Raw genomic sequence first — 57,671 nt, 5'->3', positions numbered from 1 at the left:
CAGTTTTTAATCGGTTTGGAAGGATAGCTTCAAGGCTAGCCAATGGTCTCTGGCATATAAGGGGGTTAGTTTTTGTACAGTGTAGTGGGTGTCCGTTTTAAAAAGGCGGGCAAAATTTATTACTTCGATCCGCTCGATTTCCCGATTGAGAAGGATAACAGCGTTATCGTCGAAACGGCGCGCGGTATCGAATACGGCAAGGTTGTCGTTGGAAAAAAAGAGGTGCAGGAATCCGATGTGGTCCTCCCGCTGAAGAAGGTCATCCGGATCGCCGGTGATTCTGACGCACGGGTTGTGGAAGAGAACAAGCAGGCCGCCAAGGATGCTTTTGCCACCTGTTTAAATAAAATCCGCGATCACGGCCTCAAGATGAAGCTGGTGGATGTGGAATTTACGTTTGACCGAAATAAAATTATATTTTATTTTACGGCTGAGGGAAGAGTGGATTTTCGCGAGCTCGTCAAGGATCTGGCCGGTATTTTCCGGACTCGGATCGAGCTTAGACAAATTGGTGTACGTGACGAAGCCAAGATGCTGGGCGGTATCGGCCCATGCGGTCGCATCCTTTGCTGTTCGTCCTGGCTCGGCGATTTCGAGCCTGTATCCATCAAGATGGCTAAAGACCAGAGCTTGTCGCTGAATCCGACCAAAATCTCCGGCTTGTGCGGAAGACTCATGTGCTGTCTGAAATATGAGCATGATAATTATGAAAGTGTGAAGGAAGAGCTGCCATCAGTAGGCAAAATCGTCATCACATCGTTGGGAGAAGGCAAAGTGGTCGGTATCAATGCCGGCAGCCGAAGCGTCCATGTCCAGCTGTTTGAAATCAGCAAGGTCAAGGAACTGCCATTGGATGATGTTGTCATCAAGTAAACCGTAGAGGTTACTTTCGGGGTGGAAACTTGGAAAAGAAAAATATTTTTGCACACATTCAAGAGATGGAAACACAAATGGAGCAGGTTCACAGTGATCTGGGTGAAATGAAGCTTCTCATCAAAGAGCTGCTGGAGGAAAACAACCGCCTGAGCCTGGAGAATGAGCAGCTGCGCAAAATATTAAAAGGAGCCATACCGGAGGAAGGATCCCCGCTGCCACAACCGGCCCATGCCACAGCAGAGCAGGAGCATGAGATCGAGGACGTGGTGGGGGAAGGATACGACAACCTCGCGAGGCTGTATCACGAAGGTTTCCATATATGCAACGTCTATTATGGACATTTGCGCACAGAAGGCGATTGCCTTTTCTGCCTGTCTTTTCTGAATAAATGAAGCCGTAGGATAACTCCCTACGGTTTTTTTTCAATGTTTTTATGGTTTACAATGGTTTTATGTAAAGTACCAAGGAAGGTTACCCTATGCTGCAGAGAAGGAAAATGAAGAATGAAAATCGATAAATCACAGGTAAGTCTGCGGCCGACGGAACGTCTCGACGATCTGCTGACGCACGACTTGCATATTATCCAAAGCGACGAAGTGTTCAGCTTTTCCATGGATGCGGTGCTTCTGGCACGCTTCGCGGGAATTCCGGCCAAGGGGAGAGTGCTCGACCTGTGTACGGGGAACGGCGTCATTCCGATGCTGCTCACCACCCGTACCGCGGCGGCCATCGAAGGTATTGAAATTCAGCCCCGTCTGGCGGACATGGCCCGGCGGAGCGTGGAGCTGAACGGCTTGAATGACCGGGTTCTCATCCGTGAAGGCGATTTGCGGGAGCTACACAAGGAGACCGGGCACGGCGTATATGACGCTATTACGGTCAATCCGCCCTATATGCCGCTGAACGGCAGCGATATCAAGCTGAATCCTCACCAGGCGATCGCCCGCCATGAAATCAGCTGCACCCTGGAAGAGGTTATTCAGACCTGCTTCAGATTGGTCAAGCCCGGCGGGAAAGTCAGCATGGTTCATAAGCCGCAGCGGCTTGCAGACATTATATCGCTGATGCGGCAGCATCGGCTGGAGCCGAAACGGATTCGCTTCGTTCATCCGAGGGCCCATTTGGAGGCGAATATGGTGCTGGTCGAGGCGATGAGGGAGGGCAAGCCGGAGGTACGGTTGCTGCCACCGCTCATTGTATATAATGAGAATAACAGCTACTGTCCGGAAATTCTGGATATTTATTATGGAGCTAAAGAGGGAAAAGAATGAGTCTGAGCATACAAAGCAGTTTTCAGGAAAAAGAAGAGGGCGCGCCGGGTTCGTTATACCTGGTGGCCACACCCATCGGCAATTTGGAGGACATGACGTTTCGGGCGGTAAACACGCTAAAGGCCTGTGACATCATCGCCGCAGAGGATACAAGGCAGACGCGAAAGCTGCTCACCCATTTCGACATTTCCCCGTCTATGTTGTTCAGTTATCATGAGCATAATAAGGCGGCAAGCGGACCCGAATTAATACGCTATATAATAGAAGGAAAAAATTTGGCTCTCGTCAGCGATGCCGGTCTGCCGGCGATTTCCGACCCCGGGGCCGACCTCGTCCAGCTGGCGTTGGAACAAGGAATTTCCGTTATCCCGGTCCCGGGTGCCAATGCTGCGTTATCCTCCCTGATCGTGTCGGGGCTTCCGACCGAGCGATTTACGTTTATCGGTTTTCTTCCCAGGGAACGCAAAGAGATTCAAGCGGTGCTGGAGCCGCTGCAGGCGGCATCCGGAACGCTGCTGTTTTACGAATCGCCTCATCGGGTAATGAAGACACTCAAGGCCATCCTTGAAATTCTCGGCAATCGGAGAATTGTGCTCGCCCGTGAGCTGACCAAGCGATATGAGGAGTTTGTCAGGGGAACCATTGAAGAGTGCCTCGAGTATCTGGAGGAGCATGCCCCGATTGGCGAATACTGCCTCGTTCTGGAAGGCGCGGATCCGAAGGAGGAGCAGAAGCAGCGGGATGCCTGGTGGCAGGAGTTGACCGTGGAACAGCATGTGCAGCATTACGAAGGGGAAGGATTGCCAAGGAAAGATGCCATGAAGAAGGCGGCCGCCGACCGCGGCGTTTCCAAAAGAGATGTATATAACGCGCTATTGTAACGAATGCAGTGGTGAGGGAGCAGTAGGTAGAAGAGGGAGAATTGGTGGGTAAACCACATTTTTGAAAAGACAGTCGCCTTTTATAGGGATGAAAGTTTTTCCGAAGATAGGGAATTTGTGGCAAAATGGAAGCAGCCGGGGTGGGACGTCGTTCGGCTGCTCCTCTTCTCCTTGGAGCGGTCATATCGTCTTCAATCAAAAAAAATGCCTCCCACGGCCGGGTTCTAAGCCGAGGAGACACCAAGGAGATATGAAAAAGGTTAGAATTAACAATTTGAATTACTCTTATTATATACTAAAAATCTTAATTTGTCACAGGTGTTGGGATTTCTGAGATGCAATCGTGACAAACAATTTTTCCTTTGAAGTAAGTAACATTCTCGGCATTGCCGCAGAAGATGCAGGCCGGTTCGTATTTCTTGAGCATAATACGTTCTCCGTCCACGTAAATCTCAAGTGCGTCTTTCTCTCCAATGCCCAAGGTACGGCGCAGTTCAATGGGGATAACTACCCGACCCAGTTCGTCTACCTTTCTTACAATACCAGTTGATTTCATCATAACTGATCATTGCTCCTCTCGCCATAGTTTTAAAATGTCATAATTCGACAACGTTCTCTCTTTAATGATATCAATAATACCAACGATTCCCAAAACAGTCAACCAGTAAATTTGGTTCAATAACCTTACAAATAGCATAACAGCTAGGAAATCACTCATATCAGGATTCTTTTCCAATTATATCGCCTTGGTAGTATAATGTCGATTTGGAAAACCTTAATTCTGCTTATTTCGACATGTATCGACATCAATTGTCAAAAATATTTCAAAATTAAAACACTTAACAACCCGAATTTCACAAAATGAATGGAGTTGACCTGAACATGAACCCACTAAGTGAGGAAAAGGTTTTTAAAGATCCGGTTCACAATTATATTCACGTCCAGGACTCCACGATTTGGAGGCTCATTAATACAACCGAATTTCAGCGCTTGCGGCGGATCCGGCAGCTTGGAACCTCGTACTTGACGTTTCATGGAGCGGAGCACAGCCGTTTCTCCCATTCTTTAGGGGTATATGAGATTACACGGCGGATTATTTCGCAATTTGAGCGCAGCGGGTATCCGGATTGGCCGAAAGAAGAGAGGCTGCTGACGTTGTGTGCGGCGCTGCTGCACGACCTCGGACACGGCCCCTTTTCCCATTCGATTGAAGAGGCCTTTCATATGAATCATGAAGACTGGACGCGCCGGATTGTCACCGGAGATACGGAAGTGAATGATATTCTGAGCGAGATTGCTCCGGACTTCCCGGACAAGGTATCCGCCGTTATCGCGAAGACCTATGATAAACCGATTGTGGTGAACCTCGTTTCGAGCCCCTTGGATGCCGACCGGATGGATTACCTGCTTCGGGATGCCTATTACACCGGGGTGAACTACGGCACGATTGATATTGACCGTATTTTACGGATGCTCCGTCCTTACCAGGGGAGAGTGGTGGTCAAGGAGTCCGGGATGCATGCCGTGGAGGATTATTTGATGTCGAGGTACCAGATGTACTGGCAGGTCTACTTCCATCCGGTAACCCGCAGTTCAGAAATTATTTTGCGCCAAATTTTCCGGCGGGCCAAGGAGCTGTACCAGGATGGTTATCCATTTGGCTTTATGGTCGAGCCGCTGCCGCAGCTCTTTGAAGACAAACTGGACGTGCAAGCTTATCTGAAGCTGGACGAGGCGCTGATTCAAACGGCCTTCCTCCAGTGGTCCTATGAGGACGACCGCATACTCAGCGAGCTGTGCACCCGATTTATGCACCGCAAACTGTATAAATATGTAGAAATGGACTCCGTCGATTTGGAAATGATCGATGAAATCCGCCGGGAGTTTGGACAAGCCGGAATGAACCCGGAATATGATCTGGAGATTGATTTTCCGACCGATCTTCCTTACGATGTATTTCGTCCGGGTGACGAGTCGAGCCAGAAACAGATCCTGCTGCTCGACCGCCAGGAGCAGCTGCGGGAAATATCCGAGGTGTCGGATATTGTCCGCTCCATCAGCGGCATTCACCGCGGGAAATATCACTTGTATTATCCGGAAGATAAACTGGAAAAGGCGATAACCGATCTTTCTCCTTCGATTTCCCGCATTTTCAAGCTTTAATGACAAAATACCGTACGAAAAGGAATAAGGGTTACCGACAAGAAAGGAGTTCAAATTCATGGAACTGTTCGACACGCACACCCATCTGGATGCGCAACAATTCGACGAGGACCGGGAGCGGGTCATTGACAATGCCGTACAAGCCGGTGTAACCCGGATGATCAACGTTGGTTTTAACCGGGAGACGATTCCATCGACGATGAAGCTGGTGGAAACGTATGATTTTATATATGCGGCCATAGGCTGGCATCCGCAGGACGCCGTTTTTATGCAGGAAGGCGATCTGGAGTGGATTGCATCCTTATGCAGTCATCCCAAGGTGGTGGCCATCGGTGAAATTGGACTGGATTACTACTGGGACACCTCGCCGAAGGACGTGCAGCACCGGGTCCTCCGCCAGCAAATTGGACTGGCCCGAGAGCTTAACATGCCAATTGTTATACATAACCGGGACGCCCATGAGGATATTGTGAAAATATTACGGGAAGAGAAGGCCGGCGAGGTCGGCGGCGTCATGCATTCGTTCTCGGGGAGCTGGGAAACGGCGAAGCTGTGCCTGAATATGGGCTTCCATCTTTCGTTTGGCGGACCTATTACGTTCAAGAATGCCAGAGTCCCCAAAGAGGTCCTGGCTCAGGTTCCGATGGACAGGCTGCTCATCGAAACCGACTCTCCTTATCTCACGCCGCACCCCTTCCGAGGGAAGAGAAACGAGTCGGCAAACGTCCGTCTGGTCGCTGAAGCTGCAGCCCAGATTAAGGGGGTTGACCTGGAGGAAATTGCCCAGATTACCACCCAAAATGGGCTGGAACGATTTGGAATTGTGTGAAATCGGGAGAAAAACAGCCGAAAAAATGAGCATGAGCGAATGATTAAAGAATTTTAACAAACAAAACGCCGAATATTACATTTTTTTAACCACTTTTTCAAATAAACGTGGTTGATTACCGCTTTACAACATGCATCAAAACAGGATATCATCTTTTCAGTGAATCATTGAGCTGTCGTTAAGGTCTTACCTTCGCAGCTTTCATGAACCAGTCTCGCTGAGTCTCCCGCATGGGAGAACGGGGGAACCAATACTGGAGCGGGTCATGACAGACCGGAAGCGGTCCCATGCTCGCAAACGTATTTGATTTCTTTCTTGGGTCTCTGGGGTGAATTGAACGGCTTTACGCCATGAGCGTAAGGACGCGAATAGGGCGGCTCTCTTTCGCCCGAACCCGACAGCTAACCCCGTAAGCGGATAAAGAGAGGTACCCTCGTGCATGACAATTCCGATATTCAGACATCCGGAAGCCACGAAAGAGTCCTCGTAAGCTCTTTTCTATCGGCTTCTTTTGTTTTGAATAAAGGAGAGGCAGTCATCATACTGTTGTATAACAGGAGGTGACAAATCATGATGGAGAGATTGGTTCATGGTGCAAGAACGCATGCTTTCTGTGGGTTCTTGTAAAAAATTGAGTATAGTCGCGTCAAATACAATCATGCATAACTCTAGACGGCGAGGCTATGAAGGAGGATCGAGAAAGTGGGCGTTTTCCAACCAGAGAAGACCCATGATTCAAAAATCTCCAGCATGTCTTACGCATTGCGATGGAAGCATGAGAATTTGCGCCAGATCTCCACTGCAGCTATCGTTTCAATCGCGGTTACCCTGATGATCTTGCTACTCGTGTACAGTCAATCGCGAAAACAAGTTTATTTGGTAGTAGACGGTCAAATGAAATCTGTACAGACCAATACATCTTTACTTCAAGAAATGCTGGATGAGCAGGAAATCAGTCTGAAACCCGAGGACCAAATATCGATGCCGCTGAGCGGGGCTATATCCGACGGCGACAAGGTCGTGATCGACCGCGCGAGTCCTGTGAAGGTGACGGCTGATGGTGCAACGAAGCATTTGTATACAACGGCCAAAACGGTCGGCGACGTGCTGAAAGAAACCGGCGTCAAAGTCAAGGAAACGGACATTGTCACGCCGGCTGTCGAAACGGCGGTCTCCACCAACACGGACATCCGGATCGTCCGGATGAACAAACAGGTGGTACAGCGTCATGAATCCCTCCCCTTCCGGGTGGTAAAAACCTCCGACCCCAGCATTTACAAAGGCGAGTCGCGGGTGATTCAGCAGGGATCTCCTGGCGTCATGGTGCAGTACATTGAGAAGAAGTACAAAGACGGCAAGCTGGTGTCCATGAAGATGGTGGGCAAAAAAGTGCAGACGGTGACCAAGGATAAGGTCATTGCCGTCGGCACGAAGAAAAAGCCTGTTCCCGTAGTGACCGAAGTCAAAACAGCCGTTGCCAAAGCTTCTTCTACCCCTGCCAAGGTGAAGAAGGTCAGCAGCAGCAGTAACAACCGGGTCAGCAAGGCCGGCGTTGACTTTTCCTACAAGAAGCTGATCAAAGTATCCATGACCGCTTATTCGTCTGGCGAGTCCGGAGTCGGCACACGCACCGCCACAGGAACACGCGTCGCGGAAGGCCGCACGATTGCGGTTGATCCAAGCGTCATTCCTTTGGGATGGTGGGTTTACATTGAAGGCATTGGCTTCCGTCGTGCGGAAGACACGGGCGGAGCCATTAAGGGAAATAAAATCGATATATACTACGATTCCGTCCAGCAAGCACGCAACTTTGGCCGTAAATCCGGCCTTAAGGTGTACGTGATTGGTCCGGTCAAACCGGAGCTGAACTAATTTCGTTTTACTTTGCCATTCTAATGTTATAGTATTATGATCATGAAAATGTCATGCTAAAGAAGAGGAGCATTCCTCTTCTTTTTGTTGTTAATTTACAGCAGTTTGTCTATACCGGGACCCCGCAAAGTACCTGAACAGGCATCATGGTTTATGCCCACTTGCAGGGACTTGGCTGTCCGGCGGCATTGACGGGTATAATGTACTCGAAAGGAAGACATGAATCATGATTAAAGAAGTCATTGTGGTGGAAGGCCGGGATGATACCGTGGCCGTGAAGCGGGCGGTGGATGCCGATACGATCGAGACGGGCGGCTCCGCCATCAATGCGCGTATACTCCAGCGGATCGCGCTGGCTCAGGAACGGCGGGGGGTCATTGTGCTGACGGACCCGGACCACGCCGGCGAAAGAATCCGCAAAATCATTACGGCCAAGGTGCCCGGCTGCAAGCATGCGTTTATCCCGGAGGCCGATGCTACCCGCAAGGGGGATATCGGTGTGGAGAACGCCTCGCCTGCGGCGATCCGCAGAGCTTTGGAGCGGGTTCACACCTCTTATGAGGGGGCGGAAAGCCAGATCGACATGGAGGACCTGATGGAGGCGGGGTTGATGGTGCACCCGGATGCCGCCGCCCGGCGGATGGCGATGGGCAACCTCCTCGGTATCGGCTACTGCAACGGCAAGCAATTTTATAAGCGACTCGCCATATTTCAAATATCTCGCGAAGAATTCGCGGATGCGCTTGCCCGTATTGAAGATGAAGGAGGCCGGACAACGTGAACGGCATGGACGACATCGCCACACCTAGGCGAACCAAAGAAATCATCCAGCGCCACGGCTTTTCATTCAAGAAGAGCTTGGGGCAAAATTTTTTGATCGACCAAAATATTTTAAATAAAATCGTGGATGCGGCCGGACTTGATTCCACCAAGGGTGCCCTGGAGATCGGTCCCGGCATCGGCGCCCTGACCGAAAAGCTGGCCCAGCAGGCAGGGGCCGTCACGGCGGTTGAGATCGACCAGAGGCTGATTCCGATCCTCGAGGAGGTTCTCGCCCCATACCCTGGCGTAAAAGTACATCATGGGGATGTACTGAAGACGGACCTCGCTGCGCTGTTTAAGAGCAATTTTGCCGATGTATCCAAAGTTAGCGTCGTGGCCAACCTTCCGTACTATGTGACGACGCCGATCTTGATGAAGCTGCTGGAGGAGCGGCTCCCGCTGGAGAACATCGTCGTGATGATCCAGAAGGAGGTGGCGGACCGGATGGCCGCCCGGCCGGGCACGAAGGATTACGGCAGCCTGAGCATTGCCGTGCAGTATTACAGCGTGCCGGAGCTGGTGTGTATCGTGCCGAAAACGGTATTCATTCCGCAGCCGAACGTTGAATCGGCAGTGATCCGTCTGGCCGTGCGGGAACAGCCGCCGGTTGCGGTGGACGATGAGCGGCATTTCTTCGAGGTGGTACAAGCATCGTTCGCTCAGCGGCGGAAGACGATATCGAACAATCTGAAGAGCCGCTTCTTCCCCACAGAGGGACGGGAGCGCCTGGATCAGCTGCTGCAGGCAGCGGGAATCGACCCGTCCCGCCGCGGCGAGACGCTCAGCATTGAGGAATATGCCGTGCTTAGCAACCTGCTGCGGAAGGAAGGCATCGGCTTAAATTAAACAAAAGATGAACCAATAGGGGGATTCGCCCATACCATGGGGTAGGGGTGATGTTCATGAATATTGGAGACCTGGTCGTGCGCAGATCCTACGGCGGCGATATCGCGTTCCGCGTCGAGGATTTGCGCAGGGACGAAGCGGTGATTAAGGGAACGGAGTTCAGACTTCTGGCGGATTCGCCGCTCGATGATCTGGTAAGGGTCCCTTATGCGCCGGTAAGCGAAAAAACCGAGAAAGCAAATATTAGAGCAAACGAGTCGCTCAGTTTACTGAAACGTCACCGTCAGGAGCAGACCCAGCGGAATCAGGCCACCTTGAGCGGAAGCGGGGAATGGGGAACAGCTGAGCCGGCTTATTTCGAAGTCCCCGGGAAGGTGCTTCATCTGGATGGAGATCCGAATTATTTGAAAAAGAGCCTGAGTCTGTATGAGCAGCTTCGGGTTCCGGCCGAGGGCCATTATGTGAATGAGGCGGGGATGGCGGACGCCCTGTACCGGCTGCTGCCTCGGGTCCGGCCGGATATTGTGGTGATCACGGGCCATGACGGCGTACTGAAGCATCGCCAAAATCATGATTTGTACAGCTTGAACAGCTATAAAAACTCGCAAAACTTCGTCAGGGCGATTCAGGTGGCGCGCCAGTTTGAGCGCCATTACGATCAGATGACGATTATCGCCGGCGCATGCCAGTCGCACTTTGAGGCGCTGCTGCAGGCCGGAGCCAACTTTGCCAGCTCCCCGGGGCGCATCTTGATTCATGCCCTGGATCCGGTATATGTTGCCGCCAAGGCGTCGTTTACATCGGTTAGAGATACGATCAATATGACGGATGTGCTTCACAATACGATCAGCGGCACGCAGGGCGTCGGGGGCATTGAAACCCGCGGGAGCTACCGCATCGGCCTGCCCCGGCTTAACGACTTAACCAAGCTTAAGGTGACGCCGTCGGCCATTTAACATGTCCGGAAATGCCATGAAAAGCACTTGACCTGACAGCATAACGAAATGCAGGAACCGTAATCTGCCGGCGGATTGCGGTTTTTTGTTGTTATCCGGGTGTAAGCAGAAATGAGCTGGGTTTCCGCAAAAAAATTCGTTGACAACTTAAAATTGATGCTGATATAATTATTGTTTTGATTTGACAAAACCATCTTTTCGAGTTATAATGGACAAGGAAAGAGGTGGTCGTCGACAATGGCTAAAAATACGCTGTTGGAAATCAAACGCAATCTCGAAGCTCACGTGGGTCAGAAGATTTCGCTTCGGGCTAACGGTGGTCGTCGCAAGACCGTCGAGCGTACTGGTGTTTTGGAAGAAACGTACCCATCTGTTTTTATTGTGAAATTGGATCAAGAGCATCAAACCTTTAAACGTGTTTCATACAGCTATGCCGATATTCTTACGGAATCCGTGGAGGTTATTATTTGCGATGATAATACCGGCACCCGGATCGAGTTGGAGAAAGCGTAACTTTAATGACAAAACAGCCTTCCTGATGGAGGGCTGTTTTTAGTTGGCAGGGGGATATGGAATGAGGAGCGGCCGGGAGCGGGATAATACTTATGGCAGCAGCCTAATTCCGATGGAACCAAAGGAGGATGTTCATGAGCCGCAGACGCCGCAGTGTCATGTCGGATGAGCTGAAGAATGAGTTGGCTAAGGATTTGGGATTTTACGAAACTGTCCAGCAGGAAGGCTGGGGAGGTATTAAGGCCAAGGATGCGGGCAACATGGTAAAAAGAGCGATCCAGCTTGCCGAACAGGCCGCCGCACGTAAATCCTGATTCACACCAGCAATGCCGGCGGAGGCCTCCCAAGCGGGAGGTTCTCCGTTTTTGAATTCAAGGCTGTGTCCGCTCCCGCCCTTTGTCTGTAAACGGAAAATGACTTGACTGGTTCAGTTTGATATAATGATCTGAAGTTGCAGATTTCTGGATTGAACTCAAGAGAAAAATGTTTGAGGTTCATTCCAGATCTCTGGATTGAACTCAAGAGAAAAAAAGCTTGAGGTTCATTCCAGATCTCTGGATTGAGCCCAAGAGAAAAATGCTTGAGGTTCATTCCAGATTTCGGATTGATCCCAAGGATTCGAAGCGGCTTGTGTCAATCCAGATAGAGGGAATCTTGAGGGTGGGTGAACGCCTTGAAAATTTACGAAAAAGCACCGGCCAAAATCAATTTGATGCTGGATGTATTACATAAACGGCCAGACGGGTACCATGAGGTCGAAATGGTTATGACGATGGTCGACCTGGCGGACCGGCTGGAGATGTCGGCTTTGCCCCGGGATACGATTATTATTTCAAGCCAGGCGGGATACATACCGCTGGATGAGAAGAACTTGGCGTTTCAGGCCGCAAGGCTGATTAAGGACCGGTATGACGTCAAGAGCGGGGTGCATATCCATCTGGATAAGAAGATCCCCGTGGCAGCAGGTCTGGCGGGAGGAAGCAGTGACGCCGCCGCCACCCTGCGTGGTCTGAACCGGCTGTGGAATCTGAACATTCCGGTAGAGGAGCTGCAGAAGCTGGGTGCGGAGCTCGGATCGGATGTTCCGTTCTGCGTGACTGGAGGTACCGCACTGGCGACCGGGCGGGGTGAAAGGCTGACGCCTGTGGCGAATCCGCTGCAGTGCTGGGTGATTTTGGCCAAACCGCCGATTAATGTGTCGACCGCGGAGGTCTACGGCAAGTTCAGAGCGGCGCAGGTCAAGGAGCATCCGTCGGCTCAAGGCATGATCGGCGCGATCGAAGCGGGAGACTTTCATGGCGTATGCAGCCGCCTGGGGAACGTGCTGGAGGATGTGACGCTGAGGCTGTATCCCGAAGTGCAGCAGCTGAAGGAAGGGATGCTGCGTCTCGGCGCGGACGGGGCTTTGATGTCAGGCAGCGGGCCGACCGTATTCGGCCTGGTGTACAAGGAATCGAAGGTGGCACGGATCTATAACGGGCTGCGTGGCTTTTGCAAAGAAGTGTATGCGGTGCGCCTATTGACCTAACTTCGCCAACCATGTTGTACAAATCCGTACAAAAATGATATATTCTTACTATAATATTCGGATTTTCTGGGTGATTTTGCTTTAGATTCCGATGAATACAGCGATAGCGAGGAGTATTTCGTGAAAAAATTAAAGCGAAGCGCGCGTTTGGTGGAGATGACGCAGTATCTTTTGTCCAGACCGCATACATTGATCCCGCTCACCACATTTGCCGATAGATACGGAGCCGCCAAGTCTTCGATCAGCGAAGATTTGGTTATTATCAAGGAAGTGTTTGAGGAGGAAGGCATCGGGGACCTGCTGACGCTGGCCGGGGCCGCCGGAGGCGTGAAATATATTCCGAAAATGCCGAAGGAGCAGGCGCTGGTGTTTGCGAACGATCTTTGTTCCCAGCTTCAGCAGAAGGACCGGATTCTGCCCGGCGGGTATTTGTACATGTCCGATTTGCTGGGACAGCCTTCTCTTATGAACGAGGCGGGAAAGATTTTTGCCACTGCATTCTCCGGCAAGGACATCGACGTGGTCATGACCGTGGAGACCAAAGGGATTCCGCTGGCTTACGCCACCGGGGCCCAGTTGAACCTGCCGGTTGTTCTCGTGCGCCGGGACCATCAGGTGACGGAAGGATCTGCCGTGAGCATCAATTACGTGTCGGGATCACATAAGAGCATCCACACGATGTCCCTTTCGCGGCGGGCGCTGAAGGAAAAGTCGCGCGTCCTGATCGTGGACGATTTTATGAAGGCGGGCGGCACCATTCAGGGCATGGTAGATCTGCTGGCGGAATTTGATGCTGAAGTCGCAGGCGTAGGCGTATTGGTCGAGTCGGGAGCGGTGGAATCAGAGGAGCGACTCCTGCACGATTATGTGTCCCTGGCGACACTGACGGCGGTCGATCCAAAGACGAAAGAAATATTTGTGAGCCCGGGGAATTATTTTGACCCGTCTTAACGTCAAAGAGTCCTGCGGATTTTGTCGATAAAAATATTTTATCGGCGAATAGTTCCGAAGTCTGTCGACACTCACATTCTTATAAAAAAATTCCTGATTTTAGGACATTTTGTTAACTTAAAAAAGAGGATTTCGCGCATGCTGTGTGGAATTATACACCAAGTCTCTGATGGAAAAAGGTGGTGAACACACACATGCAAATTACGGATGTCAGACTCCGCCGCGTTAACTCCGAGGGGAGAATGAAAGCAATCGCATCCATTACCATTGATAACGAATTTGTTGTTCATGACATTCGGGTCATCGATGGAAACAATGGAATGTTCGTTGCTATGCCGAGCAAACGCACTCCGGATGGAGAATTCCGCGACATTGCCCACCCAATCTCTTCCGGCACCCGGGAGAAGATTCAAACGGCCGTCCTGGCGGAATATGAACGCGCTGCCAGTGAAGAAGAAGTGATCGAGGAAGGCGCTTAAGTTTACAATTGGGGTTCAAGGAAAGGAGGGCCAGGACCATGGCTCTCTTTTCTTTTTGCTTATAATACGATATATTCAGTATTGAGCGAGTTCTAGAGTAGGAGGTCAAGATCCTTGAAAAGAATGGCGATTGTTCTTGCCGCAGGGCAGGGAAAACGAATGAAATCCAAACTATACAAAGTGCTTCATCCCGTCTGTGGCAAACCGATGGTTGGGCACGTGGTGGATACCGTCAAACAGGTGAACTGCGAACGGAGCATTGTCATCGTTGGCCACGGGGCAGAGGCTGTCCAATCTTATCTGGGTGAGGCCGCTGAATATGTGCTGCAGGAGCAGCAGCTTGGTACAGGCCATGCAGTAAAGCAGGCCAAAGCTTTACTGGGCTCGGAAGAAGGCTCGACCATTGTCATCTGCGGCGATACTCCGCTGGTCACAGCCGAGACACTGCAGGGACTGACGCAGCTGCATGAAAGCAACAACGCTGCCGCCACCGTACTGGTCGCCTATACAGACCAGCCGCAGGGTTACGGGCGCGTGATCCGCAGCGAGGACGGAAGCGTACTACGTATCGTTGAACAGAAGGACTGCACGCCGGAAGAGGATGCGGTTCGTGAAATCAATACAGGCACTTATGTTTTTGATAATGCGAAATTGTTTGCCGCTTTGGAGAAGGTAACGAACAACAACGTCCAGCAGGAATATTATTTAACGGACGTGATCGGGATTCTTGTAGGCGAGGGAGAAACCGTTCTCGGCTATGTGACCGACGACTACGCTGAGTCGATCGGCGTTAATGACCGCCGTGCACTTTCAGAGGCTGAAGGATTAATGCGGGAACGCATTAATATCCGTCATATGCTGAACGGCGTCACGATCATTGATCCCGCTTCAACGTATATCGGTGCCGACGTGACCATTGGAGCCGACTCCGTGATCTATCCCGGCACGGTACTGAAGGGAAAAACGGTTATCGGTGAGGATTGCGTGATCGGTCCGCAGAGCGATATCAGCGATTCCGTCATCGGCGACGGCGTGACGATCAAGCATTCGGTGCTGGATCAGGCAGAAGTGGGTTCTAGAACATCGGTAGGCCCATATGCATATTTGCGTCCGAAATCCAAGCTTGGGGAAGACGTGAAGATCGGCGATTTTGTGGAAGTGAAAAATGCAACGATCGATAACGGCTCCAAGGTATCGCATTTAAGCTATGTCGGCGACGCGACGGTAGGCAAGAACGTCAATGTCGGCTGCGGTGCGATAACGGTCAACTACGATGGGTATAATAAGTTTATGACTGAAATTGAAGATGATGCTTTTATCGGCAGCAATGTGAATCTGGTCGCTCCGGTGAAAGTGGGCAAAGGAGCCTACGTGGTCGCGGGCTCGACGATTACACAATCGGTTCCTGAAAATGACCTGGCCATCGCCAGAAAACGCCAGGAGAATAAACCGGGGTATGCCGAGAAAATTCGCTCCAAGGCCAAAGCCAAGAAGGAAAGCAAGCAGCAGGTTTAAACGTAAAGCGTCCCCGTCTTATCGGGAAGTGTGAGATACATGGTTTCAAGCGGCATGGAGGCAGGCCAGAATTTCAATGAACCAGCACGGAGGGTTTTAATTCTATGACTTATTGTGATTCGAAGTTAAAAATATTTACATGCAATTCCAATCCGAAGCTCGCACAGCAAATTGCGGATTATATCGGCATCCCCATGGGGGATTCCCATACGACCAGCTTCAGTGATGGTGAGATTCAGGTAAAATTATCGGAGAGCGTTCGCGGCTGCCACGTTTATGTCGTGCAGTCGACATGCGGTCCGGTAAATGACAATCTCATGGAACTGCTGATCATGGTCGATGCGCTGAAGCGTGCTTCTGCGAAGAGCATTAACGTCGTAATCCCTTATTATGGGTATGCGCGTCAAGACCGTAAGGCCCGTTCCCGTGACCCGATTACCGCTAAGCTGGTTGCGAATCTGATTGAGAAGGCGGGTGCCCACCGTGTCATCACGATGGACCTGCATGCCATGCAGATTCAAGGCTTCTTCGACATTCCGGTTGATCATCTGCTTGGGGTGCCGATTCTGGCCCAGTATTTCCGTTCCAAGCAAATCGAGAATCCGGTTGTTGTGTCTCCAGACCACGGTGGTGTGGTTCGTGCCAGAAAACTGGCTGATTTCCTGAATGCCCCGCTGGCCATCATTGATAAACGCCGTCCGGAACCGAACGTAAGTGAAGTTATGAACATCATCGGTCATATCGAAGGCAAAACGGCCATTTTGATCGATGACATTATCGACACGGCCGGCACGATCGTGCTTGGGGCCAATGCCCTGATGGAAGGCGGCGTCAAGGAAGTGTATGCTTGCTGTACGCATCCCGTCTTCTCCGGCCCGGCGATGGAACGCCTGGAGAATTCTCCACTCAGCGAAGTCATCGTGACGGATACGATTCCGATTACGCATCCGGAGCCGAGCAAGAAGATCAAAGTTCTGTCGGTAGCTCCGTTGATGGGTGAAGCCATCATCCGTGTGCATGAGGAATTGTCCATAAGCAAACTGTTCGAAATCGAATAAGGCAAGGGAAGGTATATGCAAAGAGAGGGTTATGTTTCCTGGCTCCAGGAAATATAACCCTTCTCGCGCATGCTCTTTTAATATCCGGGAGTCGACACAAACGTATACAAATTCCGGTTGTAGAGCGTACCTTGAATTTCAACGAAGTGCTTGGTGAATGAGGTAATCGTTCCAATGTCCACGTGTACGCCCTGCCGGAGAACCTGAACGGGAATGCCGTGGATCTGGTGCTGCTGAAAGTGCCGGTGCAGCGTAAGCAATTGGCCGAATTCAGTCATGAACCGTACCACCTTCTTATGGTGATCATGGATGCCATGGCAAGAAGCGATGCAGCATCCTATACTCTATTGTAACAAAATTTGGTGCTAATGCTAACTTGCACAGCAGGCGTAGCGGCAGCAGCCGGTTTGGAGGATCGAATAACGCAATGAAATGGATTGTAGGACTCGGGAATCCGGGATCCAATTATGAAAAAACGCGCCACAACGTCGGTTTTATGATGCTGGATGCGCTGGCGGAGCGGCATGGTATTAAGTTTGGGCCAAGCAAATGCAAGGCGCTGATCGGCGAGGGCTTTATCGGAACCGACAAGGTCGTTCTTATCAAGCCCATGACCTACATGAACTTGTCCGGAGAAGCGGTGCGGGCCTATATGGATTATTACAAGGCTAAGCTCGAGGATATGATTGTCGTTTATGACGACATGGATACGGCAACCGGCAAAATCCGCCTGCGGTATCAGGGCAGCGCCGGAGGCCACAACGGCATCAAATCGATCATTCAGCATACGGGAACGCAGGTGTTCGACCGGATCCGGATGGGGATATCCCGGCCTGAGCCGGGATATGCGATCGTCGACTATGTGCTCTCGAATTTTCCGAAAAAGGAGAACGAGCTGCTGAAGACGATGATTGAGCAAGCCTGCGACGCCGCGGAGTTCAGTCTGAACCATACCTTTGAACAAACGATGGCCAAGTTTAACGGTTGATCTCGAGGGCAGGAATCGGGGGCTAAACGAACGTTTTTTCGGGCATACTGAAGTATAAACGACTTTCAGGAGGCATATAGATGGCAATAAATTATATTTGCCGGCACTGCCGCACGCCGCTCGGAAAAATAGATTCGTCCCTGGTTACCGACGCCCAGCTGGGGTTCCATTCCTTGACCCCGGCAGAACGTAGAGATATAATAGCGTATGATTTAAGCGGCGACGTAACGGTCAAAGTGATCTGCGATTACTGCAGAGAAGCGCTGGAGAACAATCCGGAGCTGAGCCTGTTGGCAAACCCACTTCAATAATGCTGTGCGCGAAACCGCGACTAATGCGGACAGATACCGTGAATGGAAGGGCCTTGGCAGTGCTGCTGAGGCTTCTTTTGGGTATTCCTTTTGTCCGGTCTTCTAAGACCAGGGGATGTCCGCTGCCGGTAGATATATTTTAATGAAGCACAGCGAAAAATCACCGCAGTCAGGTATTTTATGGTAAAATTCAATCTACCATCCAAAAGATAACAAGTAAGCATAAGAGAGGTGCCCCCTTTGTTACATGCACTTATAGAAGCTTTCTCTAAAGATCCGGATTTGAAGTCGATTACCGCCGGGTTATCGGCCGGTATGAAGGAACAGCTCGTTTCTGGGTTATCGGGGTCCGCGCGTCAGGTTATGCTGTCGGCACTGTTTGAAGAAATCAAACGCCCGATGCTCGTCGTCACTCACAACATGTTTTCCGCCCAGAAAATCGCGGAGGATTTACAGGAAGCGCTTTCACCGGACCGTGTGCTGCTGTATCCAGCCAATGAGCTGGTGGCAGCCGAATCCGCGGTATCCAGTCCAGAGACCCTTGCGCAGCGTATTGATGTGCTGATGAAGTGCGCGCAGGGGTTTTCGGGCATTGTGGTGGCACCGTTTTCGGGTGTGCGCCGGTTTCTGCCTGCCCCGGAAGTGATGGCCAAAGCCCAAATTGTGATTCAGGATGGCGGCACACTGGACGCCCAAGCTTTCCTGGCCCAAATGATCGAAATGGGATACGAACGGGTAGAGCGGGTCGAAGGCAAGGGCGAAATGAGCGTACGCGGAGGAATTATCGACTTTTACCCGATGACCTCCCTATTGGCCTACCGCGTCGAGCTGTTTGACGACGAAATCGATTCGATTCGCACGTTTGACCCGTCCGATCAGCGGTCAATCGATAAAGTTAAGGAAGTCACCATTACGCCCTGCAAGGAGATCATCGCCGATCATCAGAGGCTGGAGCAGGCAGCTGCAGCCACCGCTCAACTGCTGGAAGAGCAGCTTGGCAAGATGACCGACCGGCAGGCGAAGCTGCGTCTATCGGAAGAAATGAAACGGGAGATGGAGCTGCTGCGCGAGCATGTCTATTTTCCGGAAATCTATAAATATATCTCTTTGCTCTATCCGGAGCACAAGACGCTGTACGACTATTTACACAAGGACACCGTCCTCATTCTCGACGAGCCGGCGCGCCTTCTTGAAACAGCCAAACAGCTGGAGCGTGATGAATCCGAGTGGAACTTGCATCTGCTGCAGAACGGAAAGACGCTGCCGCAGCTGCATTTGTCCGTTGACGGCGACGAGATACTGTACCAGCGTCCGTTCCAGACGATATTCATGTCGATTTTCCTGCGTCAGGTTCCGCATACCCAACCTCAGAACATCCTGAACTTTATCAGCCGTGGGATGCAGGATTTCCATGGGCAGATGAACGTGCTGAAAGCGGAAATGGACCGCTGGCATAAGTCCGGGGTTCAGGTGATGATGCTTGCCAGCAGCGACGAACGGCTCGACCGGATGCGGCGGGTGCTGCAGGATTATAACATCGAAGAGCCGATCATGCTGCAGGGTAATTTGCAGACGGGCTTTGAGATGCCGTCCATTCATCTGGCGGTGATTACCGAGGGCGAAATGTTCTCCCAGAAGCAGCGGAAGATCCGCAAGCTGGGCAAAAACATTGATAACGCCGAGCGCATCAAAAGCTATACCGAGCTGAAGGTCGGCGATTATGTCGTCCATCAAAACCACGGCATTGGTAAATATATGGGTATCGGCACGCTGGAAATCAACGGCATCCACAAGGACTATATGCATATCCTGTATGCCGGCGGCGACAAGCTGTCTGTACCTATCGAACAGATCGATCTCATTCAAAAATACGTCGGTTCAGAAGAAAAGGAGCCGAAGATCTACAAGTTGGGCGGCAATGAGTGGACACGCGTTAAAAATAAAGTCCGCTCTTCGGTACAGGACATCGCCGACGATTTGATCAAGCTGTACGCCGAGCGGCAGTCGACGCCGGGATACGGCTTTGAGAAGGACACGACCGAGCAGCAGGAATTCGAGGAAATGTTCCCTTACGATGAGACACGCGATCAGCTGCGGGCGATCGAAGAGATCAAGAAGGATATGGAGCGGAACCGTCCGATGGACCGGCTGCTGTGCGGAGACGTAGGCTACGGCAAGACCGAAGTGGCGATCCGCGCCGCGTTCAAGGCTGCCATGGAGGGCAAGCAGGTGGCCGTTCTTGTGCCGACGACGATTCTGGCGCAGCAGCATTATGAGACGTTCCGGGAGCGGTTCTCGGGATATCCGATGAACATTCAGGTGCTGAGCCGGTTCCGTTCGCGGAAGGAGCAGAACGAGACGATCAAGGGAATCCGCCAGGGGACGGTCGACGTCGTGATCGGCACCCACCGCTTGTTGTCCCAGGATCTGGTGTTCAAGGATCTGGGCCTCCTGATTGTGGACGAGGAGCAGCGGTTCGGTGTGACGCATAAGGAGAAGCTGAAGCGTCTGAAGACGAATGTCGACGTGCTGACCCTGACGGCGACGCCGATTCCGCGGACGCTGCATATGTCCATGCTGGGAGTCCGGGATCTGTCTGTCATCGAGACGCCGCCGGAAAACCGCTTCCCTGTGCAGACGTATGTCGTGGAATACAGCCAGACGCTGGTGCGAGAGGCCATCGAACGGGAGCTGGCCCGCGGCGGTCAGGTGTATTATCTGTACAACCGCGTTCAAGGCATTCATGAAATGGCTGCCCAAATTTCGGCGCTGGTGCCGGAGGCCAAGGTTGGAGTGGGCCACGGGCAAATGTCGGAGACGGAGCTGGAAAAGACGATTCTCGACTTTCTGGACGGGGAATACGACGTCCTTGTCAGCACGAGCATTATCGAGACAGGCGTCGATATTCCGAACGTGAATACGCTTATCGTGCATGATGCTGACAAAATGGGCCTGTCCCAGCTCTATCAGCTGCGCGGCCGTGTCGGACGCTCCAACCGGATTGCGTACGCGTACTTTACGTACCAGCGGGATAAGGTGCTGACCGAGGTGGCGGAGAAACGCCTGCAGTCGATCAAGGAGTTTACGGAGCTTGGCTCCGGCTTCAAAATCGCGATGCGCGACTTGGCGATCCGCGGAGCGGGGAACCTGCTCGGTGCGGAGCAGCACGGGTTCATTGCCTCCGTCGGCTTCGACCTGTACTCGCAAATGCTTGCCGAGGAAATCCAGAAGCGGAAGGTGTCCGTTCTCGGAGAAAAGGTCGAACCGGAGAAGACGTGGAACACCGCGCTCGATATCGGCATCGATGCGTATTTACCGTCCGAGTACATTTATGACAGCATTCAAAAGATTGAAATTTATAAGAAAGTGGCGGCAGTTTCTTCGTTCGACGACGGGAAGGAGCTGGAGGATGAGCTGCTGGACCGCTTTGGGGAGCTGCCAGAGGCGGTGACGAACCTGCTGACCGTCGCCCGGCTGAAGGTATACGGCAAGATGTACGGCATCGACTCCATCAACCGCCGTGGGGATGATCTGATCCTCAAATTTTACGAGGGGCAGGAAAATGCCGTCAGCACCGCGAAGCTTGCACAGGTTGGCAATCGCTTCGAGAGACGTGTACAATTTGAGCAGGATGCTCAAATGACGATCCGAATCAAAGGCAAGGGGCTTGATGACAAGCAGCTGCTCGATCTGCTGGAACAATTCTTGGAAGCGATCCGTGAGCTGTTCAAATCGAAGGAGGAACTTCAGGATGTTGTTCAATAAGAAAAAAGCATGGAGAGGAATTCTGCTGACTTTGGTGTGCGTATTGACCCTCTCCGTGCTGGCAGCCTGCGAGAAAGGCGGCTCCGATAAAGAGAAGGATGCCAGTAAAACGGTGGCAACCTACGAAGGCGGAGAGATTACGGAGAATGAATTTGAGACGCAGAAAAAAATCATGACGTTTATGTCTCCGGAGTATGCCCAATTTATGGACATGGCCGATTTCCAGGATTATTTGGTGAAGCAAAAAATTGCTTTTAAATATTTGAGCGGCAAGGCTACGGACGATGCCAAGAAGGAAGGCGAGAAAAAGGCCGGCCAGCAAATCGACCAAATGAAGAAACAGGTGGGCGATGACCAGTTCAAGCAGCTGCTGAGCGACCAGAAGCTCAAAGAGGACGAGCTTAAGCAATATTTGGTGCAGGTTATGACGGTCATGGAGGACATGAACGCCAAAGTGACCGAAGACGACATCAAGAAGCAGTATGAGGCCAACAAGCAGGATTTCATGGTGGCCACGGTGCATCATATTTTGATCGGGCTGACCGATTCGAATAACAAGGAGCGCACCAAAGAAGATGCGCTAAAGATTGCCAAAGACGTCAAATCGCAGTTGGACAAAGGGGGAGATTTTGCCGAGCTGGCCAAAAAGTACTCGGATGATTCGTCCTCCAAGGACAATGGCGGCGTCTACAAAGACTTTACCGTTGGACAGTGGAGCGTGCAGGAGTTCAAGGAGCAGGTGCTGACCCTTCCGCTGAACAAAATCAGTGCTCCCGTCGAATCTAATCTCGGATACAGCATTATCAAGGTCGACTCCCGCAAGGACACGCCTTATGACAAGTTGACGAACGATCAGAAAGAAATGATCCGGAGCAATCTGGGCGCATCGAAGATCGATCAGTTTATGCAGAATGACCTGACGAAGATCATCAAGAAGATCGATCTGCCGAAAACGGCGGATACGTCCAAGAGCGGCACAGGAACAACCGGAAAGGGAACGTCCGGCAGCGGCACGGAAGGCACCACTTCCGGGGGCTCTACTTCCGGTACATCCGGCACCGGTACAGGCACGACAGGCAGCAGCAGCGGAGATGCCAAAACCAGCGATAAAGGTACGACTACTTTTGAAGAAAAGGTAACCGAGCCCAGCGAGGGATCGGGCAAATAATCCATATTCCGCATTGAATCGTGTGCAGGAAGGAAGGCGCGGGCCAGACCCGCGTCTTTTTTTGCGGCATTGAGCTGGATAAAATGTGCAGAACAACCGCAACTAATAGTTCCAACATCATGTATAAGGAATTGGGAATGGATGAATACTATGGGCAGATATCACAACTTATATTCCTGGGACTCACCTCTTCCCATAAGAACAGTAGTTGAAAAATCTTCTCTAGAAAGCGGGGCAACATGTTAATGAAAGCTACTGGAATAGTCCGCCGTATCGATGACCTGGGCAGAGTGGTCATCCCTAAAGAAATCAGACGTACACTGCGTATCCGTGAAGGAGATCCGCTTGAAATTTTTGTAGACCGTGATGGTGAAGTTATTCTGAAGAAATACTCCCCGATCGGCGAGCTGGGCGATTTCGCCAAGGAATATGCGGAGTCGCTGTATGAAGGTACCGGACACATCACGATCATTTCCGACCGCGACACCTTTATCGCCGTTGCAGGCGGCTCCAAGAAGGAATACTTGGAGAAACCGATCGGATCCCTGATCGAGAACTGCATGGACAGCCGCAAGACGCTGCTGGAAACAAACCAAGGCAGCTACGAAATCAGCAAGGACCATCAGGAGAATCTGTCCTCTTTTGTGGCCGCGCCGATCATTTCCGGCGGAGATCCAATTGGTTCAGTCATTCTGCTTAGCAAGGACGAAGCGACCAAGATGTCCCAGCTGGAAGTCAAAATGTCCGAGACAGCCGCTGCTTTTCTTGGCAAGCAAATGGAGCAGTAATCCGGCAGCCCGGTACGACTCTTCCTCGAGTACCCGAAGCTCCCCCTTCATATTCACGGATGATCCGGGAATGAAGGCGGGAGTTTTTTGTGTCCGCTCTCCTCAGGTATAATAGGGGTATTCGTATCGAAAAAACGGAAGCAACGCCAAATGACAGAGGTTGAATCCGGGCAAAAAGTAGGGAAGAGGATGAAACAGACAGGTGCGGCATCGAAGATGCTGCAGGGGGCTTTGATTTTAAGCATGGCTATGGTGCTGTCGAAACTGATCGGCACGCTGCAGAAAATTCCGCTGCAAAACATGGGCGGGGATGCGGTGTTCGGCATCTATAACACGGTATATCCGCTCTATTCATTAATGATGACGATCGCACTCGCGGGCCTGCCCGCCGCGATCTCGAAATTCGTCGCAGAGGACGAAGCCGTCGGGGGGACGGGGGAAGGACTCCGGGTGATGAGGCTGTCCTCGGTGCTGCTGGCGCTGCTGGGCATCGTCCTGGGGGCCGCCGTGTACACCTGCGCTCCGCTTATCGGGACCTGGATCGACAATTCCAGCGTCGTGCCGGCGGTGCGGACGGCGTCCTTAGCGCTGCTGTTCGTGCCGGTGATGACCGGGATGCGCGGCTTTTTTCAGGGATACCAAAACATGATGCCCACCGCCGTTTCGCAGATCACGGAGCAGTGTGCGCGGGTGGCCGTCATGATCGGACTGCTGATTTACCTGACGGGGATCGGGGCGAAGCCGGAGACCATCGCAGCAGGGGCACTGTTGGGATCGGCTGCTGGCGGAGCCGCGGGTCTCATCGTCATGCTCGGCTATTGGCGCAGGTTCCGGCGGACTCGGCGTGGCTCTGCCGGCGCGGTAGGCGCTGCCGTGTCGGCACACAAGGCGTCTTCCGTTCGGACGGGGCAGCCGCGTCAAGCCGGGCGGGAGAGCAGCTGGAGCCTGCTGAAGCGGGTCCTGCTGTACGCGATTCCCGTCTGTCTGGGTTCACTGGCCGTTCCTTTAATCGGCATGGTGGACAGCTTTACCGTACCGCGGCTGCTCAAAGCCGGAGGCGCCGGTGAGGCGGGGGCGATGATCCAGTTCGGCATCTATAACCGCGGTATCCCTATCGTCCAGCTGGTGACGATGCTGGCTACGTCGTTGTCGGTGCTGTTCATCCCCGCTTTGGCGGAGGCAAAGGCGAGAGCCGACCGCGAGCTGGTGAGCGAGCGTACCCGGCTGTCCCTGCGCTGGTTCTGGCTGCTGGGCCTCGCCGCATCGGTGGGGATTGCCATTCTGGCTGATCCCCTGAATATCGCGCTGTATCAGGACACAGCGGGCAGCGGCGTCATGCGCTGGATCGCCTTCACCGCCGTCGGCAGCGCGCTCAGCATCATTTCGGCCGCACTCCTGCAGGGCGTCGGCATCGTGCGTGCGCCGGCCGTGCATCTGCTGGCCGCGGCAGCGGCGAAGACGCTGCTGAACCTGCTGCTGGTTCCGCAGCTGGGCATTACCGGCGCGGCCATCGCCGGCGTGGCCGCGCACTTCCTGGCGGCAGCGCTCAACATCGCGCTGCTGGCCCGCAGCACCGGCCTGCGCATTCGCGCCGGTGCCGCCTTGGCCAAGCCGGCGCTGATGCTGGCCGGCATGGCCGTGGTGGCGGGCGCTGCGGCGCTCGCGGCGGACGCGGTGCTGTCCGCGCTCGGGCTGCCCTCCCGCCTCGTGGCCGCCGCGGCAAGTGTTGCCGGTGCCGCGGCCGGGGGCGCCGTGTTCCTCGCCGGCGCCGTGCTGGCCAAGCTCCTTACCGAAGAGGAGCTTGCCATGCTGCCGAAGATCGGCCGTCCGCTGACCGCCTTACTGAAGCGGGTTCGGCTGCTGCGGTAATAACCGCAGGGGACGGAGGAATCTTCTATTTTTGGCCGTCATAGAGGGAGAATGATAGAAGGCGGCGGATTAACGGAGCCGCTGAACTAGCTTCAGTAAAGGGCCGGGCCATGTGGGGCCCCCATTGCGCTTCTGGTTTTCTTTTAAAAAAGAAACCGTGATATAGTATATTTATGCCCCATTCCCGGAAGAATGGGAAATAGAGCGGAGGAATGACATATGAGCGCAGTACTGAAGGTTGTCGGTCTCGGTCCGGGCAACCCGGACCGGCTGACGATGGGTATTGTGAAGACATTGCAGCAGGCATCACAAATCTACGTCAGAACGAAAGAGCATCCGGTTATGTCGATGCTGGAGGAGCTGAAGCTCGAAGTCAGTTCGTTTGACCACATCTACGAAGCGCATGATTCGTTTCCGGAGGTGTACGCCTCCATCGCAGACCGGCTGTTGGAGCTGGCTTCGGCCGGCGATGAACAGAGCGTGATCGTCTATGCAGTGCCCGGGCATCCGATGGTGGCGGAGTCCACCGTTCAGCTGCTAAGGGAGCACTGCCCGCAGAAGGGGATCTCCCTTGAAATCCTGGGCGGGGAGTCCTTTCTCGATGAAGCCTTCATCCGTCTCGGCTTTGATCCGATCGAAGGCTTTCAGCTTCTCGATTCAACCGGCATTCGCAGCAGCATGCTGCAGCCCCAGCTGCACACCGTGATCGGGCAGGTATACGACGAGTTTACCGCTTCTGAGGTGAAGCTGTGCCTCATGGAACTTTATCCTGACGATTACCAGGTCGTTGTCGGACATGCGCTTGGTGTCGAAGGGGAGGAGCAGGTGCTTCAGGTTCCGCTGTTTGAGCTCGACCGCGTAGAAGGCTATGGCAACCTCTCGCTCGTATACGTTCCTAGAAGTGACGACGAGAGCTTGCGCCAGCGGACCTTTGCCCGGCTTCATGAGATCGTCGGCATCCTCCGCAGTCCGGAGGGCTGCCCGTGGGACCGGGAACAGACGCATGCGTCGATCCGGAAAAATCTCATCGAGGAAACCTACGAGGTGCTGGAGACCATCGATGACGATGACCCGGAGCATATGCAGGAGGAGCTTGGCGATTTGCTGCTGCAGATCATGCTGCATTCGCAAATGGAGGAAGAGGAAGGCACTTTCAGCGTGTTCGACGTCATTCAAGGGTTGAATGACAAGTTGATTTTCCGCCATCCGCATGTGTTCGGCGAGAACAAGGCCAAGGATGCGGAAGCCGCCTTGCAGAACTGGGATGCCATGAAGGCCGAGGAGAAACGCCGTAAAGGCATCGAGCCCGAGAAGGCGTCCGCCCTGGACGGGATTCCAAGAGACCTGCCGGCGCTCATGAAGGCATATAAGCTTCAGAAGAAGGCATCCAAGGTCGGGTTCGACTGGGACTCCATCGAGGGTGTATTCGACAAGATCGAGGAGGAGCTCGGAGAGCTGCGGCAGGCCGTGGCGGAGGGACAGAGCGTCGACGAGCAGGTGGGCGAGCTGGGTGACCTTCTGTTCGCGGCGGCGAACGCGGCCCGGTTCCTGGATGCCGATCCGGAAGAAGCGCTGTCGAGAACGAACCGCAAGTTCGTCAGCCGGTTCCGTTATATCGAGGATGTGCTGCACGCAGAAGGCAAAACGCTGCAGGAAGCCAGCCTGGATGAGATGGAGACGATTTGGCAACGGGCCAAAAATGAGGTATGATATGAAATCTCCGGTCCCTGGATGGACGGGAGGCGCTTTCAATGCCTGCGGAGTGAAGCCCTTTTAGCGAACAGGAATGAATGACTTCCGTGTTTCATGATTCCGATTTCGCGCAAAATTTCCGTTAGATGACACCCCAGCAGCTTCTTTTTGCAGGGATTTCCTCGGAAATTATAAAAAATTGGCGGATTGAGGCAGGAATTCGGGCAGCACAGCAAGAATACCATACAGAACGCGCCAAAAGCGGTATGTTTTGGGGGTTAAGCCCCTCTACCGCGCCAATACTTATTTCTTTGTATATTGGGAGGATTATAATTTATGAACAAGACAGATCTGATCAACAACATTTCCACGAAAAGCGGTTTGACTAAAAAAGACGTGGAGTCCGTTCTGAACGGTTTCCTGGGTGAAATTGAGGAAGCTCTGGCAAGCGGTGAAAAAGTTCAGCTGATCGGCTTCGGCACTTTTGAAACCCGCAAGCGTTCCGGTCGTACAGGCCGTAACCCGCAAACCGGCAAAACCATCGAAATTCCGGAATCCAACGTTCCTGCTTTCAAAGCGGGCAACAAGCTTAAAGAAGCCGTAAAATAAGATGCGCGTCGACAAATTCCTTAAGGTATCAAGGTTAATTAAGCGGCGTACCGTTGCGAAGGACGTCTCCGATCAGGGAAGGGTCCTCATTAACGGCAGGGAAGCCAAGCCCAGCAGCACGGTCAAGGTGGGCGATGAGATCACCGTCCAGTTCGGCCAGAAGCTGGTCACCGTGAAGGTGGAGCGGCTTGCCGAAACGACCCGCAAGGACGAGGCGAACAGCCTGTACACCTTGGTCAAGGAAGAACCGATCGCCAAAGATAACGGTTTGAACTGGTAAGCGGGCATTCCAGAAGGCATATACACAGCAGCACATTAGAGGCATCTTCCGATCACGATCGGGGGATGCCTTTTTAGATTGGCACGATGCTCAGATCATGCTTAAAGTTCCTCCGTTTCACCCGGCAGGGCTGGTTCTAAACCCCGAAACCGCTCCATAAGCTATTGTTAAGAAGGAGGGGTACATGCCATGATCGAGCAAGCGAAAAACAAGCAGCATGAATTGCATATGCTGAATCGCAAGCAGCTGCACCTGACGGGGGTAAACAATGTGGAGAGTTTTGACAGCGAGGAGTTTCTGCTTCAAACCGAGCTAGGGCACCTGACCATCAAAGGCCAGAATTTACATATTAAAAATTTAAACCTGGAAGAAGGCCTGCTCTCGATCGAGGGCCACGTGAATTCCCTGGTTTATTTGGATCCCGGTTCGCACAGCAAAAACAAAGGAATGCTCGGCAAGCTGTTTAAATGAGTCCACAGATTCAATGGATTACCCTGCTGTGGATGCTGTTCTCGGGAGCGGCGTTGGGGGTGGCCTATGACAGTTACCGGGTGCTGTCGGGCCAGCTCCACTTTCCGAAATGGACCCTTCATGTATTGGACGTGCTGTACTGGAGCGCTGCGGCCCTGTTTGTGTTTCGGATGCTGTATATCAGCAATTACGGCCAGCTTCGGTTTTATGTATTTGTGGGACTCTTTATTGGGGTATGGTTATATTTTTTAATCTTGAGTGTTACAACCCAGCGTTTTGTGGTAATGTTAATAAGGACAGTACGTTACGTGATTGATGTGGTCAAGCGTTTGTTTCGGGCGCTCGTCTGGGCTCCGATCCGTGCGATCTTGAAACTGTTGAAGTGGATTGCCGTCATGATCGGCAGCCTCCTGATGTTTCTTCTCCACGTGATCCTGCGCTGTCTCAAGCCTTTTTGGAAGCTGCTTCAATGGATGCTCCGCCCCATCACCTCCCGTCTGAAGATGCCAAAGTGGTTCACGAAGTTTCTCACCGCAGCTGCAGAGCTGTGGAAGCGATGGTTCTCCAAGGAGTAGACAAGGCTTAGGAACGGCCCGTTACGCAACGATTTCCGTATTTGTAAAGAGGAGGCATTCATGGGAAAATACGCTGCATCACCAGCCCAAACCCGTCCGCAGACTACACAAAAGAATGACAAGCAGCCTGCCGGTCATCATGCTGGCGCACGGAGGCGGATTTTTTTATGGCTGACTTTCATGATTCTGTTTATGGGGTGGGCAGGTTATACCTTTATTGACCAGAATTCGCAAATTGCGGACAAGAGTTCCGAGCTGTCGAAGAAGCTGAAGCTGGAGGCACAGACCACACAGACGAAGGCACAGCTCGAGCGGGACGTGAAACGGCTGAACGATCCGGAGTATATCGGACAGTTGGCAAGGAAAAATTATGGTCTGTATTTGCCGGGGGAAACCCCGATTCATGCGGAATCCACCAGCCCTTAATATAGGCGCTGAAGTGGGTTATTACTCAGTTGACCTGGGTTTACGCTTTATGTATAATCAAATCACCACAGCCAAGGTTTTATTAAATCTTGTTGTATATTTTTAAGGGAGGATCATTTTATTCTATGGCAATCGAAGTGGGCACCAAGTTAGAAGGCAAGGTGACAGGCATAACGCATTTTGGAGCATTTGTGGATCTGTCAGGAGGTGTCACGGGTCTCGTTCACATCTCGGAAATCGCCGATAATTACGTCAAGGATGTTAACGATCACCTGAAGATCAATGATGTTGTGACAGTGAAGGTGATCAATGTCGATAAGGACGGCAAGATCGGGCTTTCCATCAAACAAGCTGTTGATAAGCCGGCATCCGAAGCTCGGCCTCCAAGAGGACCAAGACCGGAACGTACCGGTGGAGGCGGCGGAGACCGTTTTGGCGGTGGTGGAGGTTACAATCGTGAACGTGGCGGGCGTCCGTTTAAGCCTGCGGCCAACAAGACTTCATTCGAGGATAAAATGTCTCGTTTCCTAAAAGACAGCGAAGAGCGCATATCGTCGATCAAGAAGAACACGGAATCCAAGCGCGGAGGCCGTGGCGCGAAACGCATGTAATTTTTACTAACAGATTAGAGCATACGATAACCGTATGAAGCAGATAACCGTAGGGGGCATCCAGCCTTCTGCGGTTTTTTTGTTTTTGCTGCGGGCTAGGCGCTGTTCTGCAGTCTTTTTCCCATCAAGGGCGCATCGGTAATTTTGTCGTTCTGCAAGAAATTACCGACAGCATCCAACGCCATTCCAGCTATCTCTGTCGCAATCGCTAGCCGATGCGGTGATTTTATTCGGGAGATTCCCCCGGATCGAACCCGCTGGAAACGGGCTGGAAGTGTTGGGGGACAACCAGTCGACCCGGATTTCCGATCATTCGGGAACGCAGGCTTTTTTGTCGGAAATTTCTTGGGCGCTTGTCCGCTGTTCTGACAAACTTTCATGTTTCGCCGGTTCTATAATGGGTACCAACAAATCCTACGAAATGGTGGTGCCAAGATCATGGAAAAATGGAATGTGATGGACGTGCCTGTCATGAAATCGGCAAAGGGGGAAGCGGTCGTGGACGGAATGAGCTGGTCGGAACGGATCCGGAACATGTCGGCCGTGCAGCGGCCGATGCAGTTCCTCGCAGCAAAGAAGTGGATGCTGCTGCTGACTTTTATGGGCTTCTTACTCGGAAAAGCCATGATACTGGACGAGCTGTCGCCGTTTGCGGTCGCCTTTTTTGCAGTCATCGCCTTCATGCGGCGGGATTACATCCTGCCAGTGGGAATGGCGGTGATCCTGGGTGCTCTGTTTGCTCCGTTCCCGGCACCGCTGATTATCGCCGCCGAGCTCATCATCTTCCACCTGATGTATAAAGGGCTGAACGCTTTTGACCACGCCGAGTTATCCTACGCGCCGCTGATGGTGTTCGTCTCCGCCTTCTGCGTCAAAATATTTATGGTGCTGATCGGTCCGCCGTTTACGTGGTATGCCCTGATGATGACCGCGGTCGATGCCGTACTCAGCTTTGTGCTGACGCTCGTGTTTATCCAGGCAATTCCGGTGTTTACGTACAGGAAAAAGAACTACCAGCTGAAAAACGAAGAAATTCTATGCTTGATTATCCTGCTTGCTTCCGTCATGACAGGTGCGGTGGGGTGGAGCGTATATAATTTGTCCGTGGAGCATGTCCTCTCCAGGTACCTGATCCTGGTGTTTGCGCTGGTCGGCGGGGCGCCGCTCGGGGCTTCGGTCGGCGTTGTAACCGGGTTGATTCTGAGCTTGGCGGATATATCGGCCATTTATCAGATGAGCCTGCTAGCTTTTTCCGGGATGCTCGCCGGCATGCTGCGTGAAGGGCGGAAGGGAGCCGTATCCATCGGCATGCTGCTGGGCTCTTCCATTCTGTCCATCTATTTCAGCGGTCCGGGCGACGTCATGCAGTCCACCTGGGAAACCTGTATCGCCATCGGACTGTTTCTGCTGACCCCGAAAGCGATGATTGCGGTGATCTCCAAGTATGTGCCGGGGACGACGGATCACAGCAAATCGCAGCATGAGTATGCTAAGCGGGTAAGAGATCTGACCGCCGAGCGGGTGACCCAGTTCTCGCAGGTGTTCCGTCAGCTGTCCCAGAGCTTCGGCCAGGTGTCCGGCACGGAGGAGGTGAGCAAGCGGAATGAAGAAATGGACCATTTTATGAATGCCGTGACGGAAGGGGCGTGTGCGAACTGCTTCAAGAAAAACCATTGCTGGGACGCGAAGTTCTATCAAACCTATAAATATATGACCGACGTGATGACTTCGGTGGAGGAGAATCCGGAGATGTCGGCTGAGGACGTTCCGGAGGAATGGAAGAGAATGTGCGCCAAAACCGGCGACGTTGTGGATGTCATGAAGCAGCAGTATCATCTCTACCAACATGATATGCAGTGGAAACGGCAAATATACGACAGCCGTCAATTGGTCGCCGAGCAATTATCGGGCGTATCCCAGGTGATGGAGGACCTTGCTAAGGAAATTCAGCGGGAAGGACAAGCGATGTACCGGCAGGAGGAGCAAATTCGGGACGCTTTGGAGAAGCTGGGGCTGTCGATCCAGGGGATCGAAATCATCAGTCTGGATCCCGGACACGTAGAAATCGAAATTGTGCATGCGTATACAAGGGGGTACGATGAATGCCGTAAAATTATTGCGCCGCTGCTGTCCGATATATTGGACGAGCATGTGGCCGTGCTGAATGAAACGTTCAGCAGCACCAAAGACGGGCTTGCGACCGTCATGTTCGGGTCGGCCAAAACGTTTGAAATTACGACGGGGGTGGCCGGGGCAGCCAAAGGAGGAGATCTGCTGTCAGGCGACAGCTTCAGTACGGTCGAGCTGGGCAACGGCACTTTCGCCGTGGCGCTGAGCGATGGGATGGGCAACGGAGAGCGGGCAAGACTGGAGAGCAGCACCGCGCTGAACATTTTGGAGCAGCTGCTGCAGTCGGGCATGGATGAGAAATTGGCGATCAAATCGGTGAATTCCATTCTGATGCTGAGATCCCCGGAGGAGATTTATGCGACGGTGGATATGGCGTTGATTGATCAATATACAGCGGAAACGACGTTTATGAAAATCGGCTCCGCCCCAAGCTTTATCAAACGGGGCAATGAAGTGATTCCCGTCTCGGCCAGCAACCTGCCGATCGGCATTATTCAGGATATTGAGGTGGACCTGGTCACCTTGAAGCTGCAAGCAGGGGACATCGTTATCATGATGACGGACGGCATCTATGATGCGCCGGGTTACGCCGTGAACAAGGAATTGTGGATGAAGCGGATGCTGCAGGAGATCGAAAGTAACGACCCGCAGCATATTGCCGACTGCCTGCTCGAGAAAGTGATTCGTTACCAGCAAAATCAAATTCATGACGACATGACCGTCGTTGTCGGAAAGGTGGAGCATTACCAGCCGGAGTGGGCTACCCTGCATGTGCCGGGCGTCGACCGCATGGAGCGGCCGCGCACGGTCAGCTGACCGCATTGCCGGATCACGAGCGGAGGTGAATATGTAAAACTAGTTGTTATCCGTCCCATTGCCCGGGAAATGGGATGGAAAGGCCGGGCAGCCGTTTGAATCTCTCAAAAGTGGAAATACTAGAACCTAAAGGGTGATAGACACTTTTGGGAGGAATGATGCCATCATGAAACAAATTTTATTAATTACGGACGGTTGTTCCAATGTCGGGGCAAGCCCGGTCATGGCGGCAGCTCATGCGCTGCAGGAGGGAATTACGGTAAATGTCGCCGGTGTGATCGATTACGGAACGATTGGGGAGCTTGGCAGCTTGGAAATTGCTGAAATTGCCAAGGCCGGCGGGGGGGTGAGCCGCATCGTGGGGACCAGGCAGCTGGCTCAAACGATGCAGATGATGACGCGCAAAACGGTGGTTCAGACAATACAGCAGGCGGTTAATAAGGAGTTAAAGACGATTTTGGGGGACGGATCCCTGGAGGAGCTTCCGCCCCAGCAACGGTCTCAGGTAGTTCAAGTCGTGGATGAGCTGACCGAAACGACACCGCTTCAGGTCGCCCTGTTGATTGATGCCAGTGCCAGTATGAAACCGAAGCTGGCTGCGGTCGAGGACGCCATTCGGGATTTGATGCTCAGCCTGCAGGCCAGGGAAGGCCTAAGTGAACTGGCTGTATTCCATTTTCCCGGACGAAACAGCGGAGAGGATGCCGTCATGGACTCCAACTGGATCCAGGATCTTGCCGGAGTGCGTAACTTGTTCCAACGAATCCAAATGAAAGGGGCCACGCCAACCGGACCGGCGATTCTGAAGGTGATTGATTTCTTCCGTTATGGTACACTAGACGGACAAACCTGGCGGGGAAATGACGGAGAAGGAGAAGGGATGCTCGGTGACTACGTCGTCTAGACCGGCATATCCGGCCGGAACGGTAATTACGGGAAAATGGCATAATAACCGCTTTATGATCCGGCGAGTGCTTGGACAGGGCGGCAATGGCATCGTGTACCTCGTTCACAAGGCCGGATACCGGAATTTGTACGCGCTGAAAATGGGGTATGACACGCTGGATCTGCAGTCGGAGATCAATGTGCTGACCTCATTGCAGTCACAGAGCAGGCGCCAGGACGGACTGAAAGGGAGTTTTAAAACTCCGTTTCTGCTGGAAGTGGATGATTTTACGGGGATGGATAATGAAGTGCCATTCTACGTAATGCGTTATATTGAGGGGAATCCGATCCATCATTTTATCCGCCGGCGGGGCGAGGAATGGGTTGGAATTACAGGGCTGCGGCTGCTCGAAAAGCTGACCGGCCTGCATCGGCTCGGGTTCATATTCGGAGACCTTAAGCCCGACAATGTCATGGTATCGGATTATGGGCAGGTGGAATTGATCGATTACGGCGGCGTCAGTAAAATCGGACGCAGCGTCAAGCAGTTCACGGAGTGGTATGACCGGGGTTACTGGAATGCCGGCAGCCGCAGCAGCGATGAAGCTTACGACTTGTTCGCTTTTGCCGTGCTGATGATCCAGCTTCTGAATGAAGAGGGACTGAAGGCGGCCTGCGCCCAGCTGCTTCCGCAGACGCGGAACCGCTCGGAGCTGCTCAACCTGATCGGCCGGAGCCCGAAGCTGAAGCCGTATGCTCCATGGCTGCGGAAAGCAATCCAAGGTGAATTTTCGGGGTCCATGGAGGCGCTGGCCGCGTGGAAACAGCAAATTTATGCACCGGCCATTTCCGGCAGAACCCCGGGCAAGACGCCGAGGTGGCTGATCAATACGTTTGCCTTCTCAGTCATTATGCTGGGAGCTGCGGTGTACTTTGTGTTTTTTAAATGAGCAACACCAGATCGGTGAGCTGTATAATAGAAGATATTGATACATAGGCATGAATGCGAAAAAAGGAGAACATGGATGGAGAGCAGGCAGAAGTTCAGCACAATTAAAGAGCAAGTGCTCCGCACGGCGGAAGAGCACCGCTTATGGTCTCCCCATGACACCCTCGTAGTCGCAGTATCCGGAGGTCCGGACTCTGTGGCTCTTTTGCATGTTCTGAAGGACATTTCCGAAACGGCGGTCCCCCTTAACCTCATTTGTGCCCACGCTCACCATGGGCTGCGGCCGGAAGCGGATGAGGAAGCCGAACTGGTCCGGCGGCTGGCCGCGGAATTAGGTGTCCGGTTTGAGATGGCCAGAGTCGACGTACCCTCTTATATGAAGGAGAGCGGCAAGGGGGTGGAGGAGGCGGCCCGGTTCAAGCGCTATGAATTTTTGTTTGAAACGGCGCTGGCGTGCGGCGCCAACACTATCGCTTTGGCCCATCACGCCGACGATCAGGCGGAGACGGTGCTGATGCATTTGCTGCGCGGAAGCGGGCCGGGGGGACTCCGGGGAATCCGGTTCAAAAGACGGGAAAAAAATGTGGAACTTATCCGCCCTTTCTTACGTATATACAAAACAGACCTCGTGGATATGTGTGAACAGAATGGTTATCCTTACGCTGTCGACCAGACCAACTTCCAGACTGAGTACAGACGGAATGCAATCCGTCTGGATGTCCTGCCTTATTTAGGGCAATATAATAGTCGGATTGTTCAATCGATCAATCAGATGGCTGACATTATCGGCCCGGAAGACGACTTCGTGGAACAGGCAGCGGTGAACGCATACCGCGAACTGGTACAGTGTAATCATGGAAGGCACGCTTTTCGGGCGCCTTCCTTTTTGGCCTTACATGTCGCTTTACAACGGAGGTTGATTAAACTAATATTAAATTATCTGTCGCCGGGTTCCGAAAACACCGATTATCACAAGATCGAAACCATTCGGCACGGGATTCACCAGAAAGACAGCACAACATGGCACCTGGATCTGGGCTGCGGCCTGGTCTGCATACGCGAATACGATTGGATAACGTTTATGCACGGGATGCCGGAGAAGATGATTAGCTATACATATCGGTTGGATGCAATCGTCCCGGAGTTGTGGTTGCAAGAAATAAGGAAAGTCCTGAGAATGGCGGAGCATACGCCTGAAGTAAATCAATTGTCCAAGATGGCGTTAGACGGTCATCAAGCGGTTTTTGACGCCGATGAGCTGCAGTTTCCACTCACGATCCGTTCAAGACAGCCTGGGGACACAATGAGAATCATGGGATTAAACGGAAGCAAAAAGGTAAAAGATATTTTCATTGACGCGAAGATACCTCCATCCATGCGCTCCCGCATACCGGTTCTTGTTGACGGTTCAGGCAGCATCGTATGGATCCCGGGTGTACGGCGTTCGATTCATGCCGCTGTAGGTGCGCATACATCGACAGTGCTTCACCTTTCCCTGGAGGATGCGGGGAATGCGGAGTAACTGTAATGGTCATTGTTAGGCTTTCATAGTATAACGTAGGAGGTTCGCTCAGTTGCAAAACGATATTCAAGAAGTTCTGATCAGCGAAGAAGAAATTCAGAAGAAAATTAAGGAACTCGGTGCCGAGCTGAGCTCGGTATATGAGGGTCGCAACCCTCTTGTGATTTGTGTACTCAAAGGCGCGTTTATTTTTATGGCGGATTTGGTTAAAAATATGACAGTACCTATGGAACTCGATTTCATGGCCGTATCCAGTTACGGGGCGCAGACCAAGTCTTCGGGCGTTGTCAAAATCATCAAGGATTTGGATGTCCCGGTTGAAGGACGTGACGTGCTGATTGTCGAAGATATTATCGACAGCGGTCTCACGCTGAGCCATCTGATTGAGCTGCTCAAGAGCCGCAACGCCAAATCGACGTGCGTGGTTACGCTCTTTGACAAACCTGCCCGCCGAACAGTGAAGCTCGAGGCGGATTATACCGGATTCGTACTCCCTGACGCGTTTGTTGTCGGATACGGTCTGGATTACGCTGAGCATTACCGGAACCTGCCCTACATCGGGATCTTGAAACCGGAAATCTATACCCACTAATTGCGCTACTCAAGCCCATGAGCTTAAGCACGCTCATGCCTTTACCACCTCTATTTGAGATGGTCAGACAGGCTATGGTAAAATAATTAAAGTGTTTTGAGAGGAGGTAGGGGATGAATCGGTTCATCCGGAATTCTGGTTTTTATTTGATTCTTTTTTTAGTTGTGGTGGGCATAGTCCAGTTTGTCAGCAACAGCGGTGAATCTGCTGACAGCCCTAGATACGATCAATTGCGCCAGCAAATCGCTGCTGGTAACGTATCGGAAATTACGGTTCAATTCGACGGTTACGCCTATCTGGTAACCGGTAAATATAAGAATAAACCGGCCGACGTTAAATCAGAGAATTTCTCGACCTACACTCCGGCTACAGATGCTGCAATCGAAGAGCTGGTAGCTGCCAGTGACAAAACCGGCATGAAATTCACCCAGAAGAAGATGGAAGGCGAAAGCGTCTGGCTGACGCTGCTCTCTTCCCTGATTCCTTTGGTTATTATGTTTATTCTCTTCTTCTTCCTGTTCAATCAAGCGCAGGGAGGCGGGGGCAAGGTTATGAACTTCGGCAAGAGCCGCGCCCGCCTATATAATGAAGAGAAGAAAAGGGTTACCTTTGAGGATGTTGCGGGAGCTGACGAAGAGAAGCAGGAGCTTGTCGAAGTCGTTGAGTTCCTGAAGGATCCGCGGAAATTTGCCGCAGTAGGTGCCCGTATTCCTAAAGGGGTTCTCCTTGTAGGCCCTCCAGGTACAGGTAAAACCCTCCTCGCCCGCGCCGTAGCAGGTGAAGCCGGAGTTCCGTTCTTCAGTATTTCCGGTTCGGACTTCGTGGAAATGTTCGTCGGGGTCGGTGCATCCCGTGTGCGTGACTTGTTCGAGAACGCCAAGAAAAACGCACCATGTATTATCTTCATTGACGAGATTGACGCCGTAGGTCGTCAGCGCGGTGCCGGACTCGGCGGCGGGCATGACGAACGCGAGCAGACGCTGAACCAGCTCCTCGTTGAGATGGACGGTTTTGGCGGTAACGAAGGCATCATCATCGTGGCTGCAACGAACCGTGCCGACATCCTCGACCCTGCGCTTCTGCGTCCAGGCCGTTTTGACCGTCAAATTACCGTCGATCGTCCAGACGTGAAAGGCCGCGAGGCGGTACTGAAGGTTCACGCACGCAACAAGCCGCTGACCAAAGACGTCAAGCTGGATGTTGTGGCTAAACGTACGACAGGCTTTACCGGCGCCGAGCTGGAGAACCTGATGAACGAAGCGGCGCTGCTTGCTGCACGCCGTAACCGTAAAGACATCTCCATGCGAGAGGTTGACGAAGCGATTGACCGTGTCATCGTCGGTACCGAGAAGCGCAGCCGCGTGATCAGCGACCGGGAGAAGCGGATTGTCGCTTACCACGAAGCCGGTCACACGATCGTGGGCTACTTCTTGGAGCATGCCGATATGGTACACAAGGTAACGATCATTCCGCGCGGACGCGCCGGCGGATATGTCATCATGATGCCGAAGGAAGACCGGATGCTTGTAACCAAGCAGGAGCTGCTTGATAAGGTGACGGGTCTCCTGGGCGGCCGGGTCTCCGAGGAACTGTTTATCGGTGAAATCGGAACTGGCGCATACAGCGACTTCCAGCAGGCTACGGGCATCGTCCGCAGCATGATTATGGAATACGGTATGAGCGAGAAGCTTGGACCGCTTCAGTTCGGGTCCTCGCAAGGTCAGGTATTCCTGGGCCGTGACCTCGGTCACGAGCAGAACTACAGTGATTCGATCGCTTATGAGATCGACCAGGAAATGCAGCGCATGACAAACGAGTGCTACGAGCGGGCGAGAGACCTGCTGACCAAGTATTCGAAAGAGGTTCACCTCATCGCGAACACGCTGCTTGAGAAGGAGACGCTCGAGCTTGAACAGATCAAGGAACTGATCGAGCAAGGTTATCTTTCTGAAGACGGCCCGAAAGAGGGCGGAAGCGGAAATGATGAAGGTTCTTCCGAACATGGCGCCCCTGTCATCGACAACGTCGGTGACGTGCGTGTACGCATTCAGGGCAAGGATAATACCAGCCTGCCAACGGAAGAAATTCCGAACGATGTTCCTTCCAACTTGCCGAATGACCCGCCAAGCGATATCAACACGGATACGCCGGGCGACATTCCAAATAACAATGATGGAACGAATGAGAATCCAGGTTCGGGCAACGGCGGAACACCGCCGGAATCCAGATCCTAATCCCAATGCAACAACAGCCCGGAGACGGTAAGCCGTCCCCGGGTTTTTTGTGTCGTTTGCCAGGAAATAAGAGCGGCGGCCATTTGGGGTGTTCAAGCATTAAAGCCGATAGCGTTCCGCCTTAACTCTGTGGCATCAGTTAATTTTTTTTGAGGCATAGTAGCGATTGGGACGGCTGCAAGCTCCAAACAGAAGCGAGGCGGCCTAATCGGACGGAATCGAGCGGGAAGCTTTGTTTTCTTTCGGCTAGATAGCATATAAAGATCATTTTAGTCAATTGACAGTATCGTGAACCTTGTGTAAATTAGTTGATAAACAAGATGGTCTCGAGGTTGCAACGGGCAACTTTGGGAGAATTTTCACAAACTATTCATGATGTTATGAGGTTATGAAGCCATCAACCGGGTAAAATCATGGGATTTCAGAGGGAGTGGGTTACTGGTGGAAGCTCTGGCACTGGAGCATAAGCAGGAACAAAAGCGGGAACTGACGGAGAAGCTGCTTAAGCTGAAGAAGGAAAGAAACGCCATTATTTTGGCGCATTATTATCAAAGGGATGAAATTCAGGAAGTAGCGGATTTCCGTGGAGATTCCTTCCTGCTTGCCCAGAAAGCGGCTCAAACCGATGCGGAAGTCATCGTCTTCTGCGGCGTTCATTTTATGGGTGAAAGCGCTAAGATTCTGGCTCCGAACAAAATGGTGCTGATTCCGGATGAGCGTGCAGGCTGTCCAATGGCCGATATGGTCAACGTGGACGGACTCCGCAAACTGAAAGCACAGCATCCTAACGCCAAAGTCGTTACGTATATCAACTCTTCGGCAGAGATCAAGGCGGAAACGGATATTTGCTGTACCTCTTCCAATGCGGTAAAAGTGATTCAATCGGTCGATTCCGATGAGATCATCTGGGTACCGGACAAAAATTTGGGTCACTATGTGCAGCAGCATACCGACAAGAAGCTCATCATTTGGGAAGGGTACTGCAATACGCATGATATGCTGACGGTAAAAGACGTTGTGGAGATGAAAGCCAAATATCCCGACGCCGAGTTTGTCGTACACCCGGAATGCCGTCCGGAGGTCGTAGCCATGGGTGATTTCGTCGGCAGCACCACGGCGATTTTGGAATACTGCAAAAAATCAAGCAGCAAACAGTTTATCGTCGGAACCGAAGACGGTACCGGATACCAGCTTCGTCTCGACAGCCCGGATAAGGAGTTTCATTTCGCCACCAAGTTTTTGGTATGCCCGAACATGAAGGTGAACAATCTGAAAAAACTGGTGAAGTGTCTGGAAACCATGAAGCCGCAAATCTACGTGCCGCCGGTTGTTGCAGATAAAGCCAGAACTTCTTTAGAGCGCATGTTACAAGTACAGTAGCATGCGCTACTCTTTCTCTTAAGACAGGTGAACAGGCACATGATTCCACAATATCTGGTTGACTTTGATCTGCAGACTTTGCCCCGGACCAAGACGGATGTTATCGTCATCGGCTCGGGCATAGCCGGACTGTTTACGGCGATTCAGGCAAGCCAGGACCGGCACGTCATCATGATCACGAAAAAGGCACTGCTCGAAAGCAACACCCGGTACGCACAAGGGGGGATTGCCGCGGTCATTTCGGAGGATGATTCCCCACAGTATCACCGGCAGGATACGCTGATGGCAGGGGCAGGGCTGTGTTCATCCTCCTCGGTGGACCTCTTGGTCAATGAAGGCCCTGAGGGCGTCAAGGAGCTGATCCGGCTCGGCACAACGTTTGACCTGGAGAACGGGGAGCTTGCCCTGACCCAGGAAGGCGCGCACAGCCACCGGCGGATTTTGCATGCCAACGGGGACGCGACCGGCTACGAAATTGTCAGAGCGCTGGCCGAGAAGGTCGCGGAGCATGACCATATTGAGGTATGGGAGCATCACTTTGTAATAGACGTTATTACAGAAAACGGCGAGTGCAAGGGAGCGCTGGTTCAGCGCCCGGATGGACAGCGGATCTTTGTGCAGGCGAACGCGACTGTGCTTTGTTCCGGCGGCGCGGGACAGCTCTACCGGTACACCACCAATCCGGAAGTGGCCACGGCCGATGGTGTGGCGATTGCTTATCGGGCGGGGGCTGAGGTTCGCGACATGGAGTTTATTCAGTTTCACCCGACGGCTCTTTGTTATCCGGGTGCTCCGAGGTTTTTAATCTCCGAGGCGGTTCGGGGCGAAGGCGCCGTTCTGCGGAATATTAAAGGCGAACGTTTTATGGAAAAATACCATGAGCTGCTCGAATTGGCTCCGCGCGACATTGTCGCCCGGGCGATCCTCAGCGAAATGGAAGAAACGAAATCCACCTTCGTCTATTTGGATATTACCCATGAGCCGGAGGATATGCTTAAGCATCGGTTTCCGACCATTTACGAAACGTGCATGTCTTACGGATTGGATATGTCGACGGACTGGATTCCGGTGGCTCCGGCTGCGCATTATATGATGGGCGGCGTCAAAACGGACCTGAACGGCGAGAGCAGCATCAAGCGGCTGTTTGCCTGCGGCGAAGTGTCTTCGACCGGTGTTCACGGCGCCAACCGGCTGGCCAGCAACTCGCTCTCTGAAGCGATCGTGTTTGGACGGCGTATTGTGAACCGCCTGCGGGAACTGTCCCCGCTGGACTGGGAACCCCAAGATATCCGGGTCGATGAAGGGCGCCTGGAATCGCCAAGGCAGGCCATTGTAGAGCGCCGGCTCAAGCTTCAGAAGGTGATGGTGCGGTACGTTGGACTGCGCCGGAACAAGACGCTGCTGCTGAAGGGGCTGGATGAACTGAAGCGCCAGCTGCCGATTTTCCAGTCCGGACTGAGCAAGCGTGAGGAATTTGAATTTGCCAACATGCTGACCAGCAGTCTGCTGGTGACCAGCGCGGCATTGTCCCGGGAAGAGAGCCGTGGGGCGCATTACCGCGAAGACTTCCCCCTGCGGGATGACGAAGGCTGGCGCAAGCATCTGCTGCAGCGGCGGGATCAAGAAATAGTGGAGGAAATCAGCGATGACGTTTAACGGATATGATGAAAGTCTTGTGGAATCCATCCGGCTGTGGCTGAGAGAGGACGTCGGATCGGGAGATGTGACGACGCTGTCGACCATTCCGACAGGACATGAATCCAAGGGAATCATCCATGCCAAGGAAGATGGCGTGGTAGCCGGACTTCCCGTATCGGAGCTCGTGTTTCAAGTCGTGGACCCGGCGCTCACGTTCACGCCTCAAGTAGCGGAAGGCGATTTCGTAAAGAAGGGAACGGTACTCGCTGTCGTGGAAGGCAGCACGCACCGGATTTTGACGGGGGAGCGGCTGGCCTTGAATTTGCTGCAGCGCCTGTCAGGCATTGCGACCCGGACACGTTCGTTCGTGGATGCGCTGGAGGGCTTGCCAACCCGCTTGGTCGATACCCGGAAGACGACGCCGGGACACCGCATGCTGGAGAAATACGCGGTGCGCGTCGGCGGGGGAGCCAACCACCGCTTCGGGCTGTATGATGCTGTGATGATCAAGGACAACCATATTAAAGGCGCTGGCGGAATCCGCCAGGCCGTGGAGCGTGCCCGGGCGTTTATCCCTCATACGATGACCATCGAAGTGGAGACGGAATCGCTTGAGCAGGTTGAAGAAGCGCTGGAAGCCGGTGCGGACATCATCATGCTGGATAACATGAGCCAGGATCTGATGAAAGAGGCCGTTCGGCGCATTAAGGCCAAGTCGCCGCATGTGACCGTGGAGGCCTCCGGCAACGTGTCTTTGAAGACTGTGAAGGGGATCGCGGCCTGCGGCGTCGACGTCATTTCGGTCGGCAGACTGACGTATTCCTTCGACAGCCTGGACATCAGCCTCGATCTCAATGCGGTGAAGGAGGGATAGCCCCCGTGATTCTGGTGATCGACATCGGGAATACGAACATCGTCTTGGGGATATACAGAAACTGGGAGCTATTGCATCATTTCCGTCTCAGCACGGTCAATCATTCCACGCCGGACGAGTACGGCATTATGTTCCGGAACATGTTTCAGATGTCCGGGATCCCGGTCAGCGACATTGAGGGCGTGATCATTTCTTCGGTGGTGCCGCCTATGGTCCATGTCATTGAGGAGATGTGCCAAAAATATATCCACCATTCGCCGCTCATCGTGGGACCGGGGATTAAAACCGGGCTCAATCTGCGTTACGAAAATCCGCGCGAGGTCGGGGCTGACCGGATTGCCAACGCCGTTGCCGCCGTGGAGAAGTACCAGGGCCCGCTCGTCGTGATCGACTTTGGCACGGCTACCACCTTTGACTGCATTGATGCCAAAGGCGCCTATCTCGGCGGCCTGATCGTGCCGGGCATCGGCATTGCGACCGAAGCGCTGTATCAGCGCGCATCGAAGCTGCCGCGGATTGAGCTGGAAAAGCCCAAAAAGGTCATCGGACGAAATACGGTTCATGCGATGCAGGCAGGCATTATTTTCGGATACGCCGGGCAGGTTGACGGCATTGTGGAGCGGATTCGCGGCGAGATGCAGGTGCCCTCCCTGAAAGTGGTCGCAACGGGCGGACTGGCGGATCTGATCGCCAGCGAAACGCAGGTCATCCAGGAAGTGAATCCGCTGCTGACGCTCGACGGCCTCCGGATTATTTATGAGCGCAACCGCTGAATTGCCAGAAAGATCAACCGGATCACCAAAAAGGCCTGTTTTGCGGTAAAATAGATAGATAATGGCAGAGCCTTCCCGGCTCATCCAATAAAGGAGGCAGTACACATAATGGAAAACAAACAGGACCGCCTCATCCGGGGCACGGCCATGAACGGACGGGTCCGGGCTTTCGCGGTGAGAACGACGGCTCTCGTCGAGGAGCTTCGCAGAAGGCATGATACGTGGCCTACCGCCACAGCGGCGCTGGGACGCACGCTGACAGCCGCTGGTATGATGGGCGCCATGCTGAAGGGCAAGGAAAAGCTCAGCATTCAAGTCAAGGGCGACGGACCGATCGGACAGATCGTCGTGGAAGCCAACTCCTTTGGCGAAGTGACGGGATACGTCACGAATCCGCATGTCCACTTGCCCAGCAACAGCCAGGGAAAACTCGACGTAGCCGGCGCGGTCGGCCGCGAGGGATACCTGCACGTAACGAAAGACCTGGGCCTCAAAGAGCCTTACCGCGGAAGCGTACCGATTATTTCGGGAGAGCTCGGAGAGGACTTTACGTATTATTTTGCCGTATCGGAGCAAACCCCTACTGCGGTTGGCCTGGGCGTACTCGTCGCTCCTGACAATTCCGTGCTCGTGGCCGGCGGCTTTATCATTCAGCTGCTTCCGGGCCTTTCCGATGAGGAAATCACGGCGATCGAGCAGGCGGTAAGCGCGATTCCGCCGGTAACCGCCCTGCTGGACCAAGGGCTGGAGCTGGAAGATATGCTGAAGCAGCTGCTTCCCGATGTAGAGGTTCTCGAAGAGATGGACATCATGTTTCGCTGTCAGTGCTCTCGTGAGCGGGTAGAGCAAACGCTGGTCAGCCTGGGCCAAGCGGAACTGGAGCGTTTGATCGAGGAGGATGGACAGGCGGAAGTGGTGTGCCATTTCTGCAATGAAGCGTATGATTTTGACAGGGAACAACTGCAGCAGATTCTTGAACAAGCCATGAAGTAAGGGGCGGGTTCGATGATATGATAACCAGACAGGAGAAGGGGCTGTGGGCCGCGGTCATTATTTTGGCAGCGGGCGTGTTGTTTATGGGGAGTCTGATTGTCATCCGTGGACTTAAACCGGCAGATGAGCCGTCACCGGCTGAAGACAAGCAAGGGGCGGATGCGGTGGCGTCTTTTAACGGCAGTACCATTACGGAAAGCGATTGGGTCGAGGAGCTGAAACGGACGCACGGGGAGGAAGCATTGACGCAGATGCTGAATCACAAGGCGGTATATGCGGAGGCCCAGTCCCTGAATATTAAGGTGACCCCGGAGGAAGTGACGGAGGAGATTAACCGGGAAATGCAGGGTTACGCTTCCCCGGACGACTATTATCGGGAGATGGCCGACCAGCTGAACCTGACTCCCGAGGAAATTCGGGCGGAAACCGAGTACCGTCTCACACTGCAAAAGATCGCGACCGCAGGAATTCGCATCACGGATGCGGAGGTACAGCGTTATATCGATCAGCATCAAGAGGAGTTTGCAGCCAAGAAGGCTTATCATCTTGCCTGGATTCAGACGGATACGGAAGATGAGGCGAATCGGGTGCTTGACCGCCTGCAGCAGGGAGAGGATTTCGGCACGCTGGCGGCAGCGTACTCCCTGGATGAATTTACACGCGATCAAGGCGGTGACCTGGGGACGGTGGAGGAGGGTGATCCTTTTATTGCTCCCGAAGTACTGCAGACAGCCTCAACCCTGAAGCCAGGGGACGCGGCGGGTCCGGTACGGCTAAATGACGGATATGCGGTCGTCCAGCTGATCAGCGTGGTGAACGGCAGTACCAAGAGCAGTGAGGAGATCATTCGGGAGGCCCGCAAACAGCTGGCCTTAAGCGAGGCTGTTCCCCTTTCGCAGCTGGAAGAACAGTTGAGAAACAAATATGACGCCAAAATTTTGATCAAAATATCGCCATCCAAAGCATCCTGAAACGACAGAAGCGGCAGGCAAGATGATGAGCCCTGGCTTACATACGTTTTCAGGATGTTTTCTTTGTTTACAACCAGGCCTTACGTCCGGGTTCATATTGACATTGAGGTGGAAGGTTGATAAGATGAAGGTATAAATACCTACTTATTTACTCGGATATAGTTTGATCCAAGCCAGCCAGATTCTCTTTCTAGAATTTTGTATACAGCAGTTATTCATCAAATTCATTATAAACAGGGAGGATTTACCTATGGCTAAGGTCGTCAACAACGTAACGGAATTAATCGGAGGAACACCCCTTGTCCGGCTGAACCGGCTTGCACCGGAAGACAGCGCGGAAATTTACTTGAAGCTGGAATATCAAAATCCGGGCTCCAGCGTTAAGGACCGGATTGCGATCAGCATCGTCGAACAAGCGGAGAAGGACGGCCTTCTGAAGCCTGGCGGTACGATTGTGGAAGCGACAAGCGGCAACACCGGTATCGGTCTGGCTATGGTAGCTGCAGCCAAAGGCTACAAAGCCGTGATCGTCATGCCTGAAACGATGAGCCTTGAGCGCCGCAACCTACTTCGCGCCTACGGTGCAGAATTGGTTCTGACGCCGGGAGCTGAAGGCATGAACGGTGCCGTTAAGAAAGCCGAAGAAATCGTGAAGGAAAATCCGGATTATTTCATGGCTGAGCAGTTCAAGAACCCGGCCAACGTGAAGATTCACCGCGAAACGACGGGTCCGGAAATTGTGGAAGCGATTGAATCCATCGGCGGCTCCCTCGACGCCTTCGTGGCAGGAATCGGAACGGGCGGAACGATTTCCGGTGCCGGCGAAGTGCTGAAGAACCGCTTCCCTGACATCAAGATCGTGGCTGTTGAGCCTGCGGCTTCTCCAATTCTGGCAGGAGGCAAACCAGGACCGCACAAAATTCAAGGTCTGGGCGCCAACTTTATTCCGGATATCCTCAACCGTGACATCTACGATGAGATCATTCACGTGGAGAACGACGAAGCCTTTGAAACGGCACGCCGTGTCGCCAAAGAAGAAGGTGTCCTGTCCGGTATTTCTTCCGGCGCTGCCGTGTTCGCCGCACTTAAAGTGGCCAAAGAGCTCGGTAAAGGCAAACGTGTCGTGGTAGTCATCCCAAGTAACGGCGAACGCTATTTGAGCACACCGCTGTATAACTTTGAGGCGTAATTAGCGTCTTATACATTGTAAAAACTCTCGCCCCTGCTGCCGGTCTATCCGGCTGCAGGTTTTTTTTGTTCATGCAGCCGCTCATTGGCAGCCAAATCAGGCATCTTTTTGGAAAAAGTCTTTTCAAACCTGCCGACTCCAAGTATACTGACAACCAATAGACGGGTCTTGTTACTAAAAGGGGATCAGAAAATGAAGAGAAACGAGAGCGGTTTGATCACCTTGGATCAATGGATGACTTGGGCCGCAGAGGGCATGACGATGTTTCCATATGTGCTGTCGTCCGGAGGATGGGACCGGCAGGAAGAAGGGGAGCTCCCGGCGGCTTGGACGTCGGCCTGGGAACAGGCTTCGCCCTATTCTTTCGTACTTGAGAGCGGTAAGGAGGGGCGGTATACCTACCTGGGACTGCGGCCGGTGTCGGTTCTTCACGGAAAAGATCACGGTGGCGTCGTGACGCACCTGCTGAGCGGGGCGACTGAGAAGGTGGACGGAAGTCCGCTGCAGGTGCTGCAGCGGTGGATGGTGCCGTACCGGGCTCCCCAGCAGCCGGATCCAGAGTTGCCACCCCTTCTTGGAGGATGCGTTGGCTTTCTAGGGTATGACATCGTTCGTTCCCTTGAAAATCTGCCGTCCACCGCAGCCGATCTTCCGGCATTCCCGGATTATTTGTGGATGCGGATGGAAGAGTTGTGGGTGCATGATGCAGACAGCCGGAAGGTGTACTGCACGGTCCATGTGCATTTTGATGCAGAAGGGCTGGACAGGGATCTGATCGGGCAAAGACTGGGTGCGCTCTACGAGGAGGCTGCTGAGCGTGCCCGGTCCATGCAGTCGTTGTGGCTGTCCATGGTGAACCTGGACGACGGGATCCGGACCGAAGCGGACCGGCGGCGAAAGCAGGCGGAGGAGCTGTCCCCCCGCATGGAGGGGCCGCAGCTGCGTACTGGATTCCCGCAGGAATCCTTCGAACAGGCTGTGCGGGCCATCCAGCAGTACATTCGCGAAGGGGACGTCTTCCAGGTGAATCTGTCGCTCCGTCAGGAGCTAGACCTGCATTCGCCGCCGGAGCAGGCCTATGAATGGCTCCGCCTGCTGAACCCTTCCCCTTACATGGGGCTTCTGCGTTCCCCGGGATTCACGCTGGTCAGCGGCTCCCCGGAACTGCTGGTGAAGCTTCAGGGGGAGCGAATCAGCACCCGCCCGATCGCGGGTACGAGGCGCCGGGGGCTTACCTTGGAGGAGGATGCGGCTATGGCGGCCGAGCTGCTGGGCAGCGAGAAGGAGAGAGCCGAGCATATCATGCTGGTGGATCTCGAACGCAACGATCTGGGGAAGGTAGCGGCGTACGGCTCGGTGCACGTCCCGGAGCTGATGACAGTCGAGCATTACTCCCATGTGATGCATCTCGTTTCTCAGGTGGAAGGCCGGCTCGCTCCGGGCAAAGGCGTATACGACGTGATCGCCGCCTTTTTCCCGGGAGGAACCATCACGGGCGCACCCAAGGTGAGGACGATGGAGATCATCGAGGAGCTGGAACCCGTAAGGCGCGGGCCATACACCGGCTCAATCGGCTGGATTGACTACAACGGCAATATGGAATTAAATATTATCATAAGAACGATGGCCGTCCTGGAAGGTACGGGATATATCCAGGCCGGGGCGGGAATCGTCATCGATTCCGACCCTTACCGGGAATACAGGGAATGCCAAAACAAAGCCAAAGGCATGATTCTGGCGGTTCTCGCAAGCGAAGAGGAATCCGCCGCCAAATCTGGGATAAGGGGATGAGCATATGATTTTGGTTATCGACAATTATGACTCTTTTACGTACAATCTGGTGCAGTATTTGGGGGAACTCGGACAGGAAGTGAAGGTATACCGCAACGATGAAATTACCGTATCCGGCATTGAGGAGCTTGCACCCGACCATATTTTGATTTCCCCGGGTCCCTGCACGCCGAACGAGGCGGGAATCAGCCTGGAGACGATCGCGTATTTTAAAGGCAAAATCCCGATTTTCGGCGTATGCTTGGGTCACCAGGCCATTGGGCAGGCATTCGGCGGCAATGTCATCCGTGCTGAACGGCTGATGCACGGAAAAACTTCACCGATCCATCATCACGGCACCTCCGTGTTCGAAGGTCTTCCATCGCCATTTACGGCGACAAGATACCATTCGCTGCTTGTGGAGCGGGACAGTCTGCCGGACTGCCTGGAGATCACCGCAGAAACCGAAGAAGGCGAGATTATGGGACTGCGTCACAAGGAGTATCCGATTGAAGGCGTCCAGTTCCATCCGGAGTCGATCATCACCGATTACGGGCATCAAATACTGCGTAATTTCCTGAAGCAGACCGCAGGCGCCAAAGCATGAAGAAGATAGGATTGAACGGCGGGATCGTGGATGCCGCCGACGCCGTGGTACCTGTAATGGATCACGGCTTTTTATACGGAATGGGGCTGTTTGAGACGCTGCGGACATACCGCGGCCGGCCCTTTTTGCTGGAGAGGCACTTGAAACGGATGGCAGAGGGCTGCCGGATGCTGGGCATTCCCTTTTCGCCGGAGGATGCCCTCGCGTCCATGCCCGGCTGGATTGAAGCCTTGATGAAGGCGAACGGCCTTGAGGAGGCTCACATCCGTTATACCGTCAGCGCTGGCGTTGATGTTCTCGGGCTTCCCGGGAAGGAGTACAGCCGTCCCAATCATGTTCTGCTTGTGAAGGCGCTGCCGGAGGCGACGGAGACCCTCTACACCCAAGGAAAAGCCCTGCAGCTGCTGGACACACGGCGCAACTCTCCCGAAGCTCCGATCCGCTTGAAGTCGCTCCATTACATGAACAACATTTTGGCGAAAAGGGAGCTGGCGGCTCTGAGTGATCCGCGTTCCCGCCAGGCGGAAGGCCTGATGCTCGATGAGCGCGGACATGTCAGCGAAGGCGTCGTCAGCAATGTGTTTTTTGTGAAAGAAGGGGAACTCTATACACCTGATGCATCCACCGGGCTGCTGCCTGGCATTACGCGCCAGGTTGTGCTTGAGCTCGCCGGCGCGGCAGGCATCCGCTGCACGGAAGGCCTGTATACGTGGGAAGATCTGCTGGACGCAGATGAGGTGTTCGTGACCAGCTCCATCCAGGAGCTTGTGCCCGTTACGCTCCTGCTGGACAGGCAGGGAACGGGCAGTACGGTGAGTCACGGCGCCGCCGGCCCGATCACCCGCAGGCTGCTCGATTCGTACCGACAGAAAGCAGGGATTTGACAGTGAAAACGACAATCTACGAACGTAACTTTACGATGGGCGAAGCCGTGCTGAGGCTCGGACAGTCTACCCAGGTGATGGGCATTTTAAATGTAACGCCCGATTCCTTCTCCGACGGCGGCCGGTATGTGGATCCGGACACGGCCGTACGCCATGCGCTCAAAATGATGCTGGACGGCGCCGACCTGATCGATATCGGAGGAGAATCAACCCGGCCGGGATATACGCCGGTATCCGCGGAAGAGGAATTGGCCCGCGTGATTCCCGTGATTGAGGCGATCCATAAAGCGGCCCCGCACATTCCGATCTCGATCGATACGTACAAGGCGGAAGTGGCTCGCCAGGCCATTCTGGCCGGTGCCCATATCATCAACGATATTTGGGGAGGCAAAGGCGATCCGGACATGCTGAAGGTGGCAGCCGAGCTGGGCTGTCCGATTATTCTGATGCATAACCGGCACGACATGGACTACACCGATTTTGTGGAGGACGTCGTCGCTGACCTGAAAGAGAGCGTGCGCCTCGCCTTGGCGGCCGGAGTTCGTCCGGAACATATTATTTTGGATCCGGGGATCGGATTTGCCAAAAACGGAGAGCACAACTTGAAGCTGATGACCCAGCTGGACCGTCTGAACCAGATCGGATATCCCGTGCTGCTGGCCACGTCCCGCAAAAAGTTCATCCGCAGCGTGCTGGATCTGCCGGTGGATGATCTGGTCGAGGGTACCGCGGCCACGGTGGCATTCGGAATCGCCCAAGGCTGCCAGCTGGTGAGGGTGCACGATGTGAAATCGATCAAACGAACCGTCAAAATGTGCGATGCGATGATATACACTTCGGTGGTTGTGAGCCGAGATTAGACGTTTTATATACAGTAGCGTTTGGCGCGATGTTGATTATTGGGGAGGCGGAGTAGAAAATGGATAGAATGGTCATTCACCGCATGGAGTATTACGGGTATCACGGCGTGTTCGAGGAAGAGCGCAAGCTCGGCCAGCGCTTCTACGTCGATCTGGACATGGAGCTGGATTTGCGCGCAGCCGGAGAGAACGACGATCTCACCCAAACGGTAAATTATGCCGAAGTCCACGAAACGGTCAAAAACGTGGTCGAAACCGAGTCTTTTCGCCTGATCGAAGCTTTAGCCGAACGTATTGCATCTGTTGTACTGGACACTTATACTAGTATCAATGCACTGACGGTCAAAGTGACCAAACCGCATCCTCCATTTGACATCCACTTTCAGGGTGTTACTGTGGAGCTGCATAGGACAAGAAAGTGAGACTCCATTATGAATGCACATTTCACCTCTGAGCTATCAGAGGCTTATATTGCTTTAGGGGCAAATTTGGGTGACCGCGAGCATACGCTGATGGAAGCCATCCGGCGCCTGGATGAGGACCCCCGCATTACGGTAGCCCGCTGTTCCCACCTTTATGAGACGGAGCCTGTGGGTTATGTGGACCAGCCCCTCTTTTTAAATATGGCCGTGTGCGTCCGCACAAGTTTGGATTCCCATGAACTGCTGCACGTGATGCAGGGGATTGAGAACGGGCTTGGGCGCATTCGGGAGATCCATTGGGGGCCCCGGACCGTCGATTTGGATTTAATCTGGATGGAGGGCCGCAGGGAGAACACGGAAGAACTGGTGCTGCCGCATCCCCGGATGGAGGAGCGCGCCTTCGTGCTGGTTCCCTTATCCGATATCGTTCCTCCCGGCGAGCCTTCCGGCTTATATACAATCGTAGAGACAGCTCTGGATAAGCTGGATGGAAAGGAAGGTCTGCAGCTTTGGAAAACATGCAGCTGGCGAAGCGCGTCCGCGCCTTCCGGAAGCTAAAAGGCTACACGCAGCAGGAGCTCGCAGCCAAGAGCGGCATATCGCTTGCGGTGCTGGGGGCCATCGAACGGGGAAACCGTCGTGCAGAAGAACAGGTTTTGATCAAAGTAGCGGAAGCACTGGGTGTATCTGTTCAGGAACTGAGGAACGGTTAGACTTTAGAGAAGCAGGAATACTGCTTATGTATATACAATGAATAATAAGGGGGGAAATGATGCGATGCTGAAGATTGGCGATATTGAAATGAAGAACCAAGTCGTGCTGGCACCGATGGCGGGCGTGTGTAATCCTGCGTTCCGTCTTATCGCCAAGGAATTCGGAACGGGTCTGGTCTGCGCAGAAATGGTTAGCGGCAAGGCGATCGTTCACGGCAATCAGCGCACGCGGGAAATGCTATATGTAGATGAGCGCGAGAAGCCGCTCAGCCTGCAGATTTTCGGAGGGGACCGGGATTCCCTGGTGGAGGCAGCCAAAGTTGTGGACCAACAGACCAACGCCGATATCATTGATATCAATATGGGTTGTCCGGCTCCGAAAGTGACCAAAATCGACGCCGGTGCACGCTGGCTGCTCGATCCCCAGAAAATTTACGAAATGGTCTCCGCTGTCGTGGATGCAGTCGATAAACCAGTGACCGTGAAAATGCGCACCGGATGGGACAGCGACCACATTTACGCGGTGGAGAACGCCCAAGCGGTGGAACGCGCCGGAGGCCAGGCAGTCAGCCTGCACGGCAGAACCCGGGAACAGCTGTATACGGGACATGCCGATTGGAGCATTATAAAGCAAGTTAAAGAGTCGGTATCGATCCCGGTCATCGGTAACGGTGACGTGGTTACACCGGAAGACGCGCGGCGCATGCTCGACGAAACCGGATGTGACGGGGTTATGATCGGACGCGGCGCTTTGGGAAATCCGTGGATGCTGTACCGTACGATTGAGTACCTCAAGAGCGGTGAGCTGCTTTCGGAGCCTGCGGCTGAAGAGAAGATCCGCATCGCGATTCTTCATATGGACCGCCTGATCGCGCTGAGAGGCGAGTTCGTAGCGGTACGCGAAATGCGCAAGCATCTGGCATGGTACCTGAAAGGTCTCAAAGGGTCCGCACGGATCAAGGATGAGATTATGGAAGGAACGAAGCGCGACGAAATGGTCGGAATATTGGAGGATTTTGTGGCGAACCTGAACCAGCGTGCCGAAATGGAAGCCGAGGAAATAGGTGTGGAAGCGGTGGCCCAATAAGATGGGCGGCCGCGGCTGCACCCCTGTCATTGACATTTTGAAACGGTTACCATATAATTTTGCAGTATAAATTCGACTCTTCGTTTAACAAGCAGCAGGAGGATGTTCTGATCCTTCAAATTTTGCATATAGTTTTGCATATATATAGATTGAACTAAAGTAAGCATTGCCATCTCCTGACCACGGAGCAAGAACGTAAGTTTCTTTAGTTCATTCTATGGAAGCAGGATGTTTTTTAATTTATTTACATGACAGGAGAATCGGTTAAGATGAGCGATAAAGAAGTCATTCTTACACAGGACGGACTTAAGAAGCTGGAAGACGAACTCGAGAACCTGAAATCGGTGAAGCGCCGCGAAGTCGCGGAGCGGATCAAGGTTGCCATCGGCTACGGTGATATCAGTGAGAACTCCGAATACGAAGACGCCAAGAACGAGCAGGCTTTTATTGAAGGCCGAATCATTACTTTGGAAAAAATGCTGCGCAATGCCCGGATCATCAATAATGATGAGATCAACACGGACATTGTAGGCGTAGGTGCTACGGTAACGGTGCAGGACCTGGAATTCGGCGATACGATGGAATATACGATCGTCGGTAGTGCCGAATCCGATCCGCTGAACAATAAAATTTCCAATGAAAGCCCGGTCGGCAAAGCAATCATCGGCAAGCAAAAAGGAACCGTCGTGGATGTAAACGTTCCTGCGGGCGTCATTCAATATAAAATCATCGATATCAAAAAGTAATATCCATGCTTTAGGATTGAAAGAAAGCTTCCTTGAGGAAGCTTTTTTTCAAGATTGTGGAATGTAACACTTGAGCTAACGTCGAGGCAAAGGAAAGGCCCCACTTGGTGGGGTTATTTTCGGATATAGATGGCAGACGGCATGCCGCTTGAACAAGCGGGAGAGGTATAGCAGTGAAATGAAGGAGATGAAGACTGACCATGTCAGAAGAAGTGAACAACCAGGAACAGGAAATTGAATTAAGCGAGATGCTGAAAATCCGCCGGGGCAAGCTGGACGAGCTGCGTGCACTGGGGATCGATCCTTTTGGCAAAAAATACGACAGAACCAGCATGGCCGGCGATCTGCTGAGTAAATACGACGGTATGACAAAAGAAGAGCTGGACGAGCAGCACGCCGAAGTTCGCGTTGCCGGACGGATTATGGCCAAGCGTGGCATGGGTAAGGCTATTTTTGCCCATATTCAGGATCTCAGCGGCAAAATCCAGATCTATGTGCGCCAGGATTCCGTGCCTGAGCATGCGTTTGAGGCGTTCCGCCTGCTGGATCTGGGCGATATTGTTGGCATCGCCGGAACGATGTTCAAGACGAAGACCGGGGAAACGACGATCAAGGCCAGCGAGGTGGAGGTTCTGTCGAAATCCCTCTATCCGTTGCCGGATAAATACCATGGCCTCAAGGATGTGGAGCTTCGCTACCGTCAGCGTTATGTGGATTTGATCATCAATCCGGAAGTACAGCAGACGTTTATTGCCCGCTCGCGGATTATTCAATCGATGCGCCGTTACCTGGATTCACAGGGCTACCTGGAAGTTGAAACTCCGACACTGCATGCGATTGCCGGCGGAGCCGCGGCCAAGCCGTTTATTACGCATCATAACGCGCTGGACATGCAGCTGTATATGCGGATTGCCATCGAGCTTCACTTGAAGCGCCTGATTGTCGGCGGTCTGGAGAAGGTATACGAAATCGGACGTGTGTATCGTAACGAGGGTATTTCCACCCGCCACAATCCGGAATTTACGATGATCGAGCTGTATGAGGCTTATGCCGATTACCAAGACATCATGAACCTGACCGAGAACATGATCGCGCATATAGCGCAGGAAGTGCTCGGCACCAAAGTCATCAACTATCAAGGGCATCAAGTCGACCTGACTCCGCCTTGGCGCAGGGTATCCATGGTGGATGCGGTCAAGGAAGTCAAAGGCGTGGACTTCGGTGTGCATATGACGGATGAGGAAGCTCACCGTCTGGCCAAAGAGCATAACGTAAAAGTCGAGCCGCACATGACATTCGGTCATATTCTGAACGCGTTCTTCGAGGAATTTGTTGAGGAAACGCTGATTCAGCCGACGTTTGTGACAGGGCATCCGGTGGAAATTTCGCCGCTTGCGAAGAAAAACGAGCAGGATCCGCGGTTTACCGACCGTTTTGAGCTCTTTATCGTGGCCCGTGAGCATGCCAATGCATTCAGTGAGCTGAACGACCCGATCGATCAGCGCCAGCGCTTTGAAGCACAGTTGAAGGAACGCGAGCAGGGCAATGACGAAGCGCATGAAATGGATGAGGATTTCCTCACCGCGCTGGAATACGGCATGCCGCCGACCGGTGGTCTGGGCATCGGCATTGACCGTCTGGTGATGCTGCTGACGGATTCTCCGTCGATCCGTGACGTGCTGCTCTTCCCGCATATGCGGAATCGTCAGGAGTAGTTTTCAGGTTTTTAGGGAAAATAAATAAAAGGAACAGCTGTCGTGATCATGTATCACGCGGCTGTTCCTTTTTTGCGTTTGAGTCTGGCTTCTGTGCCATGGAATGGACATCCGGCCGGCATAAGGATAACAAATGCCGCTTAATGACCGCGACCATGACCTCGGGGGTCACACGCTCCGGACGCATCACGGCATGGATGGCCAGGCCGTCGAGGACGGCGTAGAAGCGTTCCACTTCGATGGCAAAATCCAGACCGGGAAGCAGGAGCTGGCTTTCCGATAAGCCGTTGAATACGGTAACGAAAATCGACCGCAGCTCGTCGTCCACCTGATGGCGCAGCGTACGCAAGGAATCATCCGACAGCGACTTGACGACAAAAGAAAACCACACCTCCATTTCCAGCCGCTTTTCGTTGTCGGTAGGGAGAACCTCATGCAGAAGAGAAGGAATGTCCTGCATCAGGTCACCGGAGAAGACCGTATCGTATATTCGCTGCGATACCCGCTCGGATACCCGTTTCATGGAATAGGACAGGAGCTCGGATTGGGTTGAAAAATAATGCCGCATCGAACCTACGGAGATCCCCGCCTCTTCCGCAATGTTTCGGACGGAAGCTTGCTCGATACCGTGCTTCTGAATGACGCGCCAGGTGGCCTCGGCCACTTTGGCTTTCTGGAGTTCATGATCAACAATTTTAGGCATGTCTCCATTATACCACGTGCTTGATTTATTTAGTACGACTGTGGTAAATTGATTTTAGCACATTTGTATTAAATAAGGAGTGGGATAGGCTTGATCGGTATATGGATTGTAGGGTGCGAAATAGCCTTTTGGATCTTGGTGTTAGCCGGGCTTAGCGTCCGGTATTTGGCAGGATGGAAAAAGGGCGGTGCCGTGCTGCTGTTGATGACTCCTGTAGTTGACCTTCTCTTGATCATTCTTACGATTATGGATCTGCGCGGCGGAGCCGAGGCGGAATTTATGCATGGGCTGGCTGCAGTGTACATCGGTGTAACCATTGCTTTTGGCCACCGGATGATTCATTGGGCTGACGAGCGGTTCGCCTATCGTTTTGGAGGAGGGGCTAAGCCCCAAAAGGCACCCAAATACGGGAAGGCACATGCGAGACGAGAGCGGCAAGGATGGTTCAGACATGCGCTGGCTTGGGTCATCGGTTCGATTCTGATCTTTCTCATGATTGTAGTCGTTAATGACCCCGAGCGTACAGAAGCGCTTAAGCAAGTTCCATTACTTTGGGCATGGATTGTTGGCATTGATTTCGTTATAAGTTTCAGTTATACACTTTGGCCAAGGAAGAAGAAAGGCTACTAATTATCCGCAGGTGCCGCAGTTATGAAATGCATAAATTAGGCGAAACGGTCGGCACCTTATATATACAATTAAAATATAACTTCAGAAAAAGACTTGCATAATACAACAATGCGTGTTATATTAATATTCCGGCCGATGATTTGGTTGTTACTTGAATCAAATCACAAGCTTTCATATTAAATCCGAAAAAAAGATTTAAAAAAAGAGCTTGCTAAGTTGGGCTGAACATGATATACTATAAAAGTTGCTGAGGCGATGAGCTTCCGGTAACAAAACGAAGTTTGATCTTTGAAAACTGAACAACGAGTGAGTATAAACGCGAAGGTCTTATGACCGGAGCGATTGAGATTAAATCAATCTCGTCAGTTTCAAAATGAGTCACAAACTTTCTTGGAGAGTTTGATCCTGGCTCAGGACGAACGCTGGCGGCGTGCCTAATACATGCAAGTCGAGCGGACTTGATGGAGAGCTTGCT

Annotated in this window: 58 protein-coding genes, 1 rRNA gene and 1 riboswitch (1 of these 60 running past the window's edge); of the genes, 56 read left to right on the top strand and 3 right to left on the bottom strand. The window is 53.0% G+C overall.

Features of this window, described 5'->3' with window-relative positions:
- The 5 genes from holB to rsmI form a co-directional block, all read left to right on the top strand.
- A protein-coding gene (holB, locus tag C7820_RS32115) for a DNA polymerase III subunit delta' (RefSeq protein WP_116234474.1) crosses the window boundary here: on the top strand, nt 1-27 show its 3' portion. The gene continues 948 nt to the left of window position 1, outside the view; the window shows 27 of its 975 coding nt (coding positions 949-975); its start codon lies beyond the left edge, outside the window; it ends in the stop codon at nt 25-27.
- A gap of 45 nt (nt 28-72) precedes the next feature.
- A complete protein-coding gene (locus tag C7820_RS32110) occupies nt 73-873 on the top strand; it encodes a PSP1 domain-containing protein (protein ID WP_076176646.1) in 801 nt (266 codons plus the stop codon).
- A 29-nt stretch (nt 874-902) separates the two neighbouring features.
- Complete coding sequence (yabA, locus tag C7820_RS32105; protein WP_076176647.1) at nt 903-1,268, top strand: DNA replication initiation control protein YabA; 366 nt, start codon at nt 903-905, stop codon at nt 1,266-1,268.
- A 111-nt stretch (nt 1,269-1,379) separates the two neighbouring features.
- A complete protein-coding gene (locus C7820_RS32100; RefSeq protein ID WP_076176648.1) occupies nt 1,380-2,147 on the top strand; it encodes a tRNA1(Val) (adenine(37)-N6)-methyltransferase in 768 nt (255 codons plus the stop codon).
- Nucleotides 2,144-3,028: a 16S rRNA (cytidine(1402)-2'-O)-methyltransferase gene (gene rsmI / locus C7820_RS32095; protein WP_116234473.1), complete on the top strand. Its 885-nt coding sequence runs from the start codon at nt 2,144-2,146 to the stop codon at nt 3,026-3,028. The genes C7820_RS32100 and rsmI overlap by 4 nt, the downstream gene beginning before the upstream one ends.
- Before the next feature lie 304 nt (nt 3,029-3,332).
- Here rsmI and C7820_RS32090 read toward each other — a convergent pair whose 3' ends face one another.
- Nucleotides 3,333-3,587 carry an AbrB/MazE/SpoVT family DNA-binding domain-containing protein gene (locus C7820_RS32090; protein WP_036712714.1) on the bottom strand — a complete coding sequence of 85 codons (255 nt, stop codon included), beginning with the start codon at nt 3,585-3,587 and terminating at the stop codon, nt 3,333-3,335.
- Between the two features lie 323 nt (nt 3,588-3,910).
- Between C7820_RS32090 and C7820_RS32085 the strand changes: the two genes are divergently transcribed.
- The 13 genes from C7820_RS32085 (at nt 3,911) to C7820_RS32025 (ending at nt 16,560) form a co-directional block, all read left to right on the top strand.
- Complete coding sequence (locus C7820_RS32085) at nt 3,911-5,191, top strand: HD domain-containing protein (protein ID WP_089549468.1); 1,281 nt, start codon at nt 3,911-3,913, stop codon at nt 5,189-5,191.
- A 58-nt stretch (nt 5,192-5,249) separates the two neighbouring features.
- Nucleotides 5,250-6,020, top strand: a complete 771-nt coding sequence (locus C7820_RS32080) for a TatD family hydrolase (RefSeq protein WP_116234472.1) — start codon at nt 5,250-5,252, stop codon at nt 6,018-6,020.
- A 205-nt stretch (nt 6,021-6,225) separates the two neighbouring features.
- Nucleotides 6,226-6,452, top strand: a riboswitch (cyclic di-AMP (ydaO/yuaA leader).
- A gap of 270 nt (nt 6,453-6,722) precedes the next feature.
- Nucleotides 6,723-7,892, top strand: a complete 1,170-nt coding sequence (locus C7820_RS32075) for a resuscitation-promoting factor (RefSeq protein WP_116234471.1) — start codon at nt 6,723-6,725, stop codon at nt 7,890-7,892.
- A gap of 226 nt (nt 7,893-8,118) precedes the next feature.
- Nucleotides 8,119-8,673 (top strand): ribonuclease M5, encoded by a 555-nt coding sequence (gene rnmV, locus C7820_RS32070; protein ID WP_116234470.1) that lies wholly within the window; start codon nt 8,119-8,121, stop codon nt 8,671-8,673.
- Nucleotides 8,670-9,560, top strand: coding sequence for a 16S rRNA (adenine(1518)-N(6)/adenine(1519)-N(6))-dimethyltransferase RsmA (gene rsmA / locus C7820_RS32065; RefSeq protein ID WP_116234469.1), 891 nt, complete (start codon nt 8,670-8,672; stop codon nt 9,558-9,560). The genes rnmV and rsmA overlap by 4 nt, the downstream gene beginning before the upstream one ends.
- Before the next feature lie 56 nt (nt 9,561-9,616).
- Entirely contained in the window at nt 9,617-10,516 is a 900-nt protein-coding gene (gene yabG / locus C7820_RS32060) for a sporulation peptidase YabG (protein WP_076176699.1), read from the top strand.
- A 237-nt stretch (nt 10,517-10,753) separates the two neighbouring features.
- Nucleotides 10,754-11,029: a biofilm formation stimulator Veg gene (gene veg / locus C7820_RS32055; protein ID WP_076176655.1), complete on the top strand. Its 276-nt coding sequence runs from the start codon at nt 10,754-10,756 to the stop codon at nt 11,027-11,029.
- A gap of 134 nt (nt 11,030-11,163) precedes the next feature.
- Nucleotides 11,164-11,343 (top strand): small, acid-soluble spore protein, alpha/beta type, encoded by a 180-nt coding sequence (locus tag C7820_RS32050; protein WP_076176656.1) that lies wholly within the window; start codon nt 11,164-11,166, stop codon nt 11,341-11,343.
- A 359-nt stretch (nt 11,344-11,702) separates the two neighbouring features.
- The gene (gene ispE / locus C7820_RS32045) at nt 11,703-12,557 is read left to right on the top strand and encodes a 4-(cytidine 5'-diphospho)-2-C-methyl-D-erythritol kinase (protein ID WP_116234468.1); all 855 of its coding nucleotides are present in this window, start codon (nt 11,703-11,705) and stop codon (nt 12,555-12,557) included.
- A gap of 120 nt (nt 12,558-12,677) precedes the next feature.
- Complete coding sequence (gene purR, locus C7820_RS32040) at nt 12,678-13,508, top strand: pur operon repressor (protein WP_076176658.1); 831 nt, start codon at nt 12,678-12,680, stop codon at nt 13,506-13,508.
- Nucleotides 13,509-13,702: 194 nt separating this feature from the next.
- On the top strand, nt 13,703-13,987 hold the full coding sequence (spoVG, locus tag C7820_RS32035; RefSeq protein ID WP_076176659.1) for a septation regulator SpoVG: 285 nt from the start codon (nt 13,703-13,705) through the stop codon (nt 13,985-13,987).
- Nucleotides 13,988-14,110: 123 nt separating this feature from the next.
- Complete coding sequence (gene glmU / locus C7820_RS32030) at nt 14,111-15,502, top strand: bifunctional UDP-N-acetylglucosamine diphosphorylase/glucosamine-1-phosphate N-acetyltransferase GlmU (protein ID WP_163883102.1); 1,392 nt, start codon at nt 14,111-14,113, stop codon at nt 15,500-15,502.
- A gap of 104 nt (nt 15,503-15,606) precedes the next feature.
- Nucleotides 15,607-16,560 carry a ribose-phosphate diphosphokinase gene (locus C7820_RS32025; protein WP_105442434.1) on the top strand — a complete coding sequence of 318 codons (954 nt, stop codon included), beginning with the start codon at nt 15,607-15,609 and terminating at the stop codon, nt 16,558-16,560.
- A gap of 77 nt (nt 16,561-16,637) precedes the next feature.
- On the opposite strand, the gene C7820_RS32020 is transcribed toward C7820_RS32025, so the two are convergent.
- A complete protein-coding gene (locus C7820_RS32020) occupies nt 16,638-16,838 on the bottom strand; it encodes a hypothetical protein (RefSeq protein WP_076176662.1) in 201 nt (66 codons plus the stop codon).
- Nucleotides 16,839-16,987: 149 nt separating this feature from the next.
- On the opposite strand from C7820_RS32020, the gene pth reads away from it, so the two are divergent.
- The 36 genes from pth (at nt 16,988) to lysS (ending at nt 55,863) form a co-directional block, all read left to right on the top strand.
- Nucleotides 16,988-17,548 carry an aminoacyl-tRNA hydrolase gene (gene pth / locus C7820_RS32015; protein ID WP_076176663.1) on the top strand — a complete coding sequence of 187 codons (561 nt, stop codon included), beginning with the start codon at nt 16,988-16,990 and terminating at the stop codon, nt 17,546-17,548.
- Nucleotides 17,549-17,628: 80 nt separating this feature from the next.
- On the top strand, nt 17,629-17,859 hold the full coding sequence (fin, locus tag C7820_RS32010) for an anti-sigma-F factor Fin (protein WP_076176664.1): 231 nt from the start codon (nt 17,629-17,631) through the stop codon (nt 17,857-17,859).
- Between the two features lie 240 nt (nt 17,860-18,099).
- The gene (mfd, locus tag C7820_RS32005) at nt 18,100-21,624 is read left to right on the top strand and encodes a transcription-repair coupling factor (protein WP_116234467.1); all 3,525 of its coding nucleotides are present in this window, start codon (nt 18,100-18,102) and stop codon (nt 21,622-21,624) included.
- Nucleotides 21,611-22,792: a peptidylprolyl isomerase gene (locus C7820_RS32000; protein WP_116234466.1), complete on the top strand. Its 1,182-nt coding sequence runs from the start codon at nt 21,611-21,613 to the stop codon at nt 22,790-22,792. The genes mfd and C7820_RS32000 overlap by 14 nt, the downstream gene beginning before the upstream one ends.
- Before the next feature lie 245 nt (nt 22,793-23,037).
- Entirely contained in the window at nt 23,038-23,580 is a 543-nt protein-coding gene (gene spoVT / locus C7820_RS31995) for a stage V sporulation protein T (RefSeq protein WP_116234479.1), read from the top strand.
- Nucleotides 23,581-23,769: 189 nt separating this feature from the next.
- A complete protein-coding gene (locus tag C7820_RS31990; protein ID WP_116234478.1) occupies nt 23,770-25,449 on the top strand; it encodes a putative polysaccharide biosynthesis protein in 1,680 nt (559 codons plus the stop codon).
- Nucleotides 25,450-25,668: 219 nt separating this feature from the next.
- Nucleotides 25,669-27,159 carry a bifunctional methyltransferase/pyrophosphohydrolase YabN gene (gene yabN, locus C7820_RS31985; protein WP_116234465.1) on the top strand — a complete coding sequence of 497 codons (1,491 nt, stop codon included), beginning with the start codon at nt 25,669-25,671 and terminating at the stop codon, nt 27,157-27,159.
- Between the two features lie 318 nt (nt 27,160-27,477).
- On the top strand, nt 27,478-27,750 hold the full coding sequence (locus C7820_RS31980; protein WP_076176669.1) for an HU family DNA-binding protein: 273 nt from the start codon (nt 27,478-27,480) through the stop codon (nt 27,748-27,750).
- 1 nt (nt 27,751) lies between these two features.
- Nucleotides 27,752-28,030: an RNA-binding S4 domain-containing protein gene (locus tag C7820_RS31975; protein ID WP_076176670.1), complete on the top strand. Its 279-nt coding sequence runs from the start codon at nt 27,752-27,754 to the stop codon at nt 28,028-28,030.
- A gap of 189 nt (nt 28,031-28,219) precedes the next feature.
- Nucleotides 28,220-28,501 carry a sporulation protein YabP gene (gene yabP, locus C7820_RS31970; RefSeq protein ID WP_089549461.1) on the top strand — a complete coding sequence of 94 codons (282 nt, stop codon included), beginning with the start codon at nt 28,220-28,222 and terminating at the stop codon, nt 28,499-28,501.
- Nucleotides 28,498-29,076 (top strand): spore cortex biosynthesis protein YabQ, encoded by a 579-nt coding sequence (gene yabQ, locus C7820_RS31965; RefSeq protein ID WP_116234464.1) that lies wholly within the window; start codon nt 28,498-28,500, stop codon nt 29,074-29,076. The genes yabP and yabQ overlap by 4 nt, the downstream gene beginning before the upstream one ends.
- A 60-nt stretch (nt 29,077-29,136) precedes the next feature.
- Nucleotides 29,137-29,502, top strand: coding sequence for an FtsB family cell division protein (locus C7820_RS31960; RefSeq protein WP_116234463.1), 366 nt, complete (start codon nt 29,137-29,139; stop codon nt 29,500-29,502).
- A 125-nt stretch (nt 29,503-29,627) separates the two neighbouring features.
- Entirely contained in the window at nt 29,628-30,113 is a 486-nt protein-coding gene (locus C7820_RS31955; protein WP_116234462.1) for a S1 domain-containing RNA-binding protein, read from the top strand.
- A gap of 507 nt (nt 30,114-30,620) precedes the next feature.
- On the top strand, nt 30,621-33,059 hold the full coding sequence (gene spoIIE / locus C7820_RS31950; RefSeq protein WP_397334243.1) for a stage II sporulation protein E: 2,439 nt from the start codon (nt 30,621-30,623) through the stop codon (nt 33,057-33,059).
- A 166-nt stretch (nt 33,060-33,225) separates the two neighbouring features.
- On the top strand, nt 33,226-33,963 hold the full coding sequence (locus tag C7820_RS31945) for a vWA domain-containing protein (protein ID WP_116234460.1): 738 nt from the start codon (nt 33,226-33,228) through the stop codon (nt 33,961-33,963).
- Complete coding sequence (locus C7820_RS31940) at nt 33,947-34,894, top strand: serine/threonine protein kinase (RefSeq protein WP_116234459.1); 948 nt, start codon at nt 33,947-33,949, stop codon at nt 34,892-34,894. The genes C7820_RS31945 and C7820_RS31940 overlap by 17 nt, the downstream gene beginning before the upstream one ends.
- Nucleotides 34,895-34,969: 75 nt before the next feature.
- The gene (gene tilS, locus C7820_RS31935) at nt 34,970-36,415 is read left to right on the top strand and encodes a tRNA lysidine(34) synthetase TilS (RefSeq protein WP_116234458.1); all 1,446 of its coding nucleotides are present in this window, start codon (nt 34,970-34,972) and stop codon (nt 36,413-36,415) included.
- Between the two features lie 52 nt (nt 36,416-36,467).
- Entirely contained in the window at nt 36,468-37,007 is a 540-nt protein-coding gene (gene hpt, locus C7820_RS31930; RefSeq protein WP_076176679.1) for a hypoxanthine phosphoribosyltransferase, read from the top strand.
- A gap of 113 nt (nt 37,008-37,120) precedes the next feature.
- Nucleotides 37,121-39,241: an ATP-dependent zinc metalloprotease FtsH gene (gene ftsH, locus C7820_RS31925; RefSeq protein ID WP_076176680.1), complete on the top strand. Its 2,121-nt coding sequence runs from the start codon at nt 37,121-37,123 to the stop codon at nt 39,239-39,241.
- A gap of 441 nt (nt 39,242-39,682) precedes the next feature.
- Nucleotides 39,683-40,621: a quinolinate synthase NadA gene (gene nadA, locus C7820_RS31920; RefSeq protein ID WP_116234457.1), complete on the top strand. Its 939-nt coding sequence runs from the start codon at nt 39,683-39,685 to the stop codon at nt 40,619-40,621.
- 39 nt (nt 40,622-40,660) lie between these two features.
- Nucleotides 40,661-42,277, top strand: a complete 1,617-nt coding sequence (gene nadB, locus C7820_RS31915; protein WP_116234456.1) for an L-aspartate oxidase — start codon at nt 40,661-40,663, stop codon at nt 42,275-42,277.
- On the top strand, nt 42,267-43,133 hold the full coding sequence (gene nadC / locus C7820_RS31910) for a carboxylating nicotinate-nucleotide diphosphorylase (RefSeq protein ID WP_116234455.1): 867 nt from the start codon (nt 42,267-42,269) through the stop codon (nt 43,131-43,133). The genes nadB and nadC overlap by 11 nt, the downstream gene beginning before the upstream one ends.
- A 5-nt stretch (nt 43,134-43,138) precedes the next feature.
- Complete coding sequence (locus tag C7820_RS31905; protein ID WP_116234454.1) at nt 43,139-43,906, top strand: type III pantothenate kinase; 768 nt, start codon at nt 43,139-43,141, stop codon at nt 43,904-43,906.
- 108 nt (nt 43,907-44,014) lie between these two features.
- Nucleotides 44,015-44,899, top strand: a complete 885-nt coding sequence (gene hslO / locus C7820_RS31900; RefSeq protein WP_116234453.1) for an Hsp33 family molecular chaperone HslO — start codon at nt 44,015-44,017, stop codon at nt 44,897-44,899.
- Between the two features lie 17 nt (nt 44,900-44,916).
- Nucleotides 44,917-45,870 (top strand): peptidylprolyl isomerase, encoded by a 954-nt coding sequence (locus C7820_RS31895; RefSeq protein ID WP_116234452.1) that lies wholly within the window; start codon nt 44,917-44,919, stop codon nt 45,868-45,870.
- 250 nt (nt 45,871-46,120) lie between these two features.
- Entirely contained in the window at nt 46,121-47,059 is a 939-nt protein-coding gene (gene cysK / locus C7820_RS31890) for a cysteine synthase A (RefSeq protein ID WP_076176686.1), read from the top strand.
- A 192-nt stretch (nt 47,060-47,251) separates the two neighbouring features.
- On the top strand, nt 47,252-48,850 hold the full coding sequence (locus C7820_RS31885) for an anthranilate synthase component I family protein (protein WP_116234451.1): 1,599 nt from the start codon (nt 47,252-47,254) through the stop codon (nt 48,848-48,850).
- Nucleotides 48,851-48,854: 4 nt separating this feature from the next.
- The gene (gene pabA / locus C7820_RS31880; protein ID WP_116234450.1) at nt 48,855-49,436 is read left to right on the top strand and encodes an aminodeoxychorismate/anthranilate synthase component II; all 582 of its coding nucleotides are present in this window, start codon (nt 48,855-48,857) and stop codon (nt 49,434-49,436) included.
- Nucleotides 49,433-50,320: an aminotransferase class IV gene (locus C7820_RS31875; RefSeq protein ID WP_116234449.1), complete on the top strand. Its 888-nt coding sequence runs from the start codon at nt 49,433-49,435 to the stop codon at nt 50,318-50,320. The genes pabA and C7820_RS31875 overlap by 4 nt, the downstream gene beginning before the upstream one ends.
- 35 nt (nt 50,321-50,355) lie before the next feature.
- The gene (folP, locus tag C7820_RS31870) at nt 50,356-51,180 is read left to right on the top strand and encodes a dihydropteroate synthase (protein ID WP_116234477.1); all 825 of its coding nucleotides are present in this window, start codon (nt 50,356-50,358) and stop codon (nt 51,178-51,180) included.
- Nucleotides 51,181-51,239: 59 nt separating this feature from the next.
- Nucleotides 51,240-51,602, top strand: a complete 363-nt coding sequence (gene folB / locus C7820_RS31865) for a dihydroneopterin aldolase (RefSeq protein WP_076176691.1) — start codon at nt 51,240-51,242, stop codon at nt 51,600-51,602.
- A gap of 9 nt (nt 51,603-51,611) precedes the next feature.
- Complete coding sequence (gene folK / locus C7820_RS31860) at nt 51,612-52,160, top strand: 2-amino-4-hydroxy-6-hydroxymethyldihydropteridine diphosphokinase (RefSeq protein WP_116234448.1); 549 nt, start codon at nt 51,612-51,614, stop codon at nt 52,158-52,160.
- Complete coding sequence (locus tag C7820_RS31855) at nt 52,112-52,315, top strand: helix-turn-helix domain-containing protein (protein WP_105442414.1); 204 nt, start codon at nt 52,112-52,114, stop codon at nt 52,313-52,315. Before folK ends, C7820_RS31855 begins: the two co-directional genes overlap by 49 nt.
- Nucleotides 52,316-52,379: 64 nt before the next feature.
- Entirely contained in the window at nt 52,380-53,402 is a 1,023-nt protein-coding gene (dusB, locus tag C7820_RS31850; protein WP_116234447.1) for a tRNA dihydrouridine synthase DusB, read from the top strand.
- Nucleotides 53,403-53,671: 269 nt separating this feature from the next.
- Nucleotides 53,672-54,148: a transcription elongation factor GreA gene (gene greA / locus C7820_RS31845; protein WP_076176695.1), complete on the top strand. Its 477-nt coding sequence runs from the start codon at nt 53,672-53,674 to the stop codon at nt 54,146-54,148.
- Between the two features lie 200 nt (nt 54,149-54,348).
- Nucleotides 54,349-55,863 (top strand): lysine--tRNA ligase, encoded by a 1,515-nt coding sequence (gene lysS, locus C7820_RS31840; protein WP_116234446.1) that lies wholly within the window; start codon nt 54,349-54,351, stop codon nt 55,861-55,863.
- Between the two features lie 46 nt (nt 55,864-55,909).
- On the opposite strand, the gene C7820_RS31835 is transcribed toward lysS, so the two are convergent.
- Nucleotides 55,910-56,566 (bottom strand): TetR/AcrR family transcriptional regulator, encoded by a 657-nt coding sequence (locus C7820_RS31835; protein WP_116234445.1) that lies wholly within the window; start codon nt 56,564-56,566, stop codon nt 55,910-55,912.
- 90 nt (nt 56,567-56,656) lie between these two features.
- Between C7820_RS31835 and C7820_RS31830 the strand changes: the two genes are divergently transcribed.
- Together C7820_RS31830 and C7820_RS31825 are read left to right on the top strand one after the other, a co-directional pair.
- Nucleotides 56,657-57,196 (top strand): hypothetical protein, encoded by a 540-nt coding sequence (locus C7820_RS31830; protein ID WP_116234444.1) that lies wholly within the window; start codon nt 56,657-56,659, stop codon nt 57,194-57,196.
- Between the two features lie 387 nt (nt 57,197-57,583).
- Nucleotides 57,584-57,671 (top strand): 16S ribosomal RNA (locus C7820_RS31825); the annotation flags it as partial.

It is taken from the genome of Paenibacillus sp. VMFN-D1, assembly GCF_003386155.1.
GTDB lineage: Bacteria > Bacillota > Bacilli > Paenibacillales > Paenibacillaceae > Paenibacillus_AQ > Paenibacillus_AQ favisporus.
This window is presented reverse-complemented; position numbering and strand designations above follow the sequence as displayed.

Bases quoted from the DNA above. Each gene is read 5' to 3' on its own strand.
- C7820_RS32100 (WP_076176648.1), top strand. From the start codon at position 1,380: ATGAAAATCGATAAATCACAGGTAAGTCTGCGGCCGACGGAACGTCTC.
- rsmI (WP_116234473.1), top strand. From the start codon at position 2,144: ATGAGTCTGAGCATACAAAGCAGTTTTCAGGAAAAAGAAGAGGGCGCG.
- C7820_RS32090 (WP_036712714.1), bottom strand. From the start codon at position 3,587: ATGATGAAATCAACTGGTATTGTAAGAAAGGTAGACGAACTGGGTCGG.
- C7820_RS32085 (WP_089549468.1), top strand. From the start codon at position 3,911: ATGAACCCACTAAGTGAGGAAAAGGTTTTTAAAGATCCGGTTCACAAT.
- C7820_RS32080 (WP_116234472.1), top strand. From the start codon at position 5,250: ATGGAACTGTTCGACACGCACACCCATCTGGATGCGCAACAATTCGAC.
- rnmV (WP_116234470.1), top strand. From the start codon at position 8,119: ATGATTAAAGAAGTCATTGTGGTGGAAGGCCGGGATGATACCGTGGCC.
- yabG (WP_076176699.1), top strand. From the start codon at position 9,617: ATGAATATTGGAGACCTGGTCGTGCGCAGATCCTACGGCGGCGATATC.
- veg (WP_076176655.1), top strand. From the start codon at position 10,754: ATGGCTAAAAATACGCTGTTGGAAATCAAACGCAATCTCGAAGCTCAC.
- C7820_RS32050 (WP_076176656.1), top strand. From the start codon at position 11,164: ATGAGCCGCAGACGCCGCAGTGTCATGTCGGATGAGCTGAAGAATGAG.
- spoVG (WP_076176659.1), top strand. From the start codon at position 13,703: ATGCAAATTACGGATGTCAGACTCCGCCGCGTTAACTCCGAGGGGAGA.
- glmU (WP_163883102.1), top strand. From the start codon at position 14,111: ATGGCGATTGTTCTTGCCGCAGGGCAGGGAAAACGAATGAAATCCAAA.
- C7820_RS32025 (WP_105442434.1), top strand. From the start codon at position 15,607: ATGACTTATTGTGATTCGAAGTTAAAAATATTTACATGCAATTCCAAT.
- C7820_RS32020 (WP_076176662.1), bottom strand. From the start codon at position 16,838: ATGACTGAATTCGGCCAATTGCTTACGCTGCACCGGCACTTTCAGCAG.
- pth (WP_076176663.1), top strand. From the start codon at position 16,988: ATGAAATGGATTGTAGGACTCGGGAATCCGGGATCCAATTATGAAAAA.
- fin (WP_076176664.1), top strand. From the start codon at position 17,629: ATGGCAATAAATTATATTTGCCGGCACTGCCGCACGCCGCTCGGAAAA.
- C7820_RS32000 (WP_116234466.1), top strand. From the start codon at position 21,611: ATGTTGTTCAATAAGAAAAAAGCATGGAGAGGAATTCTGCTGACTTTG.
- spoVT (WP_116234479.1), top strand. From the start codon at position 23,038: ATGAAAGCTACTGGAATAGTCCGCCGTATCGATGACCTGGGCAGAGTG.
- C7820_RS31990 (WP_116234478.1), top strand. From the start codon at position 23,770: ATGAAACAGACAGGTGCGGCATCGAAGATGCTGCAGGGGGCTTTGATT.
- yabN (WP_116234465.1), top strand. From the start codon at position 25,669: ATGAGCGCAGTACTGAAGGTTGTCGGTCTCGGTCCGGGCAACCCGGAC.
- C7820_RS31980 (WP_076176669.1), top strand. From the start codon at position 27,478: ATGAACAAGACAGATCTGATCAACAACATTTCCACGAAAAGCGGTTTG.
- C7820_RS31975 (WP_076176670.1), top strand. From the start codon at position 27,752: ATGCGCGTCGACAAATTCCTTAAGGTATCAAGGTTAATTAAGCGGCGT.
- yabP (WP_089549461.1), top strand. From the start codon at position 28,220: ATGATCGAGCAAGCGAAAAACAAGCAGCATGAATTGCATATGCTGAAT.
- yabQ (WP_116234464.1), top strand. From the start codon at position 28,498: ATGAGTCCACAGATTCAATGGATTACCCTGCTGTGGATGCTGTTCTCG.
- C7820_RS31960 (WP_116234463.1), top strand. From the start codon at position 29,137: ATGGGAAAATACGCTGCATCACCAGCCCAAACCCGTCCGCAGACTACA.
- C7820_RS31955 (WP_116234462.1), top strand. From the start codon at position 29,628: ATGGCAATCGAAGTGGGCACCAAGTTAGAAGGCAAGGTGACAGGCATA.
- spoIIE (WP_397334243.1), top strand. From the start codon at position 30,621: ATGAGCTGGTCGGAACGGATCCGGAACATGTCGGCCGTGCAGCGGCCG.
- C7820_RS31945 (WP_116234460.1), top strand. From the start codon at position 33,226: ATGAAACAAATTTTATTAATTACGGACGGTTGTTCCAATGTCGGGGCA.
- tilS (WP_116234458.1), top strand. From the start codon at position 34,970: ATGGAGAGCAGGCAGAAGTTCAGCACAATTAAAGAGCAAGTGCTCCGC.
- ftsH (WP_076176680.1), top strand. From the start codon at position 37,121: ATGAATCGGTTCATCCGGAATTCTGGTTTTTATTTGATTCTTTTTTTA.
- nadB (WP_116234456.1), top strand. From the start codon at position 40,661: ATGATTCCACAATATCTGGTTGACTTTGATCTGCAGACTTTGCCCCGG.
- nadC (WP_116234455.1), top strand. From the start codon at position 42,267: ATGACGTTTAACGGATATGATGAAAGTCTTGTGGAATCCATCCGGCTG.
- hslO (WP_116234453.1), top strand. From the start codon at position 44,015: ATGGAAAACAAACAGGACCGCCTCATCCGGGGCACGGCCATGAACGGA.
- C7820_RS31895 (WP_116234452.1), top strand. From the start codon at position 44,917: ATGATAACCAGACAGGAGAAGGGGCTGTGGGCCGCGGTCATTATTTTG.
- cysK (WP_076176686.1), top strand. From the start codon at position 46,121: ATGGCTAAGGTCGTCAACAACGTAACGGAATTAATCGGAGGAACACCC.
- C7820_RS31885 (WP_116234451.1), top strand. From the start codon at position 47,252: ATGAAGAGAAACGAGAGCGGTTTGATCACCTTGGATCAATGGATGACT.
- pabA (WP_116234450.1), top strand. From the start codon at position 48,855: ATGATTTTGGTTATCGACAATTATGACTCTTTTACGTACAATCTGGTG.
- C7820_RS31875 (WP_116234449.1), top strand. From the start codon at position 49,433: ATGAAGAAGATAGGATTGAACGGCGGGATCGTGGATGCCGCCGACGCC.
- folP (WP_116234477.1), top strand. From the start codon at position 50,356: ATGGGCGAAGCCGTGCTGAGGCTCGGACAGTCTACCCAGGTGATGGGC.
- folB (WP_076176691.1), top strand. From the start codon at position 51,240: ATGGATAGAATGGTCATTCACCGCATGGAGTATTACGGGTATCACGGC.
- folK (WP_116234448.1), top strand. From the start codon at position 51,612: ATGAATGCACATTTCACCTCTGAGCTATCAGAGGCTTATATTGCTTTA.
- dusB (WP_116234447.1), top strand. From the start codon at position 52,380: ATGCTGAAGATTGGCGATATTGAAATGAAGAACCAAGTCGTGCTGGCA.
- greA (WP_076176695.1), top strand. From the start codon at position 53,672: ATGAGCGATAAAGAAGTCATTCTTACACAGGACGGACTTAAGAAGCTG.
- lysS (WP_116234446.1), top strand. From the start codon at position 54,349: ATGTCAGAAGAAGTGAACAACCAGGAACAGGAAATTGAATTAAGCGAG.
- C7820_RS31835 (WP_116234445.1), bottom strand. From the start codon at position 56,566: ATGCCTAAAATTGTTGATCATGAACTCCAGAAAGCCAAAGTGGCCGAG.